We start from the raw sequence: 57,071 nt of genomic DNA on the forward strand, positions 1-57,071 counted from the left end.
GTATCGGTCTTTATTGTGTGGTGAGCGTCATCCAAATACTGCTGCAACTGTGCCACCCGCTTTGGCCGCTCAAATAGCTGATACAACTCTAACCAATCCGATAATTGCATTAGCGGCAAACCCTGCTGCCAGCTGGTGTTTTCAGGCTGAAACTCAAACCCTTGCAAACCGTCGTCTTTGAGCACTTGTATGCCGGCCATCAGTTCGATGACCAGGCCATTTTTGCTAAAACGGGCAAAGCCCTTGCTGCGATAAATGGGATGCAGCGATACAGGCACAGCGTGGGCATACTGGCTGAGTAGGGTTTTAAACGCTTCAAAGCGTTCTAAAGTGCAAACTAGATCTAAATCCCGGGCTTGTGGCTCAATCCCATAACTTTGCAATAAAAAGCTGCCGCCTATGGCCCAGTCGGTTGGCCCAAGCAGTTGTACTAATTCGGTGGCTATTTGCCTGATATTAGTTTGTTGCATCAGAGGGGGCCGAAATCTGTTCTATACGGGCGATAAAATGCCCCTTCGCCAGCTGTGTTTTTACCTGTTGGCCTGGTTGCAGCATCGATGCATCAGTGATCACTTGCTGCTGTTCATCAAAGCTGATGCTGTAGCCGCGCTCTAAAGTGGCTAATGGGCTGACAGTATGCAACCTGCTGCTTTGTAATAACCACTGCTGCTGCTTTTGTTTCAGTAACTGCTGCATGGATTGGTGCAACTGATGGTTGTGCTGACTCAGCTTTTGTTGTTGCTGTTTAATCCGCACCAGTGGTGTCAGTTGTTGCAAGCGATGTTGTAAAAACTGCTGCTGTTGCGCCGCTTTGTCTATGTGTCGTAGCAAGGCATTTTGCAGCCGCAGTTGTAATTCATCCAGATACTGCTGCTGTTGTTGTAAACGTCGTGCCGGGTCGAGCAAAGTTAATCGGTGCACTAAAGCCGTTAAACGCGGTTGCTGCTGCCGCAAATAGCTTTGCATTGAACGTTGTAGCCGCTGCTCTGCGGATTTCACTAACTGCAGTTGTTGCTGCTGATCCGGTGATACCAACTCAGCCGCAGCAGATGGCGTGGCTGCGCGCACATCAGCGACAAAGTCGGCTATGGTAAAGTCAATTTCATGACCTACAGCACTGACGGTTGGAATGGGGCAATGCGCTATTAAACGCGCCACCTGCTCATCGTTAAAACACCATAAATCTTCCAGCGAGCCACCACCACGGCCAATCAGCAACACATCCACTTCATTACGGGATATAGCTTTTTGAATGGCATTATAAATTTGCGCTGGCGCTTGGATGCCCTGGACTAAACAAGGATAAATAATGACTTCCAACGCAGGAGCACGGCGCTTTAGTACTGTAATGATATCGCGAATGGCTGCGCCGGTAGGGGAGGTGACGACCCCAACTTTTTGTACTTTTTTCGGCAGCGGCTTTTTGCGCTCTGGCGCTAGTAAACCTTCGGCAGCCAGCGTGGCTTTGATTTGTTCGTATTGTTGCTTCAGTAAACCATCGCCGGCAGGTTCTAACATATCGGCCAATAACTGATATTCACCCCGGGGTTCATACACACTGATACGGGCGCGGATCAGAATTTGCTGACCATTTTTTGGCTGCAGGCTGGCGTATCTGTTGCTTTGTTTAAACATCGCCACTTTGACCTGAGCGGCCTGATCTTTTAACGAAAAGTACCAGTGTCCAGACGAAGCAGCGATAAAATTGGATACTTCACCCACTAACCACAGCTGACGAAATTGCAGCTCCAGAGTCAGGCGAACTTCAGAATTTAAACGGGAGACGGTGTAGATATCGGCTTGGGACATAGGGCTGATCTCAAGGGTTCATGCCACTAATGTAACACAAAAGCGAAAAACTGATTGTGGCAAAGGGCAAAAGCGGATAAAATTGCGCCGCAACATTCCCCCCTCTTTTTTTAACAGCGAGATTGTTGCAATGCTCAGGATCGTGAAAGAAGCCATTACATTTGACGACGTGTTACTTGTACCGGCACACTCCACTGTGTTACCCCATACCGCAGACCTGCGGACTCAATTGACCAGCAAAATTACGTTAAATATTCCTATGGTATCGGCGTCTATGGACACTGTCACCGAGGCTCGTTTAGCTATTGCTTTAGCACAGGAAGGTGGCTTAGGTTTTATTCATAAGAATATGACCATCGAAGAGCAGGCAGCCAATGTTCGTAAAGTAAAAAAATACGAAAGTGGTGTAGTCTCTGACCCTGTCACTGTGCGTCCGGAACAAAGTATCCGTGAAGTGCAGCAACTGGCCGCTCAGCATGGTTTCTCTGGTTTCCCAGTGGTAGATGCTGACAACAACCTGGTGGGCATTGTGACAGGCCGTGACCTGAACGTAGAAACCAACCCACAGCTGGCTATTTCTTCTGTGATGACGCCAAAAGAGCGTTTAGTCACGGTGAACGAATCAAGCCCACGCGCTGAAGCTTTGGCGTTAATGCACAAACACCGTATCGAAAAAGTATTAGTGGTCGACAATGGCTTTAAGCTCAAAGGTTTGATCACAGTACAGGATTACAACAAAGCCGCCAGCAAACCAAACGCCTGTAAAGACGAATTTGGTCGTTTACGTGTTGGCGCTGCTGTAGGCGTGGGTCCTGGCACTGACGAGCGTATTGCCGCTTTAGTCGAAGCTGGTGTGGATATTTTATTAATAGATACCTCACACGGTCACTCGGAAGGCGTGTTAGACCGCGTCCGTCAAACTCGTGCTTTATACCCTGACTTACAAATAGTGGCTGGTAACGTTGCTACAGCTGAAGGCGCAAAAGCCTTAGCTCTGGCCGGTGCCAACGCTGTGAAAGTGGGCATAGGCCCAGGTTCTATTTGTACCACCCGTATTGTTACAGGTTGTGGTGTACCTCAACTGACGGCTATCTCTGATGCCGTAGATGGTGTTAAAGGACTGGACGTTTGTATTATCGCTGACGGCGGTATCCGCTTCTCAGGCGATATTGCCAAAGCTTTAGTCGCTGGCGCGCACTGCGTGATGGTGGGTTCTATGTTTGCCGGTACTGAAGAAGCGCCAGGTGATGTAGAGCTGTATCAGGGCCGTTACTACAAGTCTTACCGTGGTATGGGTTCATTAGGTGCTATGGCACAGCGTAATGGCTCGTCTGACCGTTACTTCCAGGGCAGCAACAACGCTGAGAAATTAGTGCCTGAAGGTATTGAAGGTCGTGTGGCGTACAAAGGCCCAATCGGCACTATTATTCACCAGCAAATGGGTGGCCTGCGCTCTTCTATGGGCTTAACAGGTTGCGCTACTATGGCTGAATTCCGCTCTAAGCCGGAATTTGTCAAAGTCACTTCTGCTGGTATGGGTGAATCGCACGTGCATGATGTGCAAATCACCAAAGAAGCCCCTAACTACCGCCTGGGCTAACTGTGTTTTCGAGGCTGGCTCCGTGCCAGCCTCTGTCTTTTTTGAACGTCGATCTGTGTAAAAAATAAGGTGATTATGAGCAAAAACATTCACTTCCATCGAATTCTGATCCTCGACTTCGGTTCGCAATACACTCAGCTGATCGCCCGCCGTGTGCGTGAAATTGGCGTTTACTGTGAGCTGTGGGCATGGGACGTTACTGCTGAACAAATCGCTGAATTTGCGCCAACCGGTATTATTTTATCTGGCGGCCCTGAAAGTGTGACTGAAGCTGGCTCGCCTCGTGCTCCATCTTATGTATTCGAAGCCGGTGTGCCTGTGCTGGGTGTGTGCTACGGCATGCAGACCATGGCTGAGCAATTAGGCGGTAAAGTGGCCAGCTCAGAGCATCGTGAATTTGGTTATGCTCAGGTTGAACTGACAGCCCAAAATGCCATGTTCACAGGTATTGAAGATCATCTGAACGAACAAGGCCGTGGTTTATTGGATGTCTGGATGAGTCATGGCGACAAAGTAGTACAAATCCCAGAAGGTTTTGTCACTACAGCCCAAACGCCAACTTGCCCTCATGCTGCAATGGCCGATGAAGCCCGTCAGTTCTATGGTGTACAGTTCCACCCTGAAGTGACTCATACCCGTCAGGGCCTGCGGATGTTAGAGCAGTTTGTTGTTGATATCTGTGGTTGTGAAAAACTCTGGACGCCGGCCACCATCATTGATGACGCTATTGCTAACATCAAAAAGCAGGTGGGTGATGATCAGGTGATATTAGGTTTATCAGGTGGTGTCGACTCCTCTGTGGTCGCGATGCTGTTGCACCGCGCTATAGGCAAAAACCTGACTTGTGTGTTCGTTGATAACGGTTTATTGCGTTTAAACGAAGGTACGCAAGTTATGGAAATGTTCGGGGATCATTTTGGTCTGAACATTATCCACGTTAAAGCTGAAAACCGTTTCCTCGACGCCTTAAAAGGCGAAGCTGAACCTGAAGCCAAACGTAAAATTATCGGTCGCGTTTTTGTTGAAGTATTTGACGAAGAAGCGAAAAAATTAAGCAATGCCAAGTGGTTAGCTCAGGGCACTATTTACCCTGACGTGATTGAATCTGCCGCTTCTAAAACCGGTAAAGCTCATGTCATTAAGTCGCATCATAATGTCGGCGGTTTACCTGCAGATATGAAGATGGGCTTAGTGGAACCGCTGCGTGAACTGTTCAAAGACGAAGTGCGCAAAGTAGGTTTAGCTTTAGGTTTGCCATACGACATGCTGTACCGTCACCCCTTCCCAGGCCCGGGTTTAGGTGTGCGTGTACTGGGTGAAGTGAAAAAAGAATACTGTGATTTATTACGTAAAGCCGACGCGATTTTTATCGAAGAGCTGCGTAATTCAGGCTGGTACGACAAAGTCAGTCAGGCCTTTACTGTATTCCTGCCGGTGAAATCTGTCGGCGTAATGGGCGATGGCCGTAAGTACGACTGGGTTGTGTCTATTCGTGCCGTTGAGACTATCGACTTTATGACAGCACACTGGGCACATTTGCCGTATGAACTGTTAGGTACTATCTCTAACCGCATTATTAATGAAGTGAACGGTATTTCCCGTGTGGTGTACGACATTTCCGGTAAGCCGCCAGCAACTATTGAGTGGGAATAATCTCCCCTTCGTACTTGAAGCCGCAGCGTTGTTGACTGCGTGTTCTCGCCCAAGTCACATAGGATAACTATGCTCCTTGGGTCTCGAACACTTGTCGCCTAGCTGCAACTCCAATTACTTTGGGTAGATCCTTCGTACTTGCAGCCGCAGCTTTGAGTCGATTGGATAGAAAAGGGGCAGATTAAATCTGCCCTTTTCGCTTTTACAGCTTATTAATTTCGTGTTTCAGCTGATAGGATTTGTCTGTCACTATCGCCTCTAACGTCGCAACTCGTTCTTTTAGCTGTTCTATTTGTTGTTTGATTTCGTCATTCGACTGGCCAGCACTTTTCATTTTGATTTGTGTTTTAGTGTAGTTTTCATAAAAAGCGTAACCAAAAGCGCCAACAACAGCGACAAAACCTATTTCAAATGGTCCCATGATTTTCCTTCCCTAAGTCTGTATGAACTAAACTGAATAATATGCCTACGAAATTTAGCAAATGTTATACCATAGTTGCTATCTTGTTTATTTTCAAATGCTTAACCTGTTTTTATCGAGGTGGCGTTAAGCAAACTCACTAAAAGATAGTCAAAAGCTTAATCAGAACTGGTAAAATTAGTCAGATTCAGCAGTAAGACCAGAGGCCAATGTGACAGCAGAAGACGATTTATACTGGATGCAGTATGCCTTGCAACTGGCCGATAAAGCTGAACAAAGCGGCGAAATTCCGGTAGGTGCTGTGCTGGTCAAAGATGGAGTGCTGCTAGGGGAAGGTTGGAATCAGTCGATCCAACTGAACGACCCTTCAGCTCATGCTGAAATGATAGCGATCCGTCAGGCTGCAGAAAAAATTGGCAATTACCGTCTGATTGATTGCACTTTGTATGTCACTTTAGAACCTTGCGCCATGTGCGCTGGTTTGTTAGTACATAGCCGGGTAAAGCGACTAGTGTTTGGTGCTAAAGATGCAAAAACCGGCGCTGCTGGCTCGGTGCTGGATATAGTGCGCCATCCGGTGCTGAATCATCAATTGGAAGTACAGGATGGACCTTTAGCACAGCAGTGTGCAGACAAACTCTCTGAGTTTTTCCGTCGTCGCAGGGCAGAACAAAAAGCGTTAAAACAGCAGACAAAGCCGCAGAGTGTGGGGAGTGAGCAGCTTAAGCGCTAGCTTCAGTGGTATTAGCTAGATCCTGAATAGACTGGAAGGAGCGACGGCGTCTGTTGAGCTTCAGCATCGCCATATTACGGCTGACTCGTCTTCTGCCTGATGCAACATCTATTAATCGCCGCTTGCGCAGCATTTTTGGTTTTTTACGCTTTAACATTCAATGACTCCAAATTAGGTTCGCTAATATAGAAGCTTAGCAATGTATATACAAGATTAAGACTGCTTCACAGCACTGATATTCTCTGACTTTTCTGCTGAATTTACTGCTTTATCACCAAATTGTTCATTAAGCCGCTGTTTTTGCTGATCTAACCTTTGTTCAGTTTTTCTTTTTTCATCCACCCATAACAGTGTGTCGTAGAAGCGACGCACGTTTTCGACATAATACACGGCCTGAGCGCCGCGGGCGTAACCGAGTTTAGTGTTCTGGTAATAACGTTTTTGCTGCAGCAATGGCAGGCGTTGCTTGACCTCATGCCATTGATCCGGATTTGCACCATCACGCTCAGTCAAAACCCGGGCGCTTTCAACATGGCCCCAGCCAATGTTATAGGCCGCAATAGCAAACCATAACCTGTCAGGCATCTGAATACGTTCAGGAATACTTTCGACCATGCGCTGCAAGTACTTACTGCCGCCTCTAATGCTTTGTGCCGGATCCAGACGACTGCTGACGCCCATCATCTGGGCTGTGCCGACGGTCAGCATCATCATGCCTAATACACCTGTAGAGCTGCGTGCATCGGGCCGCCAGTTTGATTCCTGGTAACCAATAGCAGCCAGTAACCGCCAGTCAAAGTTACCGGCATATTTTTCAAATAATGGCTGATAACGGGGTAAGTCTTTTTCAATGGCTTTGATGTAATCCAGGGTGGCGATGTAATCAAAACGACGGATATGGCCAAAATATTTGTCTTCCAGACTCAACAAATCGCCGGATTGATAATTTTGGCCGAAGAATTCAATCAGCACGGCCCAAAAGGAATCATCTGCTTTATTACTCAACAACCAGGCCACAGGTTGTTGTTCTTTCACCTTAAAAGCCACTGTTAAGTTAGGGAAGAAGCGCTGATTCACCGCCAGTAAGTTTGAATCCACTAGTGTATACGGAATTTTACCGTCTTCGACTTGTTGCAACAGCTCATCCGCATCTTCGGATTCGCTCTCCTGCCATTGCAATTGCGGATAGTCATTTTGCACAGCAGTTAAAGTTTCGGCCAAAGAGCTGTCTTTGGGGACAAGGATTGGCTCCTTGACGTCTTTAAAACTGTTGGGTTTTTTCTGGCCTTTGCGGTACACCAGAACCTCGTTGCGCCATAAGTAAGCCGGAGCTATACGGTATTTTTGTTTCCTGCTTTCGGTGACAGCTAAACCACCCGCTATGTAATCGACCTGACCTGAATCCAATTTTTGCAGTAATTCTTCACGCTGATAACTGGGGAATAGCTCCAGCTCCACGCCCAATTTCTCCGCTAAAGCGACTGACAGTTCATAGTCGTAACCTGTTGGACCATCAGCACCTACGTAGTAGCTGGTAGGACTGTTTAAAATACCAACACGAATGCTATCTCTTTGATAAATTTCATGAAGCTGAACAGGTTCCTGTACCGGAGTACAAGAAACTACTGCTGTTAATACAGCTGCTGAAATACCAAATCGAATCATCCGGTTCTGCCTTTGATTAAAAAGAGCGCCATTTATACCAAAATTCCTGCTGGTCGTCAGATCTTATTCATACCAATGCAGGCGTTTTTTCTTTATAATGCGGCGCCTGATTTTGGGTTCCATTGTCGCTCAACCAACGGAAAAAAAACCTATGTTGATCCTGCGTGGTGCACCTGCACTGTCCGAGTTTAGAGTTCAGAAGTTCATCGATCTTTGTGTTAAAGCCAATTTGCCTGTGAATGGTGTGTATGCCGAATTTATGCATTTTGCTGATTTAAGCAGCGAACTGTCGGCTGAACAACAGACTGTTTTAAGCAAGTTGCTGACTTACGGACCTACTATCGTCAGCCATACACCAGAAGGTTTATTGCTGTTGGTGACGCCACGCCCTGGCACTATTTCTCCATGGTCTTCCAAAGCCACTGATATAGCTAAAAACTGTGGCCTGAGTCAGGTCAAACGTTTAGAGCGTGGTGTGGCTTATTATGTGCAGACCACTGCGACTTTAACTGAAGCTCAACTGCAGCAGTTAAAAGGCTTAGTACACGACCGCATGATGGAAGTGGTGTTCAGCGAGTTTGAACAAGCTTCAGCGCTGTTCCGTAAAGCTGAACCAGCGCCTTTGAGCTCAGTGGATATTATCAACGGCGGCCGTGAAGCCTTAGTCAAAGCCAATATCGAGATGGGCCTGGCTTTAGCTGATGATGAAATCGATTATCTGGTGACCAATTTTAATCAGTTGGGCCGTAACCCAAATGATATTGAACTCTATATGTTTGCGCAGGCCAACTCTGAGCACTGTCGTCATAAAATTTTTAACGCCGACTGGACCATAGATGGCGAACAACAGCCAAAGTCGCTGTTTAAAATGATTAAAAATACTTTCGAAAAAACGCCGGATCATGTGTTGTCTGCCTACAAAGACAATGCCGCTGTGATGACAGGCTCAAAAGCCGGTCGTTTTTTCCCGTCTGCTGACACTCAGGAATATGGCTACAACCATGAAGATATTCATGTGTTGATGAAAGTGGAAACTCACAACCACCCAACAGCTATTTCGCCATTCCCAGGTGCTGCGACTGGTTCTGGTGGTGAAATTCGTGATGAAGGCGCTACTGGCGTAGGTGCTAAACCAAAAGCTGGTTTGTCAGGTTTTTCTGTATCGAACTTACGTATTCCGGGCTTTGAACAGCCGTGGGAAACTGATTTTGGTAAACCAGACCGCATAGTGACAGCTTTGGACATTATGACCGAAGGCCCTTTAGGTGGTGCAGCCTTTAACAACGAATTTGGCCGCCCTAATATTCTGGGTTACTTCCGTACTTACGAAGAAAAAGTACCAAGCCACAATGGCGAAGAAATCCGTGGTTACCACAAGCCAATCATGATCGCTGGTGGTATGGGTAATATCCGTGCTGAGCATGTGCAAAAAGGCCAAATGCCTGTTGGCGCCAAGTTAGTGGTGCTCGGTGGCCCGGCGATGAACATTGGTTTAGGTGGTGGTGCTGCATCTTCTATGGCATCAGGCCAGTCGGCTGAAGATTTAGATTTTGCCTCAGTACAACGTGAGAACCCTGAAATTGAGCGCCGTTGTCAGGAAGTGATCGACCGCTGCTGGCAGCTGGGCGATAAAAACCCTATTTGTTTTATCCATGACGTCGGCGCTGGTGGTTTATCCAATGCCTTCCCTGAACTGGTAAACGATGGTGGTGTCGGTGGTAAGTTTGAATTACGTAACGTACCGAACGACGAACCAGGCATGTCACCACTGGAAATCTGGTGTAACGAATCACAAGAACGTTATGTGATGGCCATTCCTGCTGACAAAATGGCGGTGTTTGAAGAGATTTGTAAACGTGAGCGCGCACCTTATGCAGTGGTAGGTGAAGCGACAGCTGAACACCACTTGACGTTATCAGACCAGCATTTTGGCAATACACCTATCGACCTGCCACTGAACGTACTGCTGGGCAAAGCGCCTAAAATGCACCGCGATGTGAAAACTCAGGTCACAGAAGGCAAGGCGTTAGATCTGAACGGCGTGACTGTCGCAGACGCTGCTGAACGTTTATTACGTTTACCTACTATTGCTGAAAAGACTTTCCTGATCACCATAGGTGACCGTACAGTCACAGGTTTAGTGGCACGAGATCAGATGGTCGGTCCATGGCAGGTGCCGGTAGCGAACTGCGGTGTAACTGCAGCGTCCTATGACACTTATCATGGTGAAGCTATGTCAATGGGCGAACGTACGCCAGTCGCCTTATTAGACTTTGCCGCTTCTGCCCGTTTAGCTGTCGCTGAATCAATCACTAACATTGCTGCCACGCAGATTGGTGATATTAAACATATCAAACTGTCGGCCAACTGGATGTCTGCTGCAGGTCACCCTGGTGAAGACGCTGGTTTGTATCAGGCGGTGAAAGCCATAGGTGAAGAGTTATGTCCAGCTATGGGCTTAACTATCCCTGTAGGTAAAGATTCGATGTCGATGAAAACCAGCTGGCAACAGGATGGTGAACAGAAGACAGTGACATCACCTTTATCTTTGATTATCACAGCCTTCGCCCGAGTTGAAGATGTGCGTCGTACTGTGACACCACAGCTGCGCACAGACAAAGGCGCAAGCAGCCTTATTCTGTTGGATTTAGGCCAGGGCGCTAACCGTTTAGGTGCTTCCTGTTTAGCTCAGGTGTACAAGCAGTTAGGCCAGACGGCGCCGGATCTGGAAAGCCCTGAATTACTGATGAATTTCTATCAGGCGGTACAGGCTTTAGTGGCCCAGCAGAAATTACTGGCCTACCACGACCGCTCTGACGGTGGTTTATTTGTCACGCTAGCTGAAATGGCTTTTGCCGGTAAAGCTGGTGTCAAGGTAGATATTCAAAGCTTAGGCACAGATAACCTGGCTGTACTTTTCAGTGAAGAGTTAGGTGCTGTCATTCAAGTAGCGAACAGCGATTTACCTGTAGTGCAGGCGATTTTAGCTCAGCATCATTTATCAGCTGTGGCGCATTTATTAGGTGAAGTGACAACAGACGATCAAATTCAGATCAGTCGTGGCGACCAGCTAGTGTATAGCAACAGCCGTACGACCTTACGTACCATCTGGGCTGAAACCACCTATCAAATGCAGCTGATGCGGGATAACCCTGAAGGTGCTCGTCAGGAATTTGTCGCTAAAGCTGATGTGACAGACCCAGGTTTAAATGCAAAATTAAGCTTTGACCTGAACGAAGATGTAGCGGCGCCTTATATCCTCAAAGGCGTACAGCCGAAAGTCGCTATTCTGCGTGAGCAGGGCGTGAACTCTCATGTCGAGATGGCAGCGGCCTACAACAGAGCCGGCTTTAACGCGGTTGACGTGCATATGAGCGACATACTGTCGGGTCGCCGTTCACTTTCCGAGTTCAATGGTTTAGTCGCTTGTGGTGGCTTCTCCTACGGTGACGTATTGGGGGCTGGCGAAGGCTGGGCTAAGTCTGTGCTGTTTAACGACAAAGCCCGCGCTGAATTTGCGGCGTTTTTTGAACGTGAAAGCACGTTTAGCTTAGGCGTTTGTAACGGTTGTCAGATGATGTCGAATCTGAAGAGCCTGATCCCTGGTGCTGACTTATGGCCACGTTTTGTTCGCAACAAGTCAGAGCGTTTTGAAGCTCGTTTCAGCCTGGTTGAAGTGCAGGAAAGTACTTCTTTATTCTTTAAAGGTATGGCAGGCTCCCGCATGCCTATCGCTGTATCACACGGTGAAGGTCATGCCGAGTTTGCCTCACCAGCTGCGCTACAAGCTGCTGATCAAAGCGGCACAGTGGCCTTACGTTTTGTCGATAACTACGGCAATGTGACTACGCAGTATCCGTCGAATCCAAATGGTTCGCCGCTGGGTATTACCTCGTTAACGACAACCGATGGCCGTGTCACTATTATGATGCCTCACCCTGAGCGGGTATTCCGCACTGTGGCAAACAGCTGGCATCCGGATGAATGGCAGGAAGACAGCCCGTGGATGCGGATGTTCCGCAATGCTCGAGTCTGGTTAGGCTAATAGCGTATAACTGATAAAACAAAACCTGCTTCGGCAGGTTTTGTTATTTTTGTAGCGATATTTTTAAATTTCTATCTTTGCATTATGACTTTTGCAGATATTTTCATTTTTAACTTGATCCCCGACACATTTTTTTACAAACTATCCGTATCTCTTTTTATTCACCCGTTTGAGTGAGATGTCCGACATGAGGTCGGTCAAGCCTGAAGGATAGGGTATGCAAGTCGAAGTGAGCACTGAACAACCTGACAATAAAGAATGGCTGTCCCATGTCAAAATTGGCCAGCGTTTAGATCTTGAGCTATTGGATCAACGCAAGAGCCGTTGTAGCTGTGAACTGGTCGGTTATAAAACGGGTAAGTATGTGTTATTCCGCATTGACGATGACATCTTACCTGATCGTTTTTTTGTCAATGGCCTGGCTGTGGTGTGCCGATTTCTGGTTGAAGATTCGGTAGGTGAATGTTTTGCATTCAAATCTGAGTTGTTACAGCTGATGCGCTTTCCGGATAAATTGGTGGCTATCAGCTTCCCGCAGTCTATCCAACGCCGGGCTTTGCGCAACGAGAAACGCAGCAGCATTTTTATTCCAGCTTCCGTGCGTCTGGATCCGGACGTGGTGCATAACAGCCGCAGTTTTAAAGGGCACTTAATTGATGTATCCAGTGGTGGTTGCCGTTTTCTGTTTGAGCCCTCACATAAGGGCAGCAGAGTGAATCTTGCCCCTGTGATTTTACATATTCAGTGCGACAAAACAGGGATAGATCAGAAAATTCAGGGCGAAGTACGAAATTCCAGACTGGAAGAACGTGGTTTATCTATAGGGATCCAGTTTAATGTGCCACAGCTGCATTTAGACAAGTTGGCTGAGGCTTTCTGAGGACGTCCTTCTGACTTCGCAACTTGTCGGGTCAGAAGGACTGTGGCTTACTTAGAAAGAATAACGAGCGCCAATCATCCAGACATAAGGGTCGATGCTGACATCAACAGACTGAATAGTGGTGTTGTTTACCAGTACACGACCAGTCGTATCTATATCCATTTTGCTCAGCATCAGATGAGCACTCCAGTTGTCCGCCAGCTTCATATTCACACCTGCTTGCATTGCCAGCCCCCAGGAGTCTTTTAGCTTCAGTTCTACTTTATCGTTTGCATCTGTGACCTCTAAAGCCTGTAAGGTGCTAACTAACTCGCCCGAGACATCTTCCTGAAAGAAGTTGGTGTAATTCAGACCTAAACCGACGAAAGGATCGAATCTGCTGTCACCCAGATCAAAATGGTACTGAGCTAATAAAGTCGGGGGTAAATGTTTAGTGCTGCCCAACGCCAGACCATCGATAGCTGAGCCTTTTACCTTCAGATCGTGACTGAACGGAGTGGCTGCTATGAGCTCCAGAGTCCAGTTTTTATTCAGTTGGTAGTCGATGGTGATGCCCAGTTGAGTATTGGTATTTACTGATACTTCAGTCGAATTGGCTGGTAAGCCAGCTACAGTTTCAACAACATTCAGGTGACCACTTGAGTCTTTTGGCGCGACGCTGATAGCGCCAACATTCACTGACCAGTTTGCCAGAGCCGGAGCTGCAGAGACGGCTAATAATAAAGAGGCTATTGTTTTATAACTTGTTTTCATCAGAATGATCCTTAGCTTGAGAAACTGGCGTCATTCTGCGCTTTTAGATATGAGAAACTTTGCCCCAGATCAATAGTTGCTATAAAGCCTCATTATGTTTAAGGCTTTTATTGATGTAGAACAAAAAAGAAAGGGTGGGAGAGATAAAAGCAGCCTGAAGCCTTTGGCTCAGACTGCTCTTCAGGCAGCATCAGGAGATGTAGCGGGCTTTTTTATTGTCTTTAAGCTTCGTCATATCCACCAGCACCAGACCATCCACGCAGTCGGCAAACTCAGGGTCTACACCAAAAGCCAAAAAGCGCACACCACCTGGTTCAGTGAGTTCACTGTATTGTTTATACAAAGTCGGGATACTCACGCCCATATTAGCCAGCAAGTGTTTGAGCTGGACAAAATCCTGGCTATAGCTATCGCCACTAAAATGTTGCTGCAATTGACTCATGGTATCCATGGGTAATTCATAGGGAATATTAGGCACTGCGCTTTGTTCAGGACAACGGAAGTACAGGCTGTAAAAATACACCATCAGATCCCGTGCTGCTTTTGGGTAGCTATTGGATAAACTGACGCCACCAAATAAATAACGAATACCCGGGTTTTGTTTTAAGTAAGCTCCAATGCCATACCATAAATAATCCAGACTACGTTTGCCCCAATAACGTGGCTGTACAAAGCTGCGACCCAGCTCCAGGCCCTGCTCCAGGTAAGGCGCCATAGCCGGGTTAAATTGGAACAAAGAGGCGGTGTACAAACCCGCCAGGCCTTTTTCTGCCATGACTTTTGCTGTGTTAGCAAAACGGTAGGCTCCTACTATTTCTAAATCCTCCTTGTCCCATAAAATCAGTTGCTCGTAGTAGCTATCGTACTGATCAATATCACGGCGCTGACCACTGCCTTCACCTACGGCCCGAAAGGCAATTTCACGTAAGCGACCAATTTCGCGCAGCACAGGCGAGCTTTGTTGATACTGGTATAAATAAATTTGTTTACCATCGCTGGTTTCGCCAAGCAGCGGACAAGCTTCCACCGCCTTTTTTAATAAGATACGATCTTCAGGATGGGCTATCGCGGTTTGAGTTTTAAACAGTGGCGACTTGTCTTTAGCAAGACGATACAAGTGCTTTTTAAAGAGTTTTACTTTGGCCTGCGTTTCTAATTGCAGATGAGCAAAACTGTCGTAAGGGATTTGTTCACCAATCCGCATCGCGATGTTTTTATGCTTCTGATTAAACATCTCCTGCACCAGTAGCATGGTCGCCAGCGGTTTATAAATCATTGAAGCGCCATAAAACATGGCAGAATTACGACCGTCTATATAAATGGGCAAAATAGGCGCTTTGGCATTCATCGCAAAACGTAAAAAACCACCATGCCATTTGCCATCACGAATACCGTTTGGTTTTAAGCGCGACACTTCACCGGCTGGGAAGAGAATTAATGCGCCTTCGGCTGCCAGATGATCACTAATACGATCGATACGGCTGCGTTCAGTGCCGCCGCTCATATTATTCACTGGTAACAATAGCGAGTGCAGAGGTTCAACCGCCATTAATAACTGGTTGGCAATCACTTTGACATCAGGCCGGATATCCCGTACCAGTTTAATCAAAGCTAATCCGTCTAACGAACCTATAGGGTGATTGGCAATAATTACCACCCGGCCTGTGCTTGGAATACGTTCGATCTCATTGTCACGTACCGCATAGGCAAAATTAAAATAATTCAGTACCTGCTCTACAAATTCAATGCCTTGCAAATGCGGATAACGTTTGGCGAAGGCAATAAATTCTTGTTCGTGTAACAGTTGGCGTAAGGCGCCTTTGACCGGTTTGGCTAACCAGGGTTTTTGTTCGAGTTTTGGCAGATGCGTTTGCATCATTTGGTCAACACTGATCATCGCTATACCTCTGTAAGGGCTTATGCATGTACAGAGAGTAGGGGGTGAAGATGACAAAAATGCGTCAGATTTATGGCTTTTTGTAGAAGTTTTAATCAGAGTGGGCTGGATAGTCCTAAGATGCCTGACGTTGTGGTGAACAACGCTGTAGCTTCAAGAATGCAGAGGGTAAACCTGCTCAGGCCACTTTGCTTTGAGCAGGTTGTTCTTCACTAAGCACTGCCAGTGGCATGGCGGCCAGCGTATGGCTTTGTTCTGTCCAGTGATACAGCGTTAATGAACCATCTTGTTGCTCTATCAAGGCTGTGCAGTTATCAATCCAGTCGCCATCGTTGCAGTAAATAATACCATCCTGCAGGCTGATTTCCGGATGATGGATATGACCACAGACCACACCATCAAAACCTGAACGTTTGGCTTTAGCCACAGCTGCATCACGGTAGCGAGCAATAGCTTGCTGAGCACCTGGTACTTTGCTTTTAATAAAAGCAGCCAAACTGAAATAACGTCCACCTAAAGCCCGGCGAATGCGGTTGCTCCAGCGGTTTAAAAATAATAAAAAGTCATATAAATTATCGCCCAGCCAGGCATGAAAACGGCCAAAGTTGACTTCTTTATCAAACTCATCGCCATGCAATAGCAGCAGCTTTTTCCCTAAAGCTGTGGTGTGGCAACCACGTAATTGCAGCTTGATGGTGCCAAACTGACGACCTGCCCAGTGGCGGAATTCTTCATCATGATTACCTGGTATATAAATCACTTCTGTGCCCTGATCGGCTTTGGCCAGCAGGCTTTGGATCACCGCATTTTGTTCCGGGCTCCAGCACACTTGTTTTTGCATAGCCCACAAGTCGAGGATATCGCCCAACAGGTAAATGGTGTCAGCTTTGGTGTGATTGAGGAAGTTCAGCAGATAGGTGGCCTGACAATCTTTATTTCCTAAATGAATGTCCGATAAGAAGATAGTTCGACAATGCAGCATACAAAGCTCCTGCGAATTGTTGGCCTTGGTTCTTCAGGCTCGGGTAGAATGACGTTACCCCGTGTCAGAGAGATGACGAAAACTTGAAGCTTTGGTGAACTGATGTCGATAGCCCTGGTGATCCCCGATCGTAAGTTAGATTCTTTAATCGAAAAGCTGAATGCTGTATTGCCCGGTGTGCTGATTCAGCAATGGCCCAATTACAGTGCACCTGAACTGGTGCAGATGGCTGTGGTGTGGAAGCAACCGCAAGGCTCGTTAGCCGCATTAAGCAATTTAAAAAGCCTGCAGTCTTTTGGGGCCGGTGTCGACAGTATAGTGTCTGATCCGACGTTACCTGACTTGCCGCTAAGCCGTATTGTCGACCCTGCGTTGGCGTCCTCTATGGTCAACTATCTGGCCGGTATAGTGCTGCATTATCAACTTAAGCTGGATGTATTTCAGCGTCAGCAACAACAGCAACTATGGAAACCAAAAAGTCCGCGTTTACTAAAGCATATTTGTGTGCTGGGTTTAGGCGAACTGGGACAGGCGGCGGCGCAGTATTTTTTAGACCAGGGTTATCTGGTCAGTGGCTGGTCACGCAGTGTAAAGCAGCTCGAAGGTGTTCACTGTTTTTGCGGTGAACTTGGTTTTAAACAGGCTGTCGCTGATGCTGATGTGGTCATTTGTTTAATACCGCTGACAGCCCAGACGAGCAACTTTTTAAATACAGAATCTTTTGCTGCGTTTAAACAAGGTGCAATTTTTATCAACGTCGCCCGTGGCGCTATAGTCGATGATGCTGCTTTGTTATCTGCTTTGGATTCTGGCCAGTTGCAGGCGGCTTGTCTGGATGTGTTCCGTGAAGAGCCTTTACCCATTACCGATCCATATTGGCAGCATCCGGCTGTACTAGTTACCCCGCACTGTTCTGCAGTGACCAATGTCGATACTGCTATTCATCAGATTGTGGAAAATTATCAACGTACGTTAAATGGACTACCTTTAATGCATCTGGTCGACAGGGAAAGGGGCTACTGATGGATAGTTTTGTCATTAAAAAATATGGGCATGTTGCGTTGTTACACCTGACTGCGGCCGAAAAACGTAATTTACTCACACCTGAAAGCGCCTTACAGATCGCAGCTGCTGTGCATCAATTGAGTTTGGATGATGAGCTCAAAGTCTTGTGTGTGATGGGCACTGAGCGTGCTTTTTGTGCTGGTGCTGATTTAGCTGTATTGCAGCATGCAGTGGATGGTGACGGTACGGAGCTCAAGCAGTTGTATCAGGCTTTTAGTCAGGTCGCCGATTCGCCACTGCTGACTATCGCTTTAGTCAATGGCCCTGCTGTTGGAGCGGGGATGAATCTTGCCATGGTCTGTGATATTCGTTTAGCCAGCAAAGAAGCCTGGTTTGATAGCCGCTTTTTTCAGTTAGCTTTGCACCCGGGTGGAGGGCATGGCTGGTTACTACCACAATTAATAGGTTGGCAACAAGCAATGGCTATGTTGTTTTGCGGTGAAAAATTAACGGCTGAACAAGCCTGGCAATATGGTTTAGTCAAAGAAGTGTTAGCTGTTGATCAATTATTACCAAGAGCTTTGGCAATGACGGCTGATTTAGCCGCTGTGCCTACTGCGTTAGTGCGGCAAACCAAAAGCTCTATGCGTCAGTTAGTGCACTGCAAAGAGCATAGTCAGGCCGTAGAGTTTGAATATCAGCAACAATTTTACAGTTTACAGCAGGACGCAGCTCGTCAGGCTATTGCAGCTTTACAGCAAAAACTCGCCGCTAAAAGTTAAAAAACATCACAAAAAAGAAACAAGTAGCAGCTATTTTGCTGTTTTGCTTGTTTCTTTATCAGAAAATCGACTGTAAATGATTGTAAATCTTGTAACTAAACAACAAGTTGTCTACACTGATTTTGGATTAACCAAGATCCACAAAAAAGCAAGAACAATAACAATATTTTTTAGTCTGAGGTTTTGTATGCGTAAAGCGTCCAGTCGCGGTTTTGGCTTTACTGCAATCGCCATTTTGGTGTTATTAATGGCATTGTCGGCTTTTTTAACAAAGGCTGAAGCTACACAAGTGACTCAAAGTTCACAGGGACAGCAGTCGGTCGAAGGAATGAACTGACCAAATGCCCCCACCAGGTGGGGGTATTTGCTATTTTTTCTGATGCCTTTCCCGGTTTTCCCTTTTTTGTTCCGCATTTTTTTGCAACAACACATAGGTAGCCGCATAACCGCCATGAGGTTTTAAAGCCGTATGGCAAGCCAGTACTTCCGGGATTTGTGGTAACCATTTAAAGCAATAACTTTTTAAAATTGCCGGATGAGGTTTACTGTCGCGCCCCATGCCATGGTGGATCAATAAAGTCCGAATACCACGTTGGTGACAATCGGCGATAAAACTGAACAATGCTGCACGTGCTTCCACCAAGGTTTTGCCCAATAGGTTCAGAGTCGCGTCCATCTGATATTTACCCAGCCGCAGATTCTTGTAGACCCCATCCTGCACACCATCTTTTTTGTAGGCAATCACCTCATCAGGCGCAACCAGATCAACATATTCCATCGAGAGGTAATTAGGATCGTATTCCATTTCCTGCTCTGCCGCTTTGCGACGCGCCAGTTGTGCCAGACTTGGGTTATGTTCGCCATTGAGATCGGCCAGTGCATCCGCATTCAGGCGCTTTACACCAGCCATTTCCTGTAAAAACAAGTCCAGCTCTTCGTCATGCATTTGTACTACTCCACCTTCAGCTGACCGGGATTACCCTATTATATACCCCAATAATTTGATGCCACAGCATTGATCCTGAGGTTTTTCATAGGGCTTACAGAAAATAGAAAAACTTGTTGAGACTCCGTACACCAGTCTTTTTATTGACACAAATATTGATATGTTTTAACGTTTATTTAACTTTGCGCTATGCTTAATGTGACTGTCATTCTCGCAAGGAGAGCATCATGATCCCAGAGCGGCTTTATGAAACTTTACCTTATCTTTATGTGATCAGTGGCTCACAAACTGCACTTTGGTTACCACACTGGACTGCCGCTCTATCAGGTGTTGTATTGATATTTGTTGGAGCAGTGGTTTGGGTTATACGCACGGACAAGCGTCGCAGTCCATATGGTATTAAATTTAAAGAACAAGGCGTGTTGCCCTTCTGGTGTTATGAGTTGCAGCCATTTATCTATCTGACCAGCGGCGTCTTATTGTTTAATTATGCACAAAGTTTTTTGCTGTATCCATCCGCCATGATTTTTCTGGTTGTAGGAATCCAGCTTTGGTTGTGCCGTATTTGTTGGCGCCGGCGTTCTTAAATCAGAGCTTTGGCTCAGCGGCCTGATGAAACCCAGAACATCGTTGCTGCGATAAATCCTTGCTGCTGACGTAACTGGTATTTGGCACACTGCTCTTTGCTTTGTTCTGCAAAACATAAATACAACCTCTGCTCATCTTCTGCCAATACTGCACGTTGATTGGTGTCAAGAATAGTGCCCTCGGCACCAAACCAACCAGGCATATAAATACTCTGAGTTGTTAAGCCTGCGCTATGGTATTCGAGCAATTGAGGTTTAGGCGCTATCACAAAAACGACCAACACAAGCAGGGCCAAACCCAGCCAAATGTTACGCATTGTTGCAGTGGAAGTCGCAGCTTGCTCTTCAGTGACCCGTTTACTGGCTGAGCGTGACGCTGTGCGCAGCTCCGGAGCTGAAGATGCTATGTTCTGTGGTTGAGTCAGAGGCTTTTTATTGCCCGCTTTTTTTAATAGTTTTTGCTTTTCGGCCTCGCTCAAAAGCGAGGCCTTTTTAATTTGTTTGGCCATTAGTGACGTAAGTTAACTATGCTGTTGGCGACAGTTTCGGTCATGATAAGCCAGGCTTGCAAGTTTTGTTTTAAGGAATCCGGGTCTATTTTGTCTAACGTGTCGTTGGGAGTGTGGTGATAGTCAAAATAGTCGGTGCCATCCTGTGATAAAGCTACGACTGGTACACCTGCCTGAGCTAATACAGAAACGTCAGGTCCGCCATAAGTGGTATTGCCGCCTAAAGCAATGTTCAGATGGGCCAGTTTTTGTTGCAGCTCTTTGGCAAAAGGCAAGGCTTTGTCACCAAAGCGGCTTTCAATTTGCCAGATCCTGCCTGCACCAAAATCTGATTCTGCCGCTAGGATATGTTTGTCTAAATCTTTATAGTGTTTGGCGGCATAAGCTCTTGCTCCTAATAATCCGCCCTCTTCGTTACCATAAAGTACAACCCGGATGGTACGTTTCGGTTTTCCTTTTTGCTTAATTAAAGCCCCTGTTGCCATGGCTAAAGCCACACCTGCGCCATCATCCAAAGCACCTGTACCCTGGTCCCACGAATCCAAATGGCCACTGATCAGCACTATTTCTTCAGGTTTTTCAGTGCCAGTGATTTCTGCTATCACGTTATGGCTGGTTGCAGTCTGTAGTTGGTTGTCCATTTGTAGTTTTAATTCTACGTTTGGCGAAAGTTTGAGCATTTTTTCCAGGTTCTGTGCATCAGGCACAGAAATAGCTACTGCGGGAATTTTAGGGATGGCTTCGTCGTACTTCATAGTGCCGGTATGGGCAAATCTGTTCGTGCTGGTGCCTACAGAACGAATCGCTATCGCGACAGCACCTAACTTGGCTGCCTCCACTGCGCCACGGGAACGTGCGGCCACGACTTGTCCATAAAAAGAGCCCGATTTGTCTTTAGCCATTGGTTTATTAATAAAGACGATTTTACCTTTAACAGCTGCCGCATCGGCTTTTTCTAAGGCTTCAATACTGTCGAACATCACCACGGAGGCAGTAATACCAGCCGCAGGAGTTCCAACGGACCCACCTAAGGAGGTTAATACAAAAGACTGAGCGAAAGGGGAGACTACTTCAAGACTCGCCTGACCGCGGGTCCACCCCGGCATATCAAACTCTTCCGTCCAGACTTTGTCATAACCCAGCTGCTTTAAATGAGTTACGGCCCACTGGACGGCGCGACGATCCGCTTCGCTGCCTGCGATACGTGGGCCTACTTCCACTGTTAACGACTCCACCAGTTTATAGGCTAAATCCTGATCCACGGAAACCGGAGCTGTTGCAGCCCACACTGCCGGCGCGAATAATGCGCCTGAAATGATCGTTTGCCAAAATTTCATCTTTGTCTTGCACCCTGTAATCTAATCATGCAGTCACTGTAGCACGCTGATATCCGCTCTCATCTTTGGATTGCGACAAAAAGCTAAGGCTGGGAGTCCGTTGTGTGAACCTTTGCATCATTTGTGGGTCCCTGATGAGTCAGGTGCAGTCCGAAATACGACAGATGAGAATAGATCGTATTGCCTGTGTAGAGCCCAGGGCTGCATAATGTAGTTTTTAGATCAAAAGAAGCAACAAAATGAAATTGGAAGAAATGCTGAAAAATTCGGCGCAGGCAGCCAAGCTGTTGAAGGCGGTTTCCAATGAACGCCGTTTGTTGATTTTATGTTATTTGCTGGAGTCTGAGTTATCAGTCACAGAGATGAACGACAAGTTAGGTTTAAGTCAGTCAGCTTTATCTCAGCACTTAGCCGTACTCAGACGACAAAAACTGGTGAAAACCCGCAAAGAAGCTCAAACCGTGTTTTATCGTATTCAGAGCGAAGAAGCTGTCGCCTTAATTGGCTTACTACACAAATTATATTGTGAGAAGAAATAGTAAAGAGTTCTGCGGCTCTCAGTGCCAGGGATGGTAGCGAATACTCAAGTGCTTAAAACAGAGTAACATCTGCTGTGAAACCAGAAATAAAAAAACCACCTTGCGGTGGTTTTTTTAATGCACTGTCACAGTATGCTGCTGCAAGCAACAGCTTACTGAAATTAAGCAGCTTTAGTAGCTAAAGCTTTAACGTGTGCATTTAAGCGTGACTTATGACGGGCAGCTTTGTTCTTATGGATCAGACCTTTGTCTGCCATACGATCCAAAATTGGAACCATCTTTTTGAACGCTTCTTGTGAAGCAGCTAAGTCAGCAGTTAACACTGCAGCGTATGTTTTCTTCATGAAAGTACGCATCATTGAGCGCTGACTTGCGTTTTGCTGACGACGCTTTTCTGATTGAATAGCGCGCTTCTTAGCAGACTTAATGTTAGCCAAGGTAACACTCCTAAAAACTAAACCGGGACCTTTAAAGGCCGCATAATATGCCTATTTTGTAGGCCCTTGTCAAATGGTTTCCTTGACAGATTACAGAATAAAATTAGCCCTTCGCTGGTAATCCATTCTGACTCGGGTGAAAATAGCAGAAATGTCGTTGCAGGAGCAGTCTGTGTCAGGAAAATTATTAAAATCAGGCATGATCGTAAGCTTTATGACCCTTATTTCACGGGTACTTGGCTTAGTCCGGGATGTGATTGTCGCCAACGTATTGGGTGCTGGCGCTATGGCCGACGTATTCTTTATGGCCAATCGTATTCCTAATTTTTTACGACGTTTATTTGCTGAAGGAGCATTTTCGCAAGCTTTTGTGCCTGTACTGGCTGAAGTAAAAGAAAAACATGGTGATGATGCGGTGCGTGAGCTTGTCGCCAAAGCAGCCGGTACTTTGGGCTTAATTGTAACAGGCGTCACTTTAGTGGCTGTCATTGGCTCACCTGTACTGATGATGTTATTTGGTGCCGGCTGGTTTAGTGCTTATTTAGACGGCGCACCTGAAGGGGATAAATACCTGCAGGCCAGTTTCCTGTTGAAAATCACCTTTCCTTATTTGTGGTTTATCACTTTTGTCGCTTTATCCGGCGCAGTGCTTAATACCTATAACAAATTTGCAGTCGCAGCTTTTACGCCAGTATTTTTGAATATTGCCATGATAGGGGCCGCTATTTATTTAGCACCGCAAATGCAGAACCCGGCTGAGGCTATTGCCTGGGGCGTGTTTTTAGGTGGTTTAATTCAGTTTCTGTTTCAACTGCCGTTTTTAGCCAAAGCCGGATTATTGGTGATGCCACGCTGGGGCTGGAAAGATCCAAACGTGACGAAAATCCGCACTTTAATGATCCCGGCCTTATTTGGGGTGTCTGTCAGTCAAATTAATCTATTACTGGATGCTGTTATCGCGTCCTTTTTAGTTACAGGTGCCGTTAGTTGGTTGTATTACTCTGACCGCCTGCTGGAGTTTCCTTTAGGTTTATTTGGTATTGCTATTGCTACTGTGATTTTACCTGGCTTATCCCGTCATTACGCAGCAGCGAGCGAAGCAGCCTTTAAATACACGCTGGATTGGGCTGTACGTTTTATTTGCCTGTTTGGTATTCCTTCTATGATGGGGTTAATAGTACTGGCAGAACCTATTATTGCGTCGGTCTTTATGCGTGGTGAATTCACCGCCGATGACGTCGTTAAAACTTCGCACAGTCTGATTGCTTACAACACAGGTTTAGTGGCTCTAATGCTGATTAAAGTGCTGGCACCGGCTTTTTATGCGCGCCAGGATATAAAAACGCCGGTACGAATTGCCATTATCGCTATGGTGGCCAATATGGTGTTTAACCTGATGCTGGCACCTTTTTTAAGTTATGTTGGTCTGGCATTAGCCACGGCTATGTCTGGTACTTTAAATGCTTATTTACTCTATCGTGGCTTAAAACAGCGCGATATTTATAGTTTCAGCAGCAAAACCAGCTGGTTTATTGCTAAAGCTTTTGTTGCTGCTGTTGTGATGGCTGGCTGCTTATTTTATGTCATGCCGGATCTGGCAGGCTGGATTGCTTTGGGTTTATCAGGCCAGGTGCTGCATCTGTTGACTTATTTTGGCTTTGCTATTGTGGCCTACTTTGTTTTACTTTTTGTGTTTGGTGTGCGTTTGAACGATTTTAAACGCCAGACAAATGCTGAAAGCAAATGATTATGCGGTTATAATCGGGCACTTTCGAAAGCAGCAGAGTAAGAATACCGGATGGAGTTAATTCGCGGCTTACATACAATTCAACCCAGACATCAGGGCTGCGTCTTAACTATCGGCAACTTTGATGGCGTGCATCTGGGGCATCAGGCCGTATTGACGCAATTAAAAGCTATTGCGGCAGAGTTAAATTTACCTGCAGTGGTGATGGTGTTTGAACCCCAGCCACTGGAGTTGTTTAACCCTGAAGGTGCACCAGCACGTTTATGCCGGTTTCGGGAAAAATATCATTGGTTGGCGCAACAAGGGGTGGATCGCATGCTCTGCGTGCCTTTCACCCGTGAATTTGCCAGTCAGCAGCCAGAGCAGTTTATTCAGGATTTATTGCTGAATAAACTCGGCGTTAGGCATTTGATTGTGGGTGATGATTTTTGTTTTGGTAAAAACCGTGCCGGTAATTTTGCGTTGTTACAGCAGGCTGCAGTGAAGCACGGTTTTGGTTTGGGCAGCACTGCCAGTCTGAAACAAAACGATCAGCGGGTCAGCAGTACGTTAATTCGCCAGGCACTGGAACACGATCAGCTGGAGCTGGCTGCCCAAATGTTAGGCCGGCCTTTTTCACTGATGGGTCGGGTGCGACATGGTCAGAAAGTAGGGCGTCAGCTTGGCTTTCCGACGGCTAATGTCTGGCTTTACCGCAAGAATTTACCTGTGCATGGTGTGTATGCCATTGAAGCTGTGACCCAAATGGGGCTTTACCATGGTGTGGCCAATATAGGCTCCAGACCGACGCTACAAGGTAAAAAAGAGCAGCTTGAAGCACATTTTTTTGATTTTAACGGCGACTTATACGGCCAGCAGATTGAAGTGATTTTAAAACAGAAAATCAGGCCGGAGCGACGTTTTGACGGCCTTGCGCAATTACAACAACAAATTGCCTTAGATGCGCAGCAGGCGCGCGATTATTTTGCTTTGCCACCCGCTTAAGCGACTTGCAAAGCGACACGAATTTAAACTTAAAGAAGACGGAACAACAACGGATGACTGACTACAAGCAGACTTTGAATTTACCGGACACGGCTTTTGCCATGCGCGCCAACCTTGCGCAGCGTGAGCCACAGATGTTAGCCAGCTGGACAGAAAAAAATCTGTACCAGAAAATTCGTCAGGCCAAACAAGGTAAAAAAACCTTTATCCTGCACGATGGCCCTCCATACGCCAACGGTAACATTCACATTGGTCACGCGGTCAATAAAATCCTTAAGGATATGATTGTTAAAGCCAAGACCTTGTCTGACTTCGACGCCCCTTATGTGCCGGGGTGGGACTGTCATGGTCTGCCTATCGAGCTGGTCGTTGAAAAGAAATACGGTAAGCCAGGCGTGAAGCTGAGCGCTGCTGAATTCCGTCAAAAATGCCGTGATTATGCCTTGACGCAAATCGAAGCTCAGAAAGTCGACTTTATCCGTTTAGGTGTGTTAGGTGATTGGGACAACCCATACCGCACTATGGATTTTACTACTGAAGCCAATATCATCCGCTCTTTAGGTCGTATCATCGACAATGGTCACTTGCAGCAAGGCTTTAAGCCAGTGCACTGGTGTACTGACTGTGGTTCTGCTTTGGCTGAAGCTGAAGTGGAATATCAGGACAAAGTATCACCAGCCATTGATGTTCGTTTCACTCTGGTGAACGACGCTGATGTGAATAAATTTGATCACCCTGAAGGTCACACTGGTTCTGGCCCTGTGTCTGTAGTGATCTGGACCACGACGCCATGGACTATTCCGGCCAACCGCGCTGTAGCGCTGAATGCCAAAATTGATTACAGCCTGGTGCAAGTCGAACAAGGACCAAATGGCCCTGAGCGTTTGATTTTAGCCACAGATTTAGTCACTGCTGTGATGGCTCGTGCTGGTGTGGAGCATTACCATAATTTAGGCTTCTGCAAAGGTCAGGCACTGGAGCTGCTGAAATTAAAACACCCGTTGTATGACTTTGAAGTGCCGGTGATTTTAGGTGATCACGTCACCACCGATTCTGGTACCGGTGCTGTGCATACGGCGCCAGGTCATGGCCCGGAAGACTTTACTGTAGGTAAGCTCTACAACTTAGAAGTGGCTAACCCTGTAGGCGCCAACGGTGTCTATCTGCCGGATACGCCACTTTTTGCTGGTCAGCATGTGTTTAAAGCCAACGACTCAGTGGTTGAAGCCTTAAAAGAAGCCGGCAAGCTCTTAGTGCATAAAGCCTTAACACACAGCTACCCACATTGCTGGCGCCATAAAACCCCTATTATTTTCCGTGCTACGCCGCAGTGGTTTATCAGCATGGAACAAAAAGGCCTGCGCAGCACCTCACTGCAGGAAATTGGTCAAACCCGCTGGATCCCGGATTGGGGTCAGCAGCGTATTGAAAACATGGTGGCAGGTCGTCCGGACTGGTGTATTTCCCGTCAGCGTACCTGGGGTGTGCCTATTGCTCTGTTTGTCGACAAAGACACCAGTGCTTTGCACCCTAATACTCAGGAGCTGATGGAGCAAGTGGCTCAGTTAGTCGAACAATCTGGTATTCAGGCATGGTTTGATTTAGAAGCCGAAACCTTATTGGGCGCTGATGCGGCTCAGTACGTCAAAGTGACAGACACGCTGGACGTCTGGTTTGACTCAGGCGTGACGCACGCTTGTGTGATTGAGCCTCGTGCAGAATTTCATGGTGCTACTCAGGCCGACCTGTATTTAGAAGGTTCGGATCAACACCGTGGCTGGTTTATGTCGTCTCTGATGACAGGTGTGGCCATTAAACACCACGCGCCCTACAAACAAGTACTGACCCATGGTTTTACTGTGGACGGTGAAGGCCGCAAAATGTCCAAGTCCTTGGGCAATGTGGTGTCGCCGCAGGATGTGATGAACAAGTTAGGCGCTGACATTTTGCGCTTATGGGTCGCAACGACGGATTACACCTCAGAGATGACAGTCTCTGATGAAATCTTAAACCGTGCTGCAGACAAATACCGTCGTATCCGTAATACAGCCCGTTTCCTTTTAGCGAACTTAAAAGGTTTTGAACCGGAAACGCAACTGGTGCCATTTGAAGAGATGGTGCAGCTGGATTTATGGCTGGTGCAACGTGCTGCCAAATTGCAGCAGGAAATTGTTGATGCCTATGAAAACTACCAGTTCCACCAGGTCAGCCAGAAGTTAATGAATTTCTGTACTGTGGAGTTGGGTAGCTTCTACTTAGACGTGATTAAAGACCGTCAGTACACGGCAAAAACCGATGGCTTAGCCCGTCGTTCTTGTCAGACTGCATTATTCCACGTGGTACAAGCCATGGTTCGCTGGATGGCGCCTATCATGAGCTTCACAGCGCAGGAAATCTGGGAAGTGATGCCAGGGCAGCATAGCGAGTTTGTCTTCACTGAAGTCTGGTATCAGGGCTTAGACACTGTTCCTGCAGGTCAGTTTGATGATGCGTTTTGGCAACAACTGCTGGAAGTGCGTGACGCCGTCAACAAGGTGCTGGAAGTCGGCCGTCGGGATGGCAAAATTGGTGCGTCATTACAAGCTGAAGTGACCTTGTATGCTAAAGGCCAGCTGGCAACAGACTTGACCTCTATCGGCGATGAGTTACGTTTTGCCTTGCTCACCTCGACTGCTGTAGTGTCCAGTGAAGCTGCTCCTGCTGATGCAGTAGCCACTGAAATGGATAACTTGTTTGTCGTACTGAACGCATCTACTGCGCCTAAGTGTGACCGTTGCTGGCACCACAGACACGATGTGGGTCTGAACCCTGCGCATCCGCTGATTTGTATCCGCTGTGTCGATAACGTCGAAGGCGCTGGTGAAGTAAGGAAGTTTGCCTGATGCATTTATTTAAAGGCCGTTTATTTACGGAGACAGGCTGGCGCTGGTGGTGGCTGGTGTTATTGGTGTTGGTCGCTGACCAATTAAGCAAAGTCTGGGTCATTCAGAACTTCAGCTTAGGCGAATCAGTGTCTTTGCTGCCGGTGTTTAATTTCACTTATGCCCGCAACTATGGCGCTGCGTTTTCCTTTTTAGGTGACGCAGGTGGCTGGCAGCGTTGGTTCTTCACCCTGATCGCTGTGGTGGTCAGTATCGTATTAGCTGTCTGGTTAAGCCGTTTAGCGAAAACCCAGCTGAAATTATCTTTAGCCTTGAGTCTGATTATCAGTGGCGCTATTGGTAATTTAATTGACCGCAGCCTGTATGGTTATGTGGTGGATTTTCTGCATGTGTTTTATCAGAATTGGCATTACCCTATTTTTAATATCGCCGATTGTGCCATCAGCATTGGTGCCGTTTTATTAATCTGGGATAGCTTCAGCAGCGAAAACCAGAACGCCACTTCAGGAGACAAGCAGTGATCATAGGTCCTGGCAGTACTGTGATATTTCACTTTGATATTAAATTATCCGATGGCAGCGCCGCAGAAAGCACCCGTGTGCATAACAAACCGGCCAAACTGCAAATGGGCGATGGCAGCTTATCCCCGGCTTTTGAAGCTCAGTTAGGTGGTATGGCGGCGGGCGATAAACGCACCTTTACGCTAGCGCCGGAAGATGCCTACGGTATGCCTAATCCTGACAATATTTATTATGTCGACCGCAGTAAGTTTTCCGCTGATGCTCCGGCCAAAGTCGGCATGATCGTCGGTTTTGCTATGCCAGACGGTTCTGAATTGCCTGGTCTTATTCGTGACGTGGTGGGCGAGTCTGTGACAGTAGATTTTAACCATCCACTGGCAGGCCAGACTCTGACCTTTAATGTTGAAATCGTACAGGTTATCAATTAATTATGGATATCTTACTCGCCAATCCACGGGGTTTTTGTGCCGGTGTCGACCGTGCTATCAGCATAGTGTCCCGTGCGCTGGAAATTTACGAGCCGCCTATTTACGTGCGCCATGAAGTGGTGCATAACAAATTTGTGGTCGATGGTTTACGTCGCGCTGGTGCGGTTTTTGTCGATGAACTGGACGAAGTGCCGGACGATGCCATCGTGATTTTCAGCGCCCATGGTGTATCGCAGGCTGTGCGTGAACATGCCAAACAACGTGGGTTGAAAGTGTTTGATGCCACTTGCCCGTTGGTGACTAAAGTCCATATGGAAGTCACCCGGGCCAGCCGTAAAGGTATTGAATGTATTCTGATTGGCCATGCCGGACACCCCGAAGTCGAAGGCACTATGGGCCAATACGACAACCCCGAAGGTGGTATTTACCTGGTCGAGTCGGTGGAAGACGTTGAAAAACTGCAGGTGAAAAACCCTGCGCAGTTATGTTTCAGCAGTCAGACTACTTTATCTGTCGATGACACAGCTGATGTGATTGATGCGCTGCGCAAACGTTTCCCTGATATTGAAGGGCCACGTAAAGACGATATCTGTTACGCCACGCAAAACCGTCAGGATGCGGTGCGTGAGCTGTCGGCCAAAACTGAACTCTTATTAGTGGTTGGCGCAAAAAACAGCAGTAATTCAAACCGCCTGAGAGAACTCGCCGAAAAGATGGGTTGCCGTTCTTACCTGATTGATACAGCGGCTGATATTCAGCAGGACTGGTTAAAAGATGTGAAGTCTGTTGGTGTCACAGCGGGTGCTTCGGCGCCTGAAGTGCTGGTGCAGCAGGTGGTACAGCGTTTGACTGAATGGGGGGGCAAACAAGTGATAGAGCACCCTGGCCGCGAAGAAAATGTGATTTTTGCGGTGCCGGCAGAATTAAGATAAACAATAAGCCTCGTGAAAACGGGGCTTTTTTTTACCTGATTTTCAGCCTTGTATGGGGCAGATGTTAAATCCTAGGGCTGTTTTGCAGGCCACTGGCTAATGCAGCAGACTTTGCTAAAGTTAGGCTACTGGCGCAGTGGTGTTTTGCCGCAGGAGTCTACAGTCTTTGAAAAAGCCCTATACCTTTGGTTTCAGCCTGATTGAGCTAATGATTGCCATTACTGTCGCGGGTATCCTCTTTGCCATAGCTTTGCCTGCATACCAGGAGTATATGATGGTGTCCCGCCGGGCTGATGCAGTAGAAAGCTTGTTCACTCTCTCGCAGCAATTAGAACGTCAGTTCACACAGACCAACAGTTATAGCGGCTTATCTCTGGCTACATCGTCCAACGGCGGCTTTTATACTATTTCAGCAGAGATAACTGATACTGCGTTTATATTAACTGCAACGGCCACAGGTGCTCAAAGTTCAGATTCTGACTGCAGCACTTTTACTCTGAATCAGCGTGGCGAGAAAGGCGGCTCTGATCCTCAGGGGTGCTGGTAAATGCTCAATCAGCTGCGTTCAGGTTTTAGTTTGATCGAACTTATGGTAGCAGTAAGCCTGATATTGATCCTAACCCTGATCGCAGTACCTGCGATGGATACTATGCTTAAGCAAAATACGGTACGCAGTCAGGCAAATTCGCTCCTGGCGTTACTTCAGTTCACCCGCTCTGAGGCGATTAAGCAACAACAGACTATCCAGCTAACTTTGTCCGACACAGACGAGGGATGGAAAGCTGATGTGACGCGGGTTACGGATGCTCAGCTTTTACGATCAATGAGTCATGATACTGTAGATATCCTGCTAACCGATGACACAACAGTCTTGTTTGATGCCAAAGGCCGGTCTGCGGCGCAAGCCTGTATCACTTTATCTTATACCGGTCACTCTGATTTAGACCGCCATCTCTCCGTCAGCTTGGGTGGGCAGATAGCCGTTGAGCCGGGAGGCTGTGGCGTATGACCTCACTCCGTTCATCTTCAGGATTCAGTTTACTGGAGGTTCTGGTTTCGGTATTGATCCTGTCCTTTGGTCTTTTAGGTATGGCTGGTTTACAGCTCAAATCTTTGCAAAATAGCCATTCAGCATACCAACGTACTTTAGCCACAGTGATCGCAATGGATGCGGGAGAGCGACTCTGGGCCAACAGTGCATCAGCTGCGCCTTTAACCACAGCAGAACTGGCTCAGCAGTGGCAGGAACACTGGCAAAGTGCTGAGGATGGACGTTTAACTTTGCCTGGTTTAGCCGCTACGATCACAGCGCCTGCAGTTGGAGAGACCACTTATATTATTCATATCAATTGGGATGAAAGCCGCTTTAGCGGCAGTGCAGAGACTCATTTCACCTATGCGCTGGATTTATATCCATGAAGCTCACACAGCACTATGGGCTGACCCTGGTTGAGCTACTGATTGGTTTAACCCTAGGTATTATTCTGATCTGGGGGGGGATCCAGATTTTTGTCGCCGGGCAACATGCTTACCGCGAGTCACAACGTTTCAGCGTGCTGCAGGGCCATGTCAGTTTTATAACCGATAGTTTGCTGAATGATGTCAGAGGAGCCAGCGCTGTGGATCTCAACGCAAGTTTTGACATGCTGACGATCAACCAGGGCGCTGCAGTGATTACCTATCAGCTAACGAACGGCGCTGAGCTTCATCGAGCCTTGACAGGCGAAGCCGCAGCTGTGATCGCCGATAACATACAGAGTATCCTTTTTAGTTGCCTGGATGCAGACTCGTTAGTGGTCGCTTGTGTCAATGCGGTGACCCTAGAAACCCAGGTACAGCTGGAGACCGGAGAAGCGGATTACAGCCGACAGCATCAGTTCACGTTTCGCATTGCGCTACGTAATGCAGTGATGACGCAAAAATTTGCAGTTGCAGCTTCAGGGGGTTGAGCCATGAGGTATCAAGAGCGTGGAGCTGTGTTGATTGTCAGTCTGATGTTGCTAGCTGTAGCTACTGTAGTAGGAATAGCGGGCATAGGTAATACGCAACTGGCAGAGCGCATTGCCTCAAATCAAAAGCAGGCTTCGGAAGCTTTTATGGCTGCAGAAAGTGGCCTTGTAAGAGCGAAGGTCTGGTTTGATGACCCGGCAAACGCCGGTTTGTGGGGCGACAGTGTCGGTACTCTGGCTGCTATTAACGCTGGCCAGCAGAATTTACAAAATAGTGCACAGTGGCAGCTGGCATCTGTCGATTATGTGTCTCATCCTGGTTTTGCGCTTCTTGTCAGTGTGGGGACTATCAGTCATACAGGAGTCACCCGCAAGGTACAGGCATTGTATCAACAGGCGAAGGCGTCGGGTAATCTTGCCGCTATGAATATCATAGGCAACATCAAAACCTTTGACACGGCGAACAGCGCTTCATTTGAAATCATAGGTGAGCTGGATGCGCTAGGTAATGCGATAGGACCAGCACTTGCCACTAATACGGATGCTAATGTCGCATTGATGGAAACTGATATTAACAGCAAGGGCCGGATGGATAACTACGAAGGTGGCATCAAAAAAGTTGAATTTGATGATCCTTTTGGTGATCCGGAAAAAATGGCTGAATTTATAACAGCATTAAAGGCTGAGTATTATGCGTTGCCCGTGGCACAACGAGGCGTTGCCCCGAATAATATGGGCACAATAGCTGTCCCGCGCATTACTTATCACAGCGGTCCATTGCAATTAAAAGGAAATAACAGCGGAGCTGGTATTTTAGTGGTAGAGGGGAACTTGGCTTTTTCTGGCACCCCCAGTTTTGAAGGGCTGATTATCGTCACGGGGCAGACTTTTACTATTTCTGGTGGCGGTAATGGTGGTGTGTTGGGGGGCGCTGTGGTATTTGCCAACCCGTTACAGGATGCAGATACAGGAGAATGGACTTTTGGCCAGGCTGAAGCAACTTTTGTGTTCGATGTGGATGGCGGAGGCAAAGCCACATTCAGATATGACAAGGGCTCCCTCGAAACCGCACGTGACTTATTAAGTGAAAATGGTGCAGCCCAACAAATGTGGCAACTGGATAGCAGTGCTGGTTCCAGTGCAGCCACACCCAGTAGTATGAGTGCCTGGAGTGAGGTGTATTAACGAGCTACTGGTGCGACCATTATGAAAAAGTGCTGGTTAGATTTGACCTTTTAAGGAACGGAGGTAAATTTAAGGTAAACGGACTTTTTCGAGCGCAAGGATATGCCACATGCCTCTGGTTTTACCTTCACCGAAGTTCTGATCAGTTTATTTTTACTCTGTCTAACAGGGCTGGGTGCTTTAAGTGCCTCTCTGTTTGCGCGTCAACAAGTGATTCTGGCGACCCAACAAACCATAGCTTTGTCCCTGACTGTCGAATTGGCTGAGAGGATGGCAAGCCATAACAGTGTGGCTTCAGATTACGAAGGCATACACCCACTCTGGATGGCAGAACAGCCCAGCGACTGCACCGAAAGCTATGGATGTGATGCGCAGCAACTTAGTCAGTATCATTTGTACAGTACCTTAAGTGCCTCAGGTCATCCACAGAGTTTACAACTGTTGCAGCAACCCGCACTTTGTATCCGTCAACAAGCCGGGCAAAAGCTTATCCAACTGAGCTGGCGCTCTTTGGCTAAAGTGCAAATCCAGCGTCCGGCTTCTGTCTGTGATGTGTCACCTCACCGGCTGCAAATTTCTATGGTGGTGCCTTGAAATGCGTGGCTTCACCCTGGTGGAGTTGCTGGTCAGTCTGACCTTGGGTTTAGTCTTGATGGCTTTTCTGATCGGTACTTTGTTTGCGACTCAGCAGTCCAATCGCCAAACTCAGCAGTTAGTGCAGCTGCAGCAAAACAGCCAGACGCTGATGAGCTTGTTTCAGGCCGAGCTGCCTAACCTGATGTTTTTTGCCGGCCGCAGTCTGGCTGATGTTGCATCCGCGACCCATCAGCTTGCGCCTGTATTGGGGGATTGTGCCAGTGACACTGATGTCGGCAGCCTTCCTGTCAAAGGCCGACCTTATTTAGGCTTATATACGGAAATAGTGCAGCAGCATAACCATCTGGAGTGTTTAAGTCAGCCTAAGCCTGGTTCGGAGCTACTGCAGTTTAAGCGCATTGTAGGAGTCAGCCTGACTGCAACTCAAATGCGCTCAAACCGGATTTATTTTGAAACTTCACCTGCCAGTAGTCAGTTTGTAACCAGCTCAAGTGCTGACTTAGTACCAGACTCCTTGTATTGGCCCTATTCTCATCAGGTTTTTTATATCGCGGAACAAAAGCACTCAGGTGAAATAGTCCCTGTACTGATGCGTAAGCGTTTGATCCGAAACGCTGCTGGGCAAAACATTATGACAACGGACTCCATTTTAGATGGAGTGGAGAGAATGCATTTTGAATTTGGTCTGGATGCTAATTTAGACGGTCAGGTGGATTATTATTTGGGAACAGCGCAAATGCAGCCAGAGCACTGGCAGCAACAGAAGCATCGTATTATCAACATTAAATTTTACCTGTTATTACGTAGTTTGGACGAAGATTTTAGTTATCAAAATAATCAGCTGTATCAGATGGGGCGAGAATGGTTTAAAGCTCCCTCCGATCCGTTTCGACGCCTGTTAGTCAGCAGTTCTGTGGCATTTAGCAACACACGCTTATAAAAGGAGGTCGTTATGATGATGAGTTCTAAAGGTTTTATTCTGATCACTACTTTAATATTAATGCTGATCTTAAGTTGTATTAGCCTATCTATGCTGGTGCAAACACAATTAAGTCAAAAGTTGGCTGGCAGTGCCACTTTATCTTTTCAGCTTAAACAACACACTCAAAGCAAACATCTGCAGGAATTAAAGCAACTGAAGCAAAGTACGGCTGAATCTGACACTTTTGTTATAGCGCCTTGTCCGGCGAATTATGCGGCCTGGAGTGACTGGATTAGCAGCTGTGAGTGGTATCAGGTGCGGACTACAGAGCGTCAGGCTCACCATCACCATACAGTGACCAGTGTCTTAGTCAGGCAATCTCTGCCTGAAGGAGGCAGGGATGGAATTTTATAGATTAGGGCTTTGTTTGCTGCTGTGCAGTCAGCAACTTTTTGCTGATTCCTTCTGGAGTCATATTCCTGGTAAAGGTTCTGTTCAACTGACAGAGCTTAGTGCAGAGCAACATCAATCACTGGCACAACATCTGCAACTCGATGCTGAACAAACCACAGAGTGGTTGAATGAGCTGCCTACACTGTTGGAGACTATATCTTGTAGTACTGTGGATATTCAAGGTCAGCCTCTACCTGCGTATATCGACGCGAGTTATCAGTTGGTCAGCTATGCAGGCGCACTGAAGTTTCGTACTGACGACAAAACAAAGCAGACCATTTGGTGGCTGCCCTGGACATTATTACCTACATTGTCGCAATTGAAGACGCAACTGACGGATTTGAATAGCCATCTGCATCAGCCTTTACTGATCGCAGAGCAAGAGCTTGGAATAAAAGGTCAGCTGATCATCGTCAGCGGCAGCAGTATCAGCCAGCCAGCCTATTTTGCGTTAAAGCTCGATAGTCTCGCAAACCTTGAACTTTTATGGAGTTTGAGCGCGTCTGCCCCCGGATTCACTGATTTAGCCGGAGCTGTGGGGCAGCCGCTATTGATTGAGCAGCAAAAGGGCAGCCCTGGGTTATCGCTTTTGTTAGCAAATACGGCCGCAAAAGATCCAAAAACGCTGATTTACAAGGTCGATATGATGACGGGGCTGCTGCAAGCCAAACTAGCGGCCGAACAGAATATATCAGGCGTGTCCGGAGCTATGGCTCTTTCTGATCAAAACAGGGATTCAGTCTCAGATAGTCTGGTATTCGGTAGCACTGCCGGTCAAATCTGGCAGGTTCAGCTGGAACATAATCAGTTTTATCAGCTACGGGCTGTTGCTGATTTATCTGCGCTAAATTTCAGCGATATTCAGTTTATCCGCACTTTGTATGCAGCCGTGCCTGTCGGAGGGGCAGGCAGTGATTTTCATTCGAGACGCAGCCAATGGCTGGTGTTGTTGGGAGCTTTAAGACAACAAAATACAGTGTTTGTAGTACTGAAAGCACAAAGTGAAGACGTTTCGTCATCGTCTGATTTAGTCGACAGAACTTTACCTGAGTCACCTGAACTTGCCTTATTAACGTCACAGCATTGGCAACACATTCAGCAAAAAAGTGGCTGGTTCAGTCAACTGAGCGGACGTTTGACTCATATACCTGTTGTTGCCGCCGGAGTGATTTATCTCAACCTTCTGAAGCCAAATACAGAGCAGCTATGCAATATAGAACAGAGCAGTTCTGCCTTAATGGCTTTGCATTTACATCATGCCTCTGCTGTTTATCGCCAACCGAGCTTACCTCTGGATCATGCCGCAGGTGCGTTGAAGGTCAAAGCAAATACGCAAGGAGGTTTTGCCCTGATAGAGCAGCATCGTCAGCAGGTTCTGATTGAGACTATGCTGGAGATCAGTCCTGATTGCACTCATTGCAGCAAAACAATTCAGCGAGATAGCTTCCCGCGTTGGCAGTTAATGGGCACCTACCATAATGAAGAAGGAGCTTATGAATGAGCCGCACACCGCAGGGATTTGGTTTCATTGAGTTGTTAGTGGTATTAGCCATTTTAGCTATTTTGGCCTCTGTTTTGATGCCGGGTTATCAGGAGCAGGTACTTAGAAGTTACAGAACCGAAGCCATGCAGATCTTGCTCAAAGTGGCTGGTTTACAAGAGATGTTGTTAGTTGATCAGAGACGATACAGCGCGGATTTGACCGAGCTGGGCTTTGCCGCTAAACAGTTTGTGACCGAATCTGGCCGTTATAAAATTAGTGCTCTGGTTACCGAGCAAGGCTACCAGCTCAAAGCTCAGGCGCAACAAGCTCAGACTGAAGATAAAAACTGTCAGGTGTTTTTACTAAACAGCTATGGTCAAAAAAGTAGTGAACCAGACTCTGTCTGTTGGACTTATTAATAAGGACATGGCTTGTTTTCCTGCCATAAACGGCTGCGTCCAGCCTGACTGATGGTTAATCTGAAATGCCAGTGGTAGGGCGTTTTGCTGCAATAGACAAAAGTACCGGATTCGAGTAAATCCAGACTGCCGTCACTGCGGAACTGCAGTGACGGTCTGTTGTAAAATAGCTGATGGCTCTGGACCGGATGTTTTAGCTCTCTTAGTAATACATCCTGCCAATTTTGTAAGGCTTTTTGATGCAATTGAATGGGAGCCGAGTTCCAGTCTGAACTGCAGACTACGCCGTGGCGAGGACAAAGTTGCACCTGGTGTTGTTGGGCTATCGCATGCACTCTGGCATAGGCTAAATGCTGGCTGAGCTGGCGCATAAAATGTTCCGCCTGCAAGCGTTGCCATAGTTCCCTCAAATCAGGCATGCCTATAGTGGCGACCAGGGACAGAATAGCCAGAACTAATAGCAGCTCAATCAGGCTAAAGGCCGCAGATGTTTTTGGGCGCTCAGCTGTGTTCATCTAAGAAAACACCTGTGTGGATCCATCTGACCTAGTTTAGTTGCATTTATGTTAAATATCTAAAATCGAAATGGTAGAGCGCTTATGACGATGCTTGATTGAGTCCGGCAGCAAAAATCGCTACCATAGCGGCAGTTTTTTCATCCTTTAGTGCAGGTTCAGATGTCCTCTGCTGTCTCTATTACCCTGGTACAACAGCCTTTTATTGTGGCTGCTGTTGCACAAAACACCGCAAAAGTGCTGGAGATTGCCACAGGCAGTCAAAGCGATTTGTTGTTATTTCCTGAGCTGACTTTAACAGGCTACCCGCCCGAAGATTTATTGCTGCGGGCCGACTTTCAGTTAGTGGTGGAGCAAAGCCTGCAGCAGATTTGTGCGGCTAAGCTGCCAAATACACTGGTTGTCGGTCACCCGTGGCGTGATGGTGAGGCTTTGTATAACGCTGCTTCAGTGATTCAAAAGGGTGAAGTGATCGCACGGTATTACAAACAGGCGCTGCCTAATTATGGCGTGTTTGATGAAATACGTTATTTCACTGAAGGCACTGAAGCCTGTTGTTTCGAGCTCAAAGGCCAACGTTTTTCTGTACTGATTTGCGAAGATGTCTGGCAAGGTACTCCGGCCGCTTTAGCCAAAGAACAGGGCGCGGACTGGGCCTTGGTATTAAACGCCTCCCCTTATGAAATAGGCAAAGCAGCGCAGCGCGAAGAGTTATTGCAAACTTTAGCCAAACACCTGCATTTAGGTTTTGTCTATGTCAATCAGGTGATAGGCCAGGATGAACTGGTATTTGATGGCCAGTCTTTAGTGGTCAGTCCGGATGCGCAACTGCTGTTTCGTGGTAAAGCCTGCGAGCGCGAACTGGCTACCGTCAATTTAGCAGCCCGTGGTCAGCATTATGGCCATGTTGAGCTTACACCACGCTTATCGGTTGAAGCTGAAGTCTATGCAGCTTTAGTGATGGCGACCCGCGATTATATTCAGCACAACGGTTTTCCTGGCGCAGTGCTGGGGCTATCCGGAGGTATAGATTCGGCTTTAACTCTGGCGGTAGCAGTGGATGCTATAGGCGCAGATAAAGTACAAGCCTTAATGCTGCCTTTTGCTTATACCTCGTCGATGAGTGTGGAAGATGCTAAAGCTCAGGCGCAAGTGATGGGGGTTGAGTTTGACTCGGTCTCTATCGAACCTATGTACAACAGCTTTATGGCGCAGCTTACGCCTTTGTTTAAAGGCCGTAGCAAAGACACCACAGAAGAAAACCTGCAGGCCCGTATCCGCGGTGTGCTGTTAATGGCGATGTCGAACAAAACTGGCCGTATGTTGCTGACTACGGGCAATAAAAGTGAAAACGCTGTAGGCTACTGCACTTTGTATGGGGATATGTGTGGTGGTTTTGCGGTGATTAAAGATGTGCCAAAAACCCTGGTGTATCGTTTAGCAGAATATCGCAACAGCCTCTCGCCTGTGATCCCACAACGAGTGATCGACAGACCCCCATCTGCTGAACTGGCGCCGGATCAAACCGATCAGGACAATCTGCCGCCTTATGATGATTTAGACGCAATGATTGAAGCTTATGTCGAACACGACAAGTCACTGCCCGCCATAGTGGCTATGGGCTATGATGAAGCTACAGTACGCAGAGTGTTGAATTTAATCGACATTAACGAATATAAAAGACGCCAGTCGGCCGTAGGTCCAAAAGTGACCAGCCGCAACTTTGGTAAAGACAGAAGATACCCCATCACATCGTGGATGCGGAAACAGCGCTGAGGAAGTCATGAAAAAAGTTGAAGCTATTATTAAGCCGTTTAAATTAGACGATGTACGCGAAGCTCTGGCCGAAATTAATATCACCGGCATGACAGTGACTGAGGTCAAAGGTTTTGGTCGGCAGAAAGGCCATACTGAACTCTACCGTGGTGCTGAGTATATGGTCGACTTTTTGCCTAAGGTAAAAATTGAACTGGTACTGCCGGACGAACAAGTCGAACGTTGTATTGATGTGATTATCAAAACTGCGCAAACAGGCCGCATTGGTGATGGCAAAATTTTTGTGTTTGATGTCGAGCGTGTCATTCGTATCCGCACAGGTGAAGAAAACGAAGACGCAGTGTAAAACCAGGCGTTAATAAAAGGGGGGAAAGCCATTGGCTTTGCCCCCTTTTTTCGTTAGATCTTTTTGTATTTAATGCGGTGTGGCTGCATTGCATCACTGCCGTAGGTGGCTTTCATCCAGGTCTCGTAGTCTGAATAGTTACCTTCGAAGAAGTTCACTTTGCCTTCGTCGCGGTAATCCAGAATATGAGTAGCAATACGGTCAAGGAACCAACGGTCGTGCGAGATCACCATGGCACAGCCAGGGAAGTCGAGGATAGCGTTTTCCAGAGCCCGTAAAGTCTCCACATCCAAATCGTTGGTGGGTTCATCGAGTAACAGCATGTTGCCGCCAGCTTTTAACAACGCAGCTAAATGCACACGGTTACGCTCACCACCGGACAATTCACCGATAAACTTCTGCTGATCGTTGCCTTTAAAGTTAAAACGACCGACATAAGCACGGCTTGGAATTTGGAAGTTACCTATCTGCAGAATATCCTGACCGTTGGAGATTTCCTGCCACACGGTGTTTTTCGGGTTCATGCTGTCACGGAACTGATCAACACTGGCAATTTGTACTGTATCACCTACTTCAATGGTACCAGCGTCCGCTTGTTCCATACCGGTGATCATTTTAAACAGCGTCGATTTACCTGCACCGTTCGGGCCGATAATACCCACTATGGCGCCTTTTGGAATGCTGAAGCTTAAATCATCAATCAAGACGCGATCGCCAAAAGTTTTACGCAGGTTTTTCACTTCCAGCACTTTGTCGCCTAAACGAGGTCCTGGCGGAATAAACAGCTCGTTGGTTTCGTTACGTTTCTGGAAGTCCTGGCTTTGCAGTTCTTCAAAACGGGCCATACGTGCTTTGGATTTGGCATGACGGCCTTTTGGATTAGTACGAACCCATTCCAGTTCTTGCTTGATAGAGCGCTGACGAGCGTTTTCGCTGCGCTCTTCCTGCTCAAGACGGGCATCTTTTTGCTCTAACCAGGACGAGTAGTTACCTTCCCATGGAATACCTTCACCGCGGTCCAGCTCTAAAATCCAACCCGCGACGTTATCGAGGAAATAACGGTCGTGGGTAATAGCCACCACAGTGCCTGTGTAATCGTGCAGGAAACGTTCTAACCAGGCCACAGATTCAGCATCCAGGTGGTTCGTCGGTTCGTCCAGCAGCAGCATGTCTGGTTTTTCTAACAATAAACGGCAAATGGCAACACGGCGGCGTTCACCACCTGATAAGTGTTTGATCAGAGCATCCCAGGCTGGCAGGCGCAACGCATCGGCAGCACGGTCGAGAATATTGTCGAGGTTATGACCGTCTTTGGCTTGAATAATGGCTTCCAGCTCACCTTGTTCACGAGCTAAGGCGTCGAAGTCTGCATTTTCTTCGGCGTAGGCAGCGTACACCTGATCCAAACGGGTTAAGGCGTTTTTCACATCAGCGACAGCTTCTTCCACCACGGCCCTTACAGTTTTTTCCGGATCCAGTTCTGGTTCCTGCGGCAAATAGCCAATATTGATACCGGACAAAGCACGGGCTTCACCGTCAAACTCTTTATCCACACCCGCCATAATGCGCAATAAGCTGGATTTACCTGAACCGTTTAAACCTAAAACACCAATTTTTGCACCAGGGAAAAACGACAGCGAAATGTCTTTTAAAATAGTGCGCTTGGGCGGCACTACTTTCGACATGCGGTACATGCTGTAAATATACTGAGCCATAAGAGTCACTCATCTTGTTGGTTAGAATGCGGCAATTGTACGTTATTTTTAAAAAACAGGGGAACAGCGCCTTGCAGGAAAGGGGATTTTAATTCGTCTTTAATCTGGTTTTCTGCTCTAATAGTACCAATTCAACTTAGTGTTCAGAGAAAGGTGGTTACCATGGGCGAATATTCACATGATCCGGTGTTTCAAAATTTTATTGCAGAAGCCAAAACCCATGGTGTGGTTTGGACTTTAGCAAACGGCGAAGATTTGCTGGTGGTCGAGTCTGTTGATTTTGAAGATACAGACGTGATGCCATTCTGGTCTAGTCAGGAAGCGGCTTTAGTACACTGTTCAGACGAATGGTCTGACTACAAACCAGAAGCTATTCCGCTGGATGTATTCTGTGAAGGTTGGTTACAAGAGATGTACGACGACGGCGTGCTGATCGGCACCAACTGGGATGAATCGTTGAATGGCCCTGAAGTAGAGCCACGTGAAATTTTAGAAGCTTTGGCTTTAGTGCAATAAAGCCAAATCCATAAAAGGGCGACTCAGGTCGCCTTTTTTGTATCTGCATGAATTTTATATCGGCGTGAAATAACAGCCTCTGATGGACGGTCTGTTGTTATTACTCAGATCCAGCATCTGACTTGGTCCGTATCAGTTCACATCGTTTAATCACAGGAGCTAATAATGAAAACAATGAAGAAATTGCTGACTGCGACACTGCTGCTCAGCGCTAGTGGTGCCGCTTTTGCCAATAGCTGTGGCGAAATTTTGGGCCATTCACTGCCACAGTTACGTAAAAAAGAAACTTTAGATTTATGTGAAACCTACAAAGGCAAAACCTTACTGATTGTGAATACCGCCAGTAAATGTGGTTTTACACCGCAGTTTAAGTCTCTCCAATCTTTGTATGAGAAGTATAAAGATCAGGGCTTAGTGGTATTAGGTTTCCCGTCAGACGATTTTATGCAGGAGCATGACGACGCGGAAAAAACGGCTGAAGTCTGCTACATCAACTATGGTGTTACCTTTCCTATGTTTGCCACCAGCGCAGTACGTGGTGATGACGTGAACCCGGTATTTAAAGCCTTAATCGCCAAAACAGGTGAAAAGCCGTCCTGGAATTTTAATAAGTACCTGGTCAGCAAGGACGAGCAGCAAGTCAAACATTTTGGCAGTAAAGTCTCGCCCGATGATGCTGATTTTGTCAAAGAAGTTGAGGCTTTATTAAAAGCTGAATAGCGCACTTGCCTGCACAGAGCAAAGGTCAGCTGATGCTGGCCTTTTTTTATTCTGTTTGTTCACTCTGAAGCCTGCTTGCTTATTCCTTTAGTGAAGTTTAATATTTCTTTTAGTTATTAAAACTATCTGGTTTTTTATGTCGGTTCTGGTACTGATTTCAGCTTTAATTATCGGCTTAAGCGTAGGTTTGTTGGGCTCAGGCGGCTCAATACTGACAGTACCTGTGCTGGTGCATTTAGTGCAGCTGCCGGAAAAAGTGGCCATAGTCTCGTCTTTAGGCGTAGTGGCTCAAATCAGCTTTATCGCTTTATTGCCCTATCTGTGGCGCCGTCATCTTGATGTTGCATTATTTAAACGTTTTGCAGTGCCTGCTTTTTTTGGTACTTTGCTTGGCGTAGCTTTAGCGCAATGGCTGCACTCTTCTGTACAACTGCTGATCCTGGCTGTTTTAATGTTGGGCAGCGCGGCTAATATGTGGCGCAAGACTATTTGGCAGTGGCAGATTAAGTCCTCTTGGTTATTAGTGGCTCTGGCCATGTCATTAGGTATGTTAACGGGTTTGGTCGGTGTTGGCGGTGGCTTTTTGATAGTGCCCTTGTTGTTGGCGGTCACTGCTATTCCAATGTCTGGCGCTATAGCCTGTAGTCTGGCACTTGTTTTCCTGCAAAGCACAACTGGTTTTATCAGCCATTATTGGCTGATGTCCGCTCAGGGCGATACTTTACCGCTGGAGCTGATTGGCTGGTTAGGCTTGATAGGTGCTGCTGGCAGTTTGCTTGGAATTATCTTGTCTGCTTACATTCCGCAGTTATGGGTGCGGAAAAGCTTTTCCGCACTCTTGGTTGGTACAGCAGTTTCGCTGCTCTGGCCAATCATCCGCTGATAGTTCAGGGCCAGATCAGGCGGATGGCTGGAAACCCTCATCTACTTCAGTCGCCTGATGGGTGGCAGCAACTCGGGCTAGTTCATCGCAGCGTTCGTTTTCCGGATGACCGGCATGACCTTTTACCCAATGCCAATTTACTTTATGTCCCTGACAGGCCGCATCTAAACGGCGCCATAAATCCTGGTTTTTTACAGGTTCTTTCTGACTGGTTTTCCAGTTGTTTTTTTTCCAGTTGGCAAGCCACTGCGTAATACCCAAACGAACATATTGACTGTCTGTGGTTAAATCCACATCGCAAGGCTGCGTTAAACTCTCCAGACCAACAATAGCAGCCAGCAATTCCATGCGGTTATTGGTGGTTTGCTTGTAGCCTGCAGACATTTCTTTTTGGTGCTGTTGATAACGTAAAACTACGCCGTAACCACCAGGTCCTGGGTTTCCAAGACAAGAACCGTCTGTATAGATTGCTACTGTTTTACGCATCGATGCTTCCCACAACTGAAATCGGCGTATAATCTAACGTAAAAGCACTAAGAACACGAATCAGAATGCTGAAAAGACAGATAGTACTCGACACCGAAACCACAGGCTTAAGCCCGCAGGAAGGCCATCGCATCATTGAAATTGGTTGCGTGGAGCTGATTAACCGTCGGCTGACCGGCAATAACTTTCATGTCTATTTACAACCTGACCGGCTGATTGATCAGGAAGCCATAGCGGTTCACGGTATTACCAATGAGTTTTTAATTGGTAAACCACGTTTTGCCGACATAGCAGAGCAGTTTTGCCAGTATATAGCGGGTGCAGAACTGGTGATCCATAACGCAGCCTTTGACGTCGGCTTTATTAACCACGAGTTTAATTTGCTGCGTCCGGCACTAACGCCAGTCACAGATATCTGTGGTGTGTTGGATACATTAAAAATGGCGCGGGAAGCGCATCCGGGACAGAAAAACAACCTCGATGCCTTGTGCCGTCGTTACGACATCAATAATAGCCACCGTACCTTACACGGCGCCTTGTTGGATGCTGAAATTCTGGCTGATGTCTATCTGGCCATGACGGGAGGTCAGGTCAGCTTAAATTTAGCCAATGATGAACAAGCTGCTGCGCAGCAAAATGTAGTGGTAGGTCAACTGAAACGCACAAGCCGTTTACCTGTAGTGTTTGCCTCTGAAGCTGAATTGCAATCGCATGAGCAGCGTTTGGATCTGGTACAAAAAAAGGGGGGGAGCTGCTTGTGGCGAAATTAATTTCTCTGTTGCTGTTTTGTTTTAGTTTGCAGCTTTTGGCGCAAGATGCGGCTAAAACTGTTGCAGAACAGCCTGCGGTAGAGGATCCAACAGGGTTGAGTCTATTACCTGATCTGCCCGCCAAAAATCAGATCCCATTGTTTGATAACAGATTCCGCATTGACTATGAAGTGGAAGAGATAACTATGGTGTTTTTCCGCAAACGCGGTTCACCATCCATTATTTTAGTCAAACCTGATGGTAGTAAAATTAACGTCGTCAACGCAGAGGATCAGGATGTACAGTGGTATGACGATAGAACCTACGATTTGATCAAAATTAAGCAGCCGACTCCGGGCCCTTGGCAGGCCATAGGGCAAATTCTGCCTGAAAGCAAAATTATGGTGCTGACCGATATTGAGCTGAAAGTGGATCCGTTACCGGATCATCTGATGGCAGGTGAAATCATCAAAGTGACAGCAACACTGACGAATGGAGGAAAGCCGATCGTTGCCAAAGATTTCCGCGATTTATTGCGCCTGGATGTATTGTTTATCAGTAGTAATAACGCTGAGTACGAAAATTTTGGCGCAGGTGTGATTGAACTGACGACCTTTGCTGATGATGGACGCAACTTCGATGAAAAGCCACGAGATGGTATTTTTACCGGTGAATTTAAACTCGACATGAAACCGGGTCAGTGGCAACCCAAATTTATCGTGAAAACACCTTTGTATACCCGTGAAGTAGTCCAGGAACCAGTGATTGTGCATAAAAGCCCGATTAGCTTCGAGGTCGCTCAGGCCACAAAGGCGGAGGACTTGCACTGGCTAACCTTTAAAGTAACGGATCCGGTGATTAATCCGAAGTCTGTTGCGCTGCAAGGAAAAGTTCGTTTCCCTAACAATGAAGTGCAAAGTTTTACATTAGGCGAAAGTGCCGAGGTGGATAAAAAGCTAAAGATTGTCAATTACGCCAGTGGTACTTACAAGGTAGAAAGTACCTTGTTTGCCCAAACAGTGGCAGGGCGTAATGTGGTGATCACCTTACCTCTTGCTTCTTTTGTTGCTGAAGTGATTGAACCTGAACCTGTGGCTCCTGCAGGTACCGAAACCAGTACAGAATCTGCTGCAGCAATTGAGTTAGCAAAGGCTTCTTTAACGCCTGTCGCCAGCGAGCCGGTTAAAGAGGAAGAAACCTCTTTTCCCTGGGTTTTAGTGATCCTGAGTAATATTGTGATTCTCGGCGGCGGTGGTTTTGCTATCTGGATGGTGGTAACAGAACGTTCCTTTAAAACATTGTTTGCGAAAAAGAATAATTCGATGGATTTAGATTCTATCGCGATGCCTGGGGCAGGCGAAGCAAAAATGACCAACCCGGCGCAAAAAAATGGCAAGAAAAACGACATTCTGGAACTTTCTTTGCCGGATGATTAAGGAATAAACAAAAGCGGCAAAAAAGTCGTTGACGGCCCTCCGGTGAATCCGTATTATTCCCGCCGCAACGCAGCATACCCAATTGAAAATGCTGCGGTGTATTGGCGCGGAGCGGTAGTTCAGTCGGTTAGAATACCGGCCTGTCACGCCGGGGGTCGCGGGTTCGAGTCCCGTCCGCTCCGCCAATTTAATAAATGCTTCTTCGGAGCGGTAGTTCAGTCGGTTAGAATACCGGCCTGTCACGCCGGGGGTCGCGGGTTCGAGTCCCGTCCGCTCCGCCACTTAAGCATTTATCGTTTGTCTGATTCCGGAGCGGTAGTTCAGTCGGTTAGAATACCGGCCTGTCACGCCGGGGGTCGCGGGTTCGAGTCCCGTCCGCTCCGCCACTTCAGCAAACAAGCCTCTAGAGCGAAAGCTCACTCCAGTGCGGAGCGGTAGTTCAGTCGGTTAGAATACCGGCCTGTCACGCCGGGGGTCGCGGGTTCGAGTCCCGTCCGCTCCGCCATTTTACTGGGTTTTCGACTCAGTAAACAAAACAACCAGCCTTGAGCTGGTTTTTTTATGCCTTTGATTCGGCTGTCTGACGACAGCAGTTCAGTCGGTTGCTCTCAGTTCAAGCATGGCCCTCCCGTCACGCCTCGATCTCATTTTTACGGTATTGAGCTGCTTTTTAGATTCGCTACTTCGGTTCCTCAGAGTGGCAAAGCCGCAGAGCGTTCTTCACAAGTGCAAAGCAGTACATTCAGGTGTGTCCTGATATGAAGCGTTAATTTTCAGCACGTTTTTTGTTTTATTTATACGATAAATAGGATATGTTTGGTTATTAGTCATTTTATCCAATTTGATCATGACCTCATTTATCACAGCTTCTGCATTTATCCCTTTGGTGTTGCAAAGTAATTCTGGATTACGGATTGAGGTACTACCTTTTGGTGCAACTATCAGTTCTATCCAGTTTGAAGGGCAGGAACTTACATTACGTCATGCTCGTTATACTGATTATCAACAGAATTGTGGGTATTTAGGTGCGACTATTGGTCGCTATGCAAACCGGATAGCCCATGGAAAACTCTATTTTGGAGACCGCTGGGTTGTACTTAATACTGCCGCTTATAAGCACTGTTTGCATGGCGGGCATGGGTTTAGTCACAAATGCTGGCAAGTTCTGCACCATCAGGTTGATGAGGTTGAATTGTTATTGCACAGTCCGGATGGTGACAATGGCTTTCCCGGAGATTTATCCGTGTGGCAAACCATCAGGCTGACAGATCACGAACTAAAAATCAGTTTTCGCGCCACGACCCAGAGTAGCACTCTGGTCAGTTTAACTAATCATTGCTATTTCAACCTGGATGGTAGTCAGGATATTAGCCGTCATCTGTTACAAATTCACGCAGAACAATTTTTGCCTGTCACTTCCGATTTGATCCCTACTGGTGAGAGAAGAGAAGTAGCGGGTAGTGCTTTTGATTTTCGCCAACCAAGCTTGATTGCCGATAAGCTCTCACTACCGGATCCTCAGTTAATACAAGCTGGTGGATTTGATCATTGTTTTATCTTTGAGAATCAGGTGGATGAATTGCGGCAGATGGCGACCTTAAGCTCTTCTTTAAGTAATATCAGTTTGACTGTGAGCAGCACTATGCCGGGTTTGCAATTTTACGCAGGTCAGGCTCTGTCGGCGCCTTTTCGGCCGAGGCAGGCTCTATGTCTGGAAGCTCAGTATTGGCCTGATTCACCTAACCAAAAAAATTTCCCTTCGACGTTATTGCTCAACGATCAAATTTACCAACATCAAATAGTTTATGCATTCAGCAAATTTCAAGGTGGTAAATCAACCTGACAAAGCGAGAGAGCAGATTCTTACATTTTTAGCCGCCAAAAGGTGTAAAAAAGGTTGAGTTTTAATCGTTATTAAAGTATTTATAAGATAAATAAGCTAATAAAATAAAATGATTCTTAAAACAAGGCAAGACAGGGTGTTAAACGATGAAAAATAGCAAAATATTAACTATTGGAAAAAAAACTGCGCTAAGCGTTGCCATTGCTGGTTTGTGTAGTGGTCAGGCTATTGCACAGCAATCACAGCAGCCAGCAGCTGAAAAGGAAAAGATAGAAGTCATAGCGGTAAGGGGAATACGCAGTAGCTTAAAAGCTTCGTTTGAAGATAAAAAATCTTCGACAGTCGTTTCTGATGGTATTAAAGCAGAAGACTTGGGGAAGTTTCCTGATTTGAACGTGGCAGAATCCCTGCAGCGTATCACTGGTGTTTCTATTGATCGAAGTGGCGGCGAGGGCCAGGCTGTCACTATTCGGGGTTTTGGACCTCAATTTAATACTGTACTGGTGAATGGACGTCAGCTAGCTACTGAAAGTGCAGGCCGCGAATTTAATTTTGACGTGTTAGCTGCGGATCAAATCTCAGGTGCTGACGTCTATAAAAGTACCACAGCTAAATTGCAGGAAGGTGGTATAGGCGGCACAATCAACGTAACAACAGCACGTCCTTTTGATTATGATGATCTTCGAATCGCAGGCTCCATTAAAGGGATGTATGAAAGTTTATCGGAAGAGACATCTCCATCTGCCTCTTTTTTAGTCAGCAATACTTTTAACGATGATATGTTTGGCGTATTGCTGGCCGTAAGTCAGCAAGAACGGAAAGTCCAGATCAATCAAATTGCTACAGCTGGCTGGCGTGGTGGTCAAACGATCTCTAATAAAGACGATGGTGTGTTGTTTACCAATGCCTACATTCCGCGAAACTGGGATCAGATCATCGATGAGCAGGATCGTAGCCGCACAAATGCTAGTCTGGTATTGCAATTTGCTCCTTCTGAAGATGTGACGGTAACGCTGGATGGTTTGATATCAAAATTTGAGGTCGATTCACAGGTAACCGATCTTGCGTCATGGTTTGAGCCTGATCGGGTGGGCAGCGCTGAAATAGATCCTGCGACCGGTACTCTTGTGCGCTTCACCCAGGAAATAGGGTTACATCAAGGCAGCGGCGATCCTGCAACTGACTTCGTATCTCACACCCGAAATTCACGTGATATCACCAATGATGCCTTTGGTTTGAATGTCGACTGGAAAATCAATGATGCACTAAAAGCTAGTTTTGATGTATCGACCACTAGTGCTGAAAACGATCGTGCCGGCCGTGACCGTTTTAATGTGGTAGGCATGATTAACGACTACACTTTTGATGCAACTGGTGGTTTACCTACGGTAGCACACGGTGGCTTCGAGAACGGTAGCCTGGCTGACGAAAGTCGCGCTCGTATGCATTACAACGAAAAAGGTAATCAATTTACCAATAAAGACGAGATCAACGAGTTTAAAGCGGACTTTGAATACCTTGCTGAAAAAGGTGTGTTTGAAAAAGCTAATTTTGGTATTTACCGTCAGGAACGTGAAAAATCAGCCTTCCAGATCCTCGGTTCTCAATGTGTGTATTGTGGTTACGGAACTGCGGCGCCACTGGATGAGATTGACTTTAGACCCTATACAGCAAACAACTTCTTTCCGGGCTTGATTGATACGTTCTATACCTATGATGGCGATAAGATGATTCAGTATCTGGCTGACTCAGGCTTCCCAATTGAGCCAACATTGCAAAATAACCGCTATACCATAAATGAAGATGTTACCAGCTTATATATGGACTTTACTCTGCAATATGATCTGGGAGATATGCCTTTATCTGTGAACCTGGGAGCACGTTATGCGTCAACTGATGTTAGTGTCAATGCCGTTCAGAGTTTCGTTACAGACATAGTTCCTACTGCAGATGCAACGTTATTTGCTAACGTGTTTGGCCCTGCCACTGATATCAATCAAGGGACCAGCTATTCAAACCTGTTACCCAATCTGAATGTCAAATTAGGCATTGCTGATGATATGGTACTGCGCTTTGCCAGTTACGATACCATTACCCGTCCTACTATGGACCAGATGTCGCCTGCGACTACCTTTAACGAACCGCGCAGACAAAACCTGACTGCCAGTGGCGGTAACCCGGCGCTAAAACCTTTCCAGGCTGAAAACTGGGATATTTCTTACGAGTGGTATTACAACGATTCAAACTTATTCAGCTTTGCCGTGTTTAATAAAGAAGTTGAAGATTTTATCGTCACTCTGACAGGCACTGAAACTTATAACATGACTGGCCGCACAGGTCCTGATTTTGGTTGTAGTATTGCCAACTCAGCATTGTGCAGCTCTGATATAGTCGGCACTACGGATGAGTTAAATGGTTCATCTGAAATCTATACTGTCACCCGTCCTCAAAATGGCGAGTCGGCCCGTATTACAGGTTATGAAGTTGCGTTGACGCATATTTTTGATAACGGCTTCGGCGCCTCCGCCAATGCGACCGTCGTTGACAGTGATTTATCTGTCACCGCAGATAGTTCGCAGAGTTTTGCTTTGGAAGGATTGGGTGATTCGCAAAACCTGGTACTGTTTTATGAGCAGGATGTGTGGCAGGCACGTATCGCGTTTAATAACAGGGAAGGTTTCCTGCGCGCGCTGGACAATGGTTTTAATGGCGAACCTATTAATACCAAAACCTTTGGTCAGTGGGATATTAGCGCCAGTTATGATTACAACGACTATTTGACCATCTTTATTGAGGGGATCAATATTACGGAAGAAGAGCTGGTGCAAACCGGACGCTTCCAGAACCAGATTTACTCTGTGGAAGACAATGGTTCACGCTACTCTGTGGGCATTCGCGGTTCATTCTGATACAACAGCAAGAGCGCAGTTATGCTGCGTCTCCTGCAGAAATCTAAAGCTAAAATTGCCAAATCAGGAAGCTTTCGCGCTCTGATTTGGCATGTTAGGTTGTCAGTAGTGAGAATAAGAGCCCAAATCTGATGTCAAAAGCAGTCAAAAAATTAGTTATTGTTGGTGGTGGAACCGCTGGTTGGTTGAGCGCTGCCATTATTGCAGCTCAGCATCGCAGTAATACTCAAGATGGCTTGCAGGTCGTGTTGGTTGAATCTTCCGATATCCCAACTATTGGGGTAGGTGAGGGCACGTGGCCGACAATGAAAAATACCCTGCAACAAATTGGCATAAAAGAAGCCGATTTATTTCAACGATGTCATGCGGTGTTCAAACAAGGAGGTCGATTTGTTAATTGGGTGCACGGTAATGAGGATTTTTATTATCACCCTTTTACTGTTCCCATGGGCTATGGCCGTATTGATTTAGCCCCTTATGTTCAGGATATTAGCCAGTTTGCTGTAGAGAGCAATTTTCAGCATCAAATCTGCGAAGCGGGACTTGCTCCAAGAGGTTTTTCGGAAGGTGAATATCAAGGCCAATGCAACTATGCCTACCATCTGGATGCTGGGGCTTTCGCTGATTTACTCAAAGAACATTGTAAAAATAATCTGGGAGTGCAGCACCGTATTGGTACTGTGGAGCGCTGTCAGCTGAGTCAGGATGGACAAATTCAGGCTTTGTATCTGACGGATGGTACCGCTCCACTTGAAGCAGATTTATTTATTGATTGTAGCGGTTTCTCCTCCTTGTTACTTGGTAAAGCTCTGGGTGTGCCTTTTGAACCTGTCGAACATTTGTTATTTAATGACAGTGCCTTGGCGATGCAAGTCCCATACGACACGCCAGATGCAGCCATACCTTGCCATACGATAGCAACAGCACAAAATGCCGGTTGGATTTGGGATATAGGTCTGACGCATCGTCGTGGAGTTGGTCATGTGTATGCAGGCAAGTATTTGAGTGACGATGAAGCTGAATTTAATTTACGCCGCTATATTGGCCCTGCGGCTCAAGGTATTAGCGCGCGTAAAATTAGTTATCAGACAGGTCACAGAAGCAAGTTTTGGCAACATAACTGTGTTGCTATTGGGATGTCCGCAGGGTTTGTCGAACCTCTCGAAGCAACGGCTATTATGCTGGTTGAGATTTCTGCTCGTTTTGTTGCTGATAATTTGCCTGCGGATCTTGCTACCATGCCATTGGTTGCCACTAGGTTTAACCAACAGATGTTGTATAGATGGCAGCGGATCCTGGATTTTTTAAAGTTACATTATCTATTAACAAAAAGACCAGAACCCTATTGGCAGGATCACTTAAAGCCTGAATCTATTCCGCAGTCCTTGCAAGATGATTTGAAGATTTGGCAACACCGCGGTCCGCAAATACAAGATTTTCATGGCGCCTTAGAGTTGTTCCCTGCTGCAAGTTACCAGTACGTGCTCTACGGAATGGGCTTCAAGCCTGATTTTAGCCGTCAGTCTTATTTGTATCAACAACAATCCCAAGCCGAGCAAATTATTAGAAGAAATCAGCAGCTTACCGCGCAGTTGTTACAAACGCTGCCGTCGCACCGTGATTATATTACAGGCTGGCTTAGCAGTAACAGAGGATAAAATCATGTCAATGTTTGTTGAATTAACGGCCCAGACTCATGCGCAGACTGCAGTGATTAAAAACGCGCCACTGCGCTTCGCCGTGCGTTTGCATATGTTAAATATACAAGTGACAGAAATTAGTAAACTGATTGGTGACCTTCCGGTCTTTTTTAGCCGTCATCAAACGAGTGGGCAATGGTTAATATCTGCGTTATGCAGTTTTACACCAGGGCAAAATTTATTCGTTCAGAAAGAGCAATGGCTGGCCAGTTATCAGCCTGTGTCTATGCAAACCTACCCATTGTCCTTATCACAGGCTAAGCCCACTAAATTGGCTATTACCATGGATAAAGATGTTATTTGCCCTGCAACAGAAGCAAATGCTCATGCTCTTTACACTGTGGATGGCCAAGCCTCGGTATTTCTGCGTCAGCAAGTCACTATGCTGGAAACCGGTCTTCAACACGAATATCTGAGTTATCAGTTTATCAAAACCATCACAGAGCTCGGATTAATTAAAGAACTTGATTTGCACCTGCTACAACAAGATGGCCGCAGTCAAATCATCAAAGGGTTAGCCACTGTTGATGAAGACAAATTACAAACATTGACCGCTGAACAAGTGTACCAACTACAGCAGCAAGGCTATTTGTTGATCTTGCATGCGATGCTGCTTTCTATTACCCAATTAAACAAGCTGATTCAGTTGCATAATCAGCGTTATTCAGGGGCAGATTCTCAGGATCAGCAGTTAGGATTATTGAAAAGTGTGCGGCTGGAATTAAATCGCTCTCAACATTGACGCGCTATTTTCTCGTGAAACAATAACAAAAATGTGAGTACATAATGTCTGATAATATGATTCAGCTGACAGTGTTTGTCCTTGTCAGTGCTTTGATTGGAGCCTTAACTTATCTGAAATGCCGTGGGCAACGTCGTGACCACAATAGTCAGAATAAAGAATATTTCCTTGCCGGCGGTGGCTTGAGTTGGATTTTTGTAGCGGGCTCTATCACGCTGACAAATTTGAGTACCGACCAGTTAGTCGGAATGAATGGTAACCAAATGATGTTGTTAGTATGGTGGGAGCTTGCCGCTGTTATTGGGCTTATCATTCTGGCAAAAGTATTCATTCCTGTTTACTACAAATACCAATGTACAACGACCACTGAATTGCTGGAAAAGCGCTACCACAATAAACATATAAGGGCAGTAATTGGAGGCCTGTTTTTTCTGGGCAATGCCTTTATTTATATGCCGGCTGTTATTTATTCCGGTGCCTTGTTAATGCAAACCATGTTTAAAGTCGATATTCCACTAATCTATTTAGCGACACTATTTGCACTGGTGGGGGCTTTTTACGCCTTTTTTGGTGGTTTGAGAGCTGTGGCTGTGTCTGATACCTACAATGGTGTTTTAGTCTTAGGTATGGCTGTGTTAGTGGTTATTCTGGCCTTAGTCGCAATTGATTTTGATTTTTCTGGTATCCCTGCGGAACGGTTAACGTTGATCGGAGACAAGGATTCTCCACTGCCATGGCAAACCTTGCTTACCGGGATGATTTTTATTCAGATGTATTACTGGGGCACCAATCAAACTATTACCCAACGCGCTATGGCTGCACCCAATGTCAAGGAAGCGCAAAAAGGCGTGTTTGCCGCTGCCCTGATCCGGATTATTGTGGTGCCAGCCATAGTGGTGGTGCCTGGTATTGTTTCCTATAAACTTTACGGTGACATTGGTGATACAGCCTATGGCCGTATAGTTGGAGATTTGATGCCAGGATGGCTCAGTGGCGTGTTTGCTGCCGCTATGGCCGCTGCGGTTTTATCCACCTACAACAGTTTATTAAATTCAGCGACTGCTTTGTATGTCTGCGATATTCACGAAGCCTATTTTGAGAAAAAGCCGAACGTATTTAAGTTAAGTGGTTATGTCACACTTGGCTTAACAGTACTGACCTTAGTGCTGGTGCCTGTTTATCAGCATGCCGACAGCATTATTAACTTACTGCAGCAACTTAATGGCTTGCTTAGTATGCCGATCCTGTCCATTTTTGTGGTCGGTCTCCTGTTTACCAATGTGGATGCGCGCGCTGCAATTGCCGCTGTTATTTTTGGTGTGTTACTTTATGGCTCTTTAACTTTTAGTTTCTCGCCATTTTACTCCAGCTGGCATTACATTCACCTGATGCCCATTACCTTGTTCAGCTGCGTTGCCTTTGCCTTGATACTGAATAAAGTTGTCTTTGGTCAACAGACTCGTTGGTCTGGCAAATTGGAACCCGTGGTAGAAAAAATCGGTTCTTAAGTGGTACCAATTAGGCAACCAGTAGCCGGAGTTGATCCGGCGACTGGCTGTTTTATGGCTACTGTGTAGCAGAGAGCGGGGCGCTGCGAAACGCCCCGAGGGGTGTTAGCGAAGTCGCAGTACAGCCAGGTCATAAGGCTGAATAGTCGAACCGCCGATCAGAAAATCAGCATGTTGAGGCGCTACAACCTGTTGGACTTTGGCACTGTAGTTAAAGACAAAATGTAAGTTACCACGCTGGACTGATCGCAGGCTTTCATCAAGCCGCAATATTGGCAGCTGAAGTTCATTCGCCAAATCTGCAAATAAATCCACTAAAAAACTATTACAGCTTAACGTGGCAACGTACAGAGTGCGACCGTCACGGGCTACCGCAGGAGTCTTGTCGTGGTAGCTTGCTATCACACGAGTGTTCGCACTGAGCTCCAGTTCTTCCCGCCATTGAGTGCTCTGATAGCTGTTGCCTGACTTTGTTGCCAGCTTTAACTCTTCATAACAATCTGGCCGGATAGTTTCAGTACTTAATACCTTCACTCCAATCAATTGTTGTAATAGGCCAGGTCCAAGGTTCGGCACTAAGGTTAATTCTGAGGTTTTAGCGCCACTACGTGGGCCAAATACCAGCAGAGCTGAAGAGGCTTTACAGCGATCGACAAAGCTCTGGCTCACAATAGGCATACAAGGTGCAACAATTAATTGGTACGGGCTGAGATCATGTTCCGGCGAAACAAAATCTACCGCCAGACCCAATTGACGTAAAGCACTGTACCAGCCGAATTCTACTTTATGCTGATTGAAGCTGTCACCCTGGCGCTCAATTTCAGTCACCCATTGATTTTCAGTGGTCATTACGATGGCCACTTTTGCCTGAACGGGCTGCTCTGCCAGATCTGCAATGAGTTTTAATTCATCACGCACCTGTGCAATTTCGGCATAGGCTGCTGCTCTGGAATTATCATTTCTTTTGATCCCTGCATGCATTTGTTCCTGTGCAAATGGAACCTGACGCCAGCGGAAGTAGCAGACAGCTTCAGCACCATGAGCAAAAGCCTGCCATGACCAGAGACGCACCATTCCTTTCTCTGGTCTTGGGTTATGCCGTGCCCAGTTTACTGGTCCTGGTTGTTGCTCCATTACCCAAAAACTACTATTGCTAATTCCGCGGCTTTGGTCAAAGGCATAACTGGAAAAATCCGGGTGGCCAGTGCGCATATATTTTTTAAACTGTGCGACTGGCGCATCGCCAAAAAATAGATCGGTTCGTCCTAATGGGTAATTATCGTAACTGACAAAATCGAGTTTTTTTGCTAGAGCAAAATTGTCAGTTTGGGTATCGTGCATAGGTATAAAATTGTGGGTGACAAATTGATTTGGCGCATGAGCTCGTATTACATCGACCATTTCATCATGAAATTTCACCACCTGATCCGAGCTGAAGCGCCGGTAAGCCAATTGATGAGAAGGGCTGGTTTCTGTAACGGCCAGAATAGGCAATTCAATTTGCTCAAAACTTTGATATTCCATCGACCAGAATACATTACCCCAGGCCTGGTTTAATTTATCTATGGTGCCGTAAAACTGCTTACACCAGCGCTGAAACGCAATTTTCGCATTCTGGCTACCGCTATGGGCTGTGTCATGGCAGGCAATTTCGTTGTCTGTCTGCCAGCCACAAATGGCAGGATGAGTACCATAACGCTTAGCCACTACTTGTGATATCCGCATGGCTTCGCGACGGTAGTTTTCACTGGAGAAATCATAGTGGCGACGAGAGCCAAAACCGCGAACTGTGCCTGTTTTAATGTCAACAGGCAAAATATCAGGATAAAGATCAATTAACCATTTAGGTGGTGTTGCTGTTGGTGTACACATGATGACGCTCAACCCAGCTTGCGCCAGAGTATCGATAGCGCGATCAAGCCATTCAAAATGGAACACTCCTGGTGCAGATTCTAATCTGGACCAGGCAAACTCACCGATCCGCACATAACGAAGGCCAAGTTCAACCATTTCTCTGGCATCTTCAGCCCAGAGTGATTCTGGCCAGTGTTCCGGATAATAACACACACCTAACATAAAAAACTCCCTATGACCTTTGCGAAAAAGCTGAATGAAATCACGGTGCTATTTCACAGCTACCCGCCT

54 protein-coding genes and 4 tRNA genes (1 of these 58 cut by a window edge) are annotated in these 57,071 nt (G+C 46.7%); 42 read left to right on the forward strand and 16 right to left on the reverse strand.

Annotation, left to right across the window (positions count from 1 at the left end):
* Positions 1–470 carry the 5' portion of a hypothetical protein gene (locus IEW88_RS09985; protein ID WP_147904075.1) on the reverse strand. Its footprint begins 4 nt before the window's first position, so only the first 470 of its 474 coding nucleotides appear in the window; its start codon is at positions 468–470; the stop codon falls past the left edge of the window.
* Positions 457–1,809, reverse strand: coding sequence for an exodeoxyribonuclease VII large subunit (gene xseA, locus IEW88_RS09990; RefSeq protein ID WP_147904076.1), 1,353 nt, complete (start codon positions 1,807–1,809; stop codon positions 457–459). The genes IEW88_RS09985 and xseA overlap by 14 nt, the downstream gene beginning before the upstream one ends.
* A 130-nt stretch (positions 1,810–1,939) precedes the next feature.
* Between xseA and guaB the strand changes: the two genes are divergently transcribed.
* Together guaB and guaA are read left to right on the forward strand one after the other, a co-directional pair.
* Positions 1,940–3,409, forward strand: coding sequence for an IMP dehydrogenase (guaB, locus tag IEW88_RS09995; protein WP_053425910.1), 1,470 nt, complete (start codon positions 1,940–1,942; stop codon positions 3,407–3,409).
* Positions 3,410–3,484: 75 nt separating this feature from the next.
* Positions 3,485–5,062: a glutamine-hydrolyzing GMP synthase gene (guaA, locus tag IEW88_RS10000; protein ID WP_147904077.1), complete on the forward strand. Its 1,578-nt coding sequence runs from the start codon at positions 3,485–3,487 to the stop codon at positions 5,060–5,062.
* Between the two features lie 202 nt (positions 5,063–5,264).
* On the opposite strand, the gene IEW88_RS10005 is transcribed toward guaA, so the two are convergent.
* Complete coding sequence (locus tag IEW88_RS10005; RefSeq protein ID WP_008900513.1) at positions 5,265–5,483, reverse strand: hypothetical protein; 219 nt, start codon at positions 5,481–5,483, stop codon at positions 5,265–5,267.
* A gap of 211 nt (positions 5,484–5,694) precedes the next feature.
* Between IEW88_RS10005 and tadA the strand changes: the two genes are divergently transcribed.
* A complete protein-coding gene (gene tadA, locus IEW88_RS10010; protein ID WP_147904078.1) occupies positions 5,695–6,216 on the forward strand; it encodes a tRNA adenosine(34) deaminase TadA in 522 nt (173 codons plus the stop codon).
* Here the strand turns inward: tadA and IEW88_RS10015 are convergent.
* Both IEW88_RS10015 and mltF read right to left on the reverse strand, forming a co-directional pair.
* Positions 6,206–6,373, reverse strand: a complete 168-nt coding sequence (locus tag IEW88_RS10015) for a hypothetical protein (RefSeq protein WP_185148584.1) — start codon at positions 6,371–6,373, stop codon at positions 6,206–6,208. The two genes, tadA and IEW88_RS10015, sit on opposite strands and share 11 nt — an antisense overlap.
* Positions 6,374–6,429: 56 nt before the next feature.
* The gene (mltF, locus tag IEW88_RS10020; RefSeq protein ID WP_147904079.1) at positions 6,430–7,881 is read right to left on the reverse strand and encodes a membrane-bound lytic murein transglycosylase MltF; all 1,452 of its coding nucleotides are present in this window, start codon (positions 7,879–7,881) and stop codon (positions 6,430–6,432) included.
* 151 nt (positions 7,882–8,032) lie between these two features.
* On the opposite strand from mltF, the gene purL reads away from it, so the two are divergent.
* Complete coding sequence (purL, locus tag IEW88_RS10025) at positions 8,033–11,926, forward strand: phosphoribosylformylglycinamidine synthase (protein ID WP_147904080.1); 3,894 nt, start codon at positions 8,033–8,035, stop codon at positions 11,924–11,926.
* Positions 11,927–12,143: 217 nt separating this feature from the next.
* Positions 12,144–12,806 carry a PilZ domain-containing protein gene (locus tag IEW88_RS10030; RefSeq protein ID WP_147904081.1) on the forward strand — a complete coding sequence of 221 codons (663 nt, stop codon included), beginning with the start codon at positions 12,144–12,146 and terminating at the stop codon, positions 12,804–12,806.
* A 51-nt stretch (positions 12,807–12,857) separates the two neighbouring features.
* On the opposite strand, the gene IEW88_RS10035 is transcribed toward IEW88_RS10030, so the two are convergent.
* From IEW88_RS10035 to IEW88_RS10045, 3 genes are all read right to left on the reverse strand, one after another.
* Positions 12,858–13,559 (reverse strand): OmpW/AlkL family protein, encoded by a 702-nt coding sequence (locus tag IEW88_RS10035; protein ID WP_147904082.1) that lies wholly within the window; start codon positions 13,557–13,559, stop codon positions 12,858–12,860.
* Between the two features lie 190 nt (positions 13,560–13,749).
* A complete protein-coding gene (olsF, locus tag IEW88_RS10040) occupies positions 13,750–15,456 on the reverse strand; it encodes a bifunctional ornithine lipid synthase OlsF (RefSeq protein ID WP_053425916.1) in 1,707 nt (568 codons plus the stop codon).
* Between the two features lie 178 nt (positions 15,457–15,634).
* Positions 15,635–16,438, reverse strand: coding sequence for a UDP-2,3-diacylglucosamine diphosphatase (locus IEW88_RS10045; RefSeq protein WP_147904083.1), 804 nt, complete (start codon positions 16,436–16,438; stop codon positions 15,635–15,637).
* 102 nt (positions 16,439–16,540) lie between these two features.
* Between IEW88_RS10045 and IEW88_RS10050 the strand changes: the two genes are divergently transcribed.
* The 3 genes from IEW88_RS10050 to IEW88_RS10060 all read left to right on the forward strand — a co-directional run bounded on the left by IEW88_RS10050 (position 16,541) and on the right by IEW88_RS10060 (position 18,562).
* Positions 16,541–17,461, forward strand: a complete 921-nt coding sequence (locus IEW88_RS10050; protein ID WP_147904084.1) for a 2-hydroxyacid dehydrogenase — start codon at positions 16,541–16,543, stop codon at positions 17,459–17,461.
* The gene (locus tag IEW88_RS10055; RefSeq protein ID WP_053425919.1) at positions 17,461–18,225 is read left to right on the forward strand and encodes an enoyl-CoA hydratase-related protein; all 765 of its coding nucleotides are present in this window, start codon (positions 17,461–17,463) and stop codon (positions 18,223–18,225) included. Before IEW88_RS10050 ends, IEW88_RS10055 begins: the two co-directional genes overlap by 1 nt.
* A gap of 187 nt (positions 18,226–18,412) precedes the next feature.
* Positions 18,413–18,562, forward strand: a complete 150-nt coding sequence (locus tag IEW88_RS10060) for a hypothetical protein (protein WP_185148585.1) — start codon at positions 18,413–18,415, stop codon at positions 18,560–18,562.
* 30 nt (positions 18,563–18,592) lie between these two features.
* On the opposite strand, the gene smrA is transcribed toward IEW88_RS10060, so the two are convergent.
* A complete protein-coding gene (gene smrA, locus IEW88_RS10065; RefSeq protein ID WP_147904085.1) occupies positions 18,593–19,171 on the reverse strand; it encodes a DNA endonuclease SmrA in 579 nt (192 codons plus the stop codon).
* A gap of 227 nt (positions 19,172–19,398) precedes the next feature.
* Here smrA and IEW88_RS10070 point away from each other — a divergent pair, with 227 nt between their 5' ends.
* Entirely contained in the window at positions 19,399–19,758 is a 360-nt protein-coding gene (locus IEW88_RS10070; protein ID WP_053425921.1) for a hypothetical protein, read from the forward strand.
* Between the two features lie 14 nt (positions 19,759–19,772).
* Here IEW88_RS10070 and IEW88_RS10075 read toward each other — a convergent pair whose 3' ends face one another.
* Positions 19,773–20,237 carry a hypothetical protein gene (locus IEW88_RS10075; RefSeq protein ID WP_147904086.1) on the reverse strand — a complete coding sequence of 155 codons (465 nt, stop codon included), beginning with the start codon at positions 20,235–20,237 and terminating at the stop codon, positions 19,773–19,775.
* 29 nt (positions 20,238–20,266) lie between these two features.
* Positions 20,267–21,604 (reverse strand): M20/M25/M40 family metallo-hydrolase, encoded by a 1,338-nt coding sequence (locus tag IEW88_RS10080; protein ID WP_147904087.1) that lies wholly within the window; start codon positions 21,602–21,604, stop codon positions 20,267–20,269.
* Positions 21,605–21,843: 239 nt separating this feature from the next.
* On the opposite strand from IEW88_RS10080, the gene IEW88_RS10085 reads away from it, so the two are divergent.
* On the forward strand, positions 21,844–22,143 hold the full coding sequence (locus IEW88_RS10085; protein WP_147904088.1) for an ArsR/SmtB family transcription factor: 300 nt from the start codon (positions 21,844–21,846) through the stop codon (positions 22,141–22,143).
* 161 nt (positions 22,144–22,304) lie between these two features.
* Here the strand turns inward: IEW88_RS10085 and rpsT are convergent, their stop codons facing one another.
* On the reverse strand, positions 22,305–22,580 hold the full coding sequence (gene rpsT, locus IEW88_RS10090) for a 30S ribosomal protein S20 (protein ID WP_008900529.1): 276 nt from the start codon (positions 22,578–22,580) through the stop codon (positions 22,305–22,307).
* A 172-nt stretch (positions 22,581–22,752) separates the two neighbouring features.
* On the opposite strand from rpsT, the gene murJ reads away from it, so the two are divergent.
* From murJ to IEW88_RS10170, 16 genes are all read left to right on the forward strand, one after another.
* Positions 22,753–24,327, forward strand: a complete 1,575-nt coding sequence (gene murJ / locus IEW88_RS10095; protein ID WP_147904089.1) for a murein biosynthesis integral membrane protein MurJ — start codon at positions 22,753–22,755, stop codon at positions 24,325–24,327.
* Between the two features lie 51 nt (positions 24,328–24,378).
* On the forward strand, positions 24,379–25,311 hold the full coding sequence (gene ribF, locus IEW88_RS10100; protein WP_147904090.1) for a bifunctional riboflavin kinase/FAD synthetase: 933 nt from the start codon (positions 24,379–24,381) through the stop codon (positions 25,309–25,311).
* 53 nt (positions 25,312–25,364) lie between these two features.
* Positions 25,365–28,193, forward strand: coding sequence for an isoleucine--tRNA ligase (gene ileS, locus IEW88_RS10105; RefSeq protein ID WP_147904091.1), 2,829 nt, complete (start codon positions 25,365–25,367; stop codon positions 28,191–28,193).
* Complete coding sequence (lspA, locus tag IEW88_RS10110) at positions 28,193–28,714, forward strand: signal peptidase II (RefSeq protein ID WP_147904092.1); 522 nt, start codon at positions 28,193–28,195, stop codon at positions 28,712–28,714. Before ileS ends, lspA begins: the two co-directional genes overlap by 1 nt.
* Entirely contained in the window at positions 28,711–29,142 is a 432-nt protein-coding gene (gene fkpB, locus IEW88_RS10115; RefSeq protein ID WP_053425928.1) for an FKBP-type peptidyl-prolyl cis-trans isomerase, read from the forward strand. The genes lspA and fkpB overlap by 4 nt, the downstream gene beginning before the upstream one ends.
* Positions 29,143–29,144: 2 nt before the next feature.
* Positions 29,145–30,074, forward strand: a complete 930-nt coding sequence (gene ispH / locus IEW88_RS10120) for a 4-hydroxy-3-methylbut-2-enyl diphosphate reductase (RefSeq protein WP_147904093.1) — start codon at positions 29,145–29,147, stop codon at positions 30,072–30,074.
* Positions 30,075–30,240: 166 nt separating this feature from the next.
* Positions 30,241–30,621 carry a type IV pilin protein gene (locus tag IEW88_RS10125; RefSeq protein ID WP_147904094.1) on the forward strand — a complete coding sequence of 127 codons (381 nt, stop codon included), beginning with the start codon at positions 30,241–30,243 and terminating at the stop codon, positions 30,619–30,621.
* Positions 30,622–31,083, forward strand: coding sequence for a GspH/FimT family pseudopilin (locus IEW88_RS10130; RefSeq protein ID WP_147904173.1), 462 nt, complete (start codon positions 30,622–30,624; stop codon positions 31,081–31,083).
* Positions 31,080–31,493 carry a type IV pilus modification protein PilV gene (gene pilV / locus IEW88_RS10135; RefSeq protein ID WP_147904095.1) on the forward strand — a complete coding sequence of 138 codons (414 nt, stop codon included), beginning with the start codon at positions 31,080–31,082 and terminating at the stop codon, positions 31,491–31,493. Before IEW88_RS10130 ends, pilV begins: the two co-directional genes overlap by 4 nt.
* Complete coding sequence (locus tag IEW88_RS10140) at positions 31,490–32,023, forward strand: PilW family protein (protein ID WP_147904096.1); 534 nt, start codon at positions 31,490–31,492, stop codon at positions 32,021–32,023. The genes pilV and IEW88_RS10140 overlap by 4 nt, the downstream gene beginning before the upstream one ends.
* A 3-nt stretch (positions 32,024–32,026) precedes the next feature.
* Positions 32,027–33,208 carry a pilus assembly PilX family protein gene (locus IEW88_RS10145; protein ID WP_147904097.1) on the forward strand — a complete coding sequence of 394 codons (1,182 nt, stop codon included), beginning with the start codon at positions 32,027–32,029 and terminating at the stop codon, positions 33,206–33,208.
* 102 nt (positions 33,209–33,310) lie between these two features.
* On the forward strand, positions 33,311–33,802 hold the full coding sequence (locus tag IEW88_RS10150; protein ID WP_147904098.1) for a type IV pilus modification PilV family protein: 492 nt from the start codon (positions 33,311–33,313) through the stop codon (positions 33,800–33,802).
* Position 33,803: 1 nt separating this feature from the next.
* Positions 33,804–34,745, forward strand: coding sequence for a PilW family protein (locus tag IEW88_RS10155; RefSeq protein WP_185148586.1), 942 nt, complete (start codon positions 33,804–33,806; stop codon positions 34,743–34,745).
* A gap of 12 nt (positions 34,746–34,757) precedes the next feature.
* A complete protein-coding gene (locus IEW88_RS10160) occupies positions 34,758–35,141 on the forward strand; it encodes a hypothetical protein (RefSeq protein WP_053425937.1) in 384 nt (127 codons plus the stop codon).
* Positions 35,128–36,681, forward strand: coding sequence for a hypothetical protein (locus IEW88_RS10165; RefSeq protein WP_147904099.1), 1,554 nt, complete (start codon positions 35,128–35,130; stop codon positions 36,679–36,681). The genes IEW88_RS10160 and IEW88_RS10165 overlap by 14 nt, the downstream gene beginning before the upstream one ends.
* Positions 36,678–37,082 carry a type IV pilin protein gene (locus IEW88_RS10170; RefSeq protein ID WP_147904175.1) on the forward strand — a complete coding sequence of 135 codons (405 nt, stop codon included), beginning with the start codon at positions 36,678–36,680 and terminating at the stop codon, positions 37,080–37,082. The genes IEW88_RS10165 and IEW88_RS10170 overlap by 4 nt, the downstream gene beginning before the upstream one ends.
* Here the strand turns inward: IEW88_RS10170 and IEW88_RS10175 are convergent.
* Positions 37,079–37,597, reverse strand: a complete 519-nt coding sequence (locus IEW88_RS10175; RefSeq protein ID WP_147904100.1) for a GspH/FimT family pseudopilin — start codon at positions 37,595–37,597, stop codon at positions 37,079–37,081. The two genes, IEW88_RS10170 and IEW88_RS10175, sit on opposite strands and share 4 nt — an antisense overlap.
* Positions 37,598–37,759: 162 nt before the next feature.
* Between IEW88_RS10175 and IEW88_RS10180 the strand changes: the two genes are divergently transcribed.
* Together IEW88_RS10180 and glnB are read left to right on the forward strand one after the other, a co-directional pair.
* Positions 37,760–39,373: an NAD+ synthase gene (locus tag IEW88_RS10180; RefSeq protein ID WP_147904101.1), complete on the forward strand. Its 1,614-nt coding sequence runs from the start codon at positions 37,760–37,762 to the stop codon at positions 39,371–39,373.
* Between the two features lie 7 nt (positions 39,374–39,380).
* The gene (gene glnB, locus IEW88_RS10185; RefSeq protein ID WP_053425941.1) at positions 39,381–39,719 is read left to right on the forward strand and encodes a nitrogen regulatory protein P-II; all 339 of its coding nucleotides are present in this window, start codon (positions 39,381–39,383) and stop codon (positions 39,717–39,719) included.
* A gap of 53 nt (positions 39,720–39,772) precedes the next feature.
* On the opposite strand, the gene ettA is transcribed toward glnB, so the two are convergent.
* Positions 39,773–41,434, reverse strand: coding sequence for an energy-dependent translational throttle protein EttA (gene ettA, locus IEW88_RS10190; protein ID WP_147904102.1), 1,662 nt, complete (start codon positions 41,432–41,434; stop codon positions 39,773–39,775).
* Positions 41,435–41,596: 162 nt separating this feature from the next.
* On the opposite strand from ettA, the gene IEW88_RS10195 reads away from it, so the two are divergent.
* The 3 genes from IEW88_RS10195 (at position 41,597) to IEW88_RS10205 (ending at position 43,553) form a co-directional block, all read left to right on the forward strand.
* Positions 41,597–41,950 carry a DUF2750 domain-containing protein gene (locus IEW88_RS10195; RefSeq protein WP_008900551.1) on the forward strand — a complete coding sequence of 118 codons (354 nt, stop codon included), beginning with the start codon at positions 41,597–41,599 and terminating at the stop codon, positions 41,948–41,950.
* A gap of 165 nt (positions 41,951–42,115) precedes the next feature.
* Complete coding sequence (locus IEW88_RS10200) at positions 42,116–42,670, forward strand: glutathione peroxidase (protein ID WP_147904103.1); 555 nt, start codon at positions 42,116–42,118, stop codon at positions 42,668–42,670.
* A 136-nt stretch (positions 42,671–42,806) separates the two neighbouring features.
* Complete coding sequence (locus IEW88_RS10205; protein WP_147904104.1) at positions 42,807–43,553, forward strand: sulfite exporter TauE/SafE family protein; 747 nt, start codon at positions 42,807–42,809, stop codon at positions 43,551–43,553.
* A 15-nt stretch (positions 43,554–43,568) separates the two neighbouring features.
* Here IEW88_RS10205 and rnhA read toward each other — a convergent pair whose 3' ends face one another.
* On the reverse strand, positions 43,569–44,039 hold the full coding sequence (rnhA, locus tag IEW88_RS10210) for a ribonuclease HI (RefSeq protein WP_147904105.1): 471 nt from the start codon (positions 44,037–44,039) through the stop codon (positions 43,569–43,571).
* A gap of 65 nt (positions 44,040–44,104) precedes the next feature.
* On the opposite strand from rnhA, the gene dnaQ reads away from it, so the two are divergent.
* The 11 genes from dnaQ (at position 44,105) to IEW88_RS10265 (ending at position 54,926) form a co-directional block, all read left to right on the forward strand.
* Positions 44,105–44,809, forward strand: a complete 705-nt coding sequence (gene dnaQ / locus IEW88_RS10215; RefSeq protein ID WP_147904106.1) for a DNA polymerase III subunit epsilon — start codon at positions 44,105–44,107, stop codon at positions 44,807–44,809.
* Complete coding sequence (locus IEW88_RS10220) at positions 44,797–46,224, forward strand: TIGR03503 family protein (RefSeq protein WP_185148587.1); 1,428 nt, start codon at positions 44,797–44,799, stop codon at positions 46,222–46,224. The genes dnaQ and IEW88_RS10220 overlap by 13 nt, the downstream gene beginning before the upstream one ends.
* A gap of 108 nt (positions 46,225–46,332) precedes the next feature.
* Positions 46,333–46,409: transfer RNA gene (locus tag IEW88_RS10225), tRNA-Asp, on the forward strand.
* Positions 46,410–46,428: 19 nt separating this feature from the next.
* Positions 46,429–46,505 (forward strand) — tRNA-Asp (locus tag IEW88_RS10230).
* 28 nt (positions 46,506–46,533) lie between these two features.
* A tRNA-Asp gene (locus IEW88_RS10235) sits at positions 46,534–46,610 on the forward strand.
* Between the two features lie 42 nt (positions 46,611–46,652).
* Positions 46,653–46,729 (forward strand) — tRNA-Asp (locus tag IEW88_RS10240).
* Positions 46,730–47,071: 342 nt separating this feature from the next.
* Entirely contained in the window at positions 47,072–48,067 is a 996-nt protein-coding gene (locus IEW88_RS10245) for an aldose epimerase family protein (RefSeq protein ID WP_147904108.1), read from the forward strand.
* Positions 48,068–48,213: 146 nt separating this feature from the next.
* The gene (locus tag IEW88_RS10250; protein ID WP_147904109.1) at positions 48,214–50,976 is read left to right on the forward strand and encodes a TonB-dependent receptor; all 2,763 of its coding nucleotides are present in this window, start codon (positions 48,214–48,216) and stop codon (positions 50,974–50,976) included.
* A gap of 131 nt (positions 50,977–51,107) precedes the next feature.
* Positions 51,108–52,634, forward strand: a complete 1,527-nt coding sequence (locus tag IEW88_RS10255; protein ID WP_147904110.1) for a tryptophan halogenase family protein — start codon at positions 51,108–51,110, stop codon at positions 52,632–52,634.
* A 4-nt stretch (positions 52,635–52,638) separates the two neighbouring features.
* Positions 52,639–53,418, forward strand: a complete 780-nt coding sequence (locus tag IEW88_RS10260; RefSeq protein WP_147904111.1) for a SapC family protein — start codon at positions 52,639–52,641, stop codon at positions 53,416–53,418.
* A gap of 44 nt (positions 53,419–53,462) precedes the next feature.
* A complete protein-coding gene (locus IEW88_RS10265; protein ID WP_147904112.1) occupies positions 53,463–54,926 on the forward strand; it encodes an SLC5 family protein in 1,464 nt (487 codons plus the stop codon).
* A gap of 105 nt (positions 54,927–55,031) precedes the next feature.
* Here the strand turns inward: IEW88_RS10265 and IEW88_RS10270 are convergent, their stop codons facing one another.
* Entirely contained in the window at positions 55,032–57,002 is a 1,971-nt protein-coding gene (locus IEW88_RS10270) for a beta-galactosidase (RefSeq protein WP_147904113.1), read from the reverse strand.
* Positions 57,003–57,071 lie beyond the last annotated feature (69 nt).

Origin of the sequence: Rheinheimera tangshanensis, assembly GCF_014645135.1 — a bacterium.
GTDB classification, from domain to species: domain Bacteria; phylum Pseudomonadota; class Gammaproteobacteria; order Enterobacterales; family Alteromonadaceae; genus Pararheinheimera; species Pararheinheimera tangshanensis.

What these genes read in the sequence shown, in the direction of transcription:
- xseA (WP_147904076.1), bottom strand. Translation starts at nt 1,809, where the DNA reads ATGTCCCAAGCCGATATCTACACCGTCTCCCGTTTAAATTCTGAAGTT.
- IEW88_RS10250 (WP_147904109.1), top strand. Translation starts at nt 48,214, where the DNA reads ATGAAAAATAGCAAAATATTAACTATTGGAAAAAAAACTGCGCTAAGC.
- IEW88_RS10255 (WP_147904110.1), top strand. Translation starts at nt 51,108, where the DNA reads ATGTCAAAAGCAGTCAAAAAATTAGTTATTGTTGGTGGTGGAACCGCT.
- IEW88_RS10205 (WP_147904104.1), top strand. Translation starts at nt 42,807, where the DNA reads ATGTCGGTTCTGGTACTGATTTCAGCTTTAATTATCGGCTTAAGCGTA.
- IEW88_RS10035 (WP_147904082.1), bottom strand. Translation starts at nt 13,559, where the DNA reads ATGAAAACAAGTTATAAAACAATAGCCTCTTTATTATTAGCCGTCTCT.
- dnaQ (WP_147904106.1), top strand. Translation starts at nt 44,105, where the DNA reads ATGCTGAAAAGACAGATAGTACTCGACACCGAAACCACAGGCTTAAGC.
- rnhA (WP_147904105.1), bottom strand. Translation starts at nt 44,039, where the DNA reads ATGCGTAAAACAGTAGCAATCTATACAGACGGTTCTTGTCTTGGAAAC.
- IEW88_RS10165 (WP_147904099.1), top strand. Translation starts at nt 35,128, where the DNA reads ATGGAATTTTATAGATTAGGGCTTTGTTTGCTGCTGTGCAGTCAGCAA.
- guaA (WP_147904077.1), top strand. Translation starts at nt 3,485, where the DNA reads ATGAGCAAAAACATTCACTTCCATCGAATTCTGATCCTCGACTTCGGT.
- IEW88_RS10060 (WP_185148585.1), top strand. Translation starts at nt 18,413, where the DNA reads ATGCGTAAAGCGTCCAGTCGCGGTTTTGGCTTTACTGCAATCGCCATT.
- ileS (WP_147904091.1), top strand. Translation starts at nt 25,365, where the DNA reads ATGACTGACTACAAGCAGACTTTGAATTTACCGGACACGGCTTTTGCC.
- IEW88_RS10130 (WP_147904173.1), top strand. Translation starts at nt 30,622, where the DNA reads ATGCTCAATCAGCTGCGTTCAGGTTTTAGTTTGATCGAACTTATGGTA.
- IEW88_RS10030 (WP_147904081.1), top strand. Translation starts at nt 12,144, where the DNA reads ATGCAAGTCGAAGTGAGCACTGAACAACCTGACAATAAAGAATGGCTG.
- IEW88_RS10180 (WP_147904101.1), top strand. Translation starts at nt 37,760, where the DNA reads ATGTCCTCTGCTGTCTCTATTACCCTGGTACAACAGCCTTTTATTGTG.
- IEW88_RS10080 (WP_147904087.1), bottom strand. Translation starts at nt 21,604, where the DNA reads ATGAAATTTTGGCAAACGATCATTTCAGGCGCATTATTCGCGCCGGCA.
- mltF (WP_147904079.1), bottom strand. Translation starts at nt 7,881, where the DNA reads ATGATTCGATTTGGTATTTCAGCAGCTGTATTAACAGCAGTAGTTTCT.
- IEW88_RS10270 (WP_147904113.1), bottom strand. Translation starts at nt 57,002, where the DNA reads ATGTTAGGTGTGTGTTATTATCCGGAACACTGGCCAGAATCACTCTGG.
- IEW88_RS10055 (WP_053425919.1), top strand. Translation starts at nt 17,461, where the DNA reads ATGGATAGTTTTGTCATTAAAAAATATGGGCATGTTGCGTTGTTACAC.
- smrA (WP_147904085.1), bottom strand. Translation starts at nt 19,171, where the DNA reads ATGCATGACGAAGAGCTGGACTTGTTTTTACAGGAAATGGCTGGTGTA.
- purL (WP_147904080.1), top strand. Translation starts at nt 8,033, where the DNA reads ATGTTGATCCTGCGTGGTGCACCTGCACTGTCCGAGTTTAGAGTTCAG.
- guaB (WP_053425910.1), top strand. Translation starts at nt 1,940, where the DNA reads ATGCTCAGGATCGTGAAAGAAGCCATTACATTTGACGACGTGTTACTT.
- IEW88_RS10175 (WP_147904100.1), bottom strand. Translation starts at nt 37,597, where the DNA reads ATGAACACAGCTGAGCGCCCAAAAACATCTGCGGCCTTTAGCCTGATT.
- ettA (WP_147904102.1), bottom strand. Translation starts at nt 41,434, where the DNA reads ATGGCTCAGTATATTTACAGCATGTACCGCATGTCGAAAGTAGTGCCG.
- IEW88_RS10005 (WP_008900513.1), bottom strand. Translation starts at nt 5,483, where the DNA reads ATGGGACCATTTGAAATAGGTTTTGTCGCTGTTGTTGGCGCTTTTGGT.
- IEW88_RS10145 (WP_147904097.1), top strand. Translation starts at nt 32,027, where the DNA reads ATGAGGTATCAAGAGCGTGGAGCTGTGTTGATTGTCAGTCTGATGTTG.
- IEW88_RS10200 (WP_147904103.1), top strand. Translation starts at nt 42,116, where the DNA reads ATGAAAACAATGAAGAAATTGCTGACTGCGACACTGCTGCTCAGCGCT.
- pilV (WP_147904095.1), top strand. Translation starts at nt 31,080, where the DNA reads ATGACCTCACTCCGTTCATCTTCAGGATTCAGTTTACTGGAGGTTCTG.
- IEW88_RS10155 (WP_185148586.1), top strand. Translation starts at nt 33,804, where the DNA reads ATGCGTGGCTTCACCCTGGTGGAGTTGCTGGTCAGTCTGACCTTGGGT.
- IEW88_RS10260 (WP_147904111.1), top strand. Translation starts at nt 52,639, where the DNA reads ATGTCAATGTTTGTTGAATTAACGGCCCAGACTCATGCGCAGACTGCA.
- lspA (WP_147904092.1), top strand. Translation starts at nt 28,193, where the DNA reads ATGCATTTATTTAAAGGCCGTTTATTTACGGAGACAGGCTGGCGCTGG.
- ispH (WP_147904093.1), top strand. Translation starts at nt 29,145, where the DNA reads ATGGATATCTTACTCGCCAATCCACGGGGTTTTTGTGCCGGTGTCGAC.
- IEW88_RS10140 (WP_147904096.1), top strand. Translation starts at nt 31,490, where the DNA reads ATGAAGCTCACACAGCACTATGGGCTGACCCTGGTTGAGCTACTGATT.
- ribF (WP_147904090.1), top strand. Translation starts at nt 24,379, where the DNA reads ATGGAGTTAATTCGCGGCTTACATACAATTCAACCCAGACATCAGGGC.
- IEW88_RS10015 (WP_185148584.1), bottom strand. Translation starts at nt 6,373, where the DNA reads ATGTTAAAGCGTAAAAAACCAAAAATGCTGCGCAAGCGGCGATTAATA.
- IEW88_RS10070 (WP_053425921.1), top strand. Translation starts at nt 19,399, where the DNA reads ATGATCCCAGAGCGGCTTTATGAAACTTTACCTTATCTTTATGTGATC.
- glnB (WP_053425941.1), top strand. Translation starts at nt 39,381, where the DNA reads ATGAAAAAAGTTGAAGCTATTATTAAGCCGTTTAAATTAGACGATGTA.
- IEW88_RS10045 (WP_147904083.1), bottom strand. Translation starts at nt 16,438, where the DNA reads ATGCTGCATTGTCGAACTATCTTCTTATCGGACATTCATTTAGGAAAT.
- IEW88_RS10195 (WP_008900551.1), top strand. Translation starts at nt 41,597, where the DNA reads ATGGGCGAATATTCACATGATCCGGTGTTTCAAAATTTTATTGCAGAA.
- IEW88_RS10050 (WP_147904084.1), top strand. Translation starts at nt 16,541, where the DNA reads ATGTCGATAGCCCTGGTGATCCCCGATCGTAAGTTAGATTCTTTAATC.
- IEW88_RS10160 (WP_053425937.1), top strand. Translation starts at nt 34,758, where the DNA reads ATGATGATGAGTTCTAAAGGTTTTATTCTGATCACTACTTTAATATTA.
- IEW88_RS10245 (WP_147904108.1), top strand. Translation starts at nt 47,072, where the DNA reads ATGACCTCATTTATCACAGCTTCTGCATTTATCCCTTTGGTGTTGCAA.
- IEW88_RS10265 (WP_147904112.1), top strand. Translation starts at nt 53,463, where the DNA reads ATGTCTGATAATATGATTCAGCTGACAGTGTTTGTCCTTGTCAGTGCT.
- olsF (WP_053425916.1), bottom strand. Translation starts at nt 15,456, where the DNA reads ATGATCAGTGTTGACCAAATGATGCAAACGCATCTGCCAAAACTCGAA.
- IEW88_RS10085 (WP_147904088.1), top strand. Translation starts at nt 21,844, where the DNA reads ATGAAATTGGAAGAAATGCTGAAAAATTCGGCGCAGGCAGCCAAGCTG.
- IEW88_RS10170 (WP_147904175.1), top strand. Translation starts at nt 36,678, where the DNA reads ATGAGCCGCACACCGCAGGGATTTGGTTTCATTGAGTTGTTAGTGGTA.
- IEW88_RS10150 (WP_147904098.1), top strand. Translation starts at nt 33,311, where the DNA reads ATGCCACATGCCTCTGGTTTTACCTTCACCGAAGTTCTGATCAGTTTA.